General features: G+C 30.0%; 60 protein-coding genes (2 of these 60 cut by a window edge). 50 read left to right on the forward strand and 10 right to left on the reverse strand.

Going from position 1 to position 57,671, the window contains the following annotated elements; genetic code table 11:
- The 32 genes from BUA92_RS13335 to BUA92_RS13480 form a co-directional block, all read left to right on the forward strand.
- A protein-coding gene (locus BUA92_RS13335) for a PTS sugar transporter subunit IIC (protein ID WP_073020212.1) crosses the window boundary here: on the forward strand, positions 1 to 353 show its end. Its footprint begins 1,000 nt before the window's first position; only the last 353 of its 1,353 coding nucleotides appear in the window; its start codon lies beyond the left edge, outside the window; the stop codon is at positions 351 to 353.
- 70 nt (positions 354 to 423) lie between these two features.
- Positions 424 to 1,815: a 6-phospho-beta-glucosidase gene (locus BUA92_RS13340; protein WP_073020214.1), complete on the forward strand. Its 1,392-nt coding sequence runs from the start codon at positions 424 to 426 to the stop codon at positions 1,813 to 1,815.
- A 106-nt stretch (positions 1,816 to 1,921) separates the two neighbouring features.
- Positions 1,922 to 2,287 (forward strand): GntR family transcriptional regulator, encoded by a 366-nt coding sequence (locus tag BUA92_RS13345; protein WP_341412817.1) that lies wholly within the window; start codon positions 1,922 to 1,924, stop codon positions 2,285 to 2,287.
- An 11-nt stretch (positions 2,288 to 2,298) separates the two neighbouring features.
- Positions 2,299 to 3,009 carry an ABC transporter ATP-binding protein gene (locus tag BUA92_RS13350; RefSeq protein ID WP_073020216.1) on the forward strand — a complete coding sequence of 237 codons (711 nt, stop codon included), beginning with the start codon at positions 2,299 to 2,301 and terminating at the stop codon, positions 3,007 to 3,009.
- Entirely contained in the window at positions 3,003 to 3,791 is a 789-nt protein-coding gene (locus BUA92_RS13355; protein ID WP_073020218.1) for a hypothetical protein, read from the forward strand. Before BUA92_RS13350 ends, BUA92_RS13355 begins: the two co-directional genes overlap by 7 nt.
- Entirely contained in the window at positions 3,781 to 3,939 is a 159-nt protein-coding gene (locus tag BUA92_RS23320; RefSeq protein WP_175550909.1) for a hypothetical protein, read from the forward strand. Before BUA92_RS13355 ends, BUA92_RS23320 begins: the two co-directional genes overlap by 11 nt.
- A 216-nt stretch (positions 3,940 to 4,155) precedes the next feature.
- Complete coding sequence (locus BUA92_RS13360; protein WP_073020220.1) at positions 4,156 to 4,902, forward strand: nucleotide-binding protein; 747 nt, start codon at positions 4,156 to 4,158, stop codon at positions 4,900 to 4,902.
- 26 nt (positions 4,903 to 4,928) lie between these two features.
- On the forward strand, positions 4,929 to 6,182 hold the full coding sequence (locus tag BUA92_RS13365) for a nitrogenase component 1 (protein WP_073020222.1): 1,254 nt from the start codon (positions 4,929 to 4,931) through the stop codon (positions 6,180 to 6,182).
- Positions 6,183 to 7,379, forward strand: coding sequence for a nitrogenase component 1 (locus BUA92_RS13370; RefSeq protein ID WP_073020224.1), 1,197 nt, complete (start codon positions 6,183 to 6,185; stop codon positions 7,377 to 7,379).
- 327 nt (positions 7,380 to 7,706) lie between these two features.
- Positions 7,707 to 10,904 carry a DEAD/DEAH box helicase gene (locus BUA92_RS13375; RefSeq protein ID WP_073020227.1) on the forward strand — a complete coding sequence of 1,066 codons (3,198 nt, stop codon included), beginning with the start codon at positions 7,707 to 7,709 and terminating at the stop codon, positions 10,902 to 10,904.
- A 144-nt stretch (positions 10,905 to 11,048) separates the two neighbouring features.
- The gene (locus BUA92_RS13380) at positions 11,049 to 11,990 is read left to right on the forward strand and encodes a peptidoglycan-binding domain-containing protein (RefSeq protein WP_073020229.1); all 942 of its coding nucleotides are present in this window, start codon (positions 11,049 to 11,051) and stop codon (positions 11,988 to 11,990) included.
- Positions 11,991 to 12,077: 87 nt separating this feature from the next.
- Positions 12,078 to 13,361 carry an NAD(P)-dependent oxidoreductase gene (locus BUA92_RS13385; RefSeq protein ID WP_073020231.1) on the forward strand — a complete coding sequence of 428 codons (1,284 nt, stop codon included), beginning with the start codon at positions 12,078 to 12,080 and terminating at the stop codon, positions 13,359 to 13,361.
- A 102-nt stretch (positions 13,362 to 13,463) separates the two neighbouring features.
- Positions 13,464 to 14,021 carry an HD domain-containing protein gene (locus BUA92_RS13390; protein ID WP_073020233.1) on the forward strand — a complete coding sequence of 186 codons (558 nt, stop codon included), beginning with the start codon at positions 13,464 to 13,466 and terminating at the stop codon, positions 14,019 to 14,021.
- 96 nt (positions 14,022 to 14,117) lie between these two features.
- Entirely contained in the window at positions 14,118 to 16,310 is a 2,193-nt protein-coding gene (locus BUA92_RS13395) for a DNA topoisomerase III (RefSeq protein WP_073020235.1), read from the forward strand.
- Positions 16,311 to 16,713: 403 nt separating this feature from the next.
- On the forward strand, positions 16,714 to 17,472 hold the full coding sequence (locus BUA92_RS13400; RefSeq protein WP_073020237.1) for a peptidase MA family metallohydrolase: 759 nt from the start codon (positions 16,714 to 16,716) through the stop codon (positions 17,470 to 17,472).
- Between the two features lie 20 nt (positions 17,473 to 17,492).
- Positions 17,493 to 17,861, forward strand: a complete 369-nt coding sequence (locus BUA92_RS13405; protein ID WP_073020239.1) for a DUF6483 family protein — start codon at positions 17,493 to 17,495, stop codon at positions 17,859 to 17,861.
- 62 nt (positions 17,862 to 17,923) lie between these two features.
- Positions 17,924 to 18,373, forward strand: coding sequence for a hypothetical protein (locus BUA92_RS13410; RefSeq protein ID WP_073020241.1), 450 nt, complete (start codon positions 17,924 to 17,926; stop codon positions 18,371 to 18,373).
- A gap of 104 nt (positions 18,374 to 18,477) precedes the next feature.
- Positions 18,478 to 18,687, forward strand: a complete 210-nt coding sequence (locus BUA92_RS13415; protein ID WP_021804268.1) for a DUF4177 domain-containing protein — start codon at positions 18,478 to 18,480, stop codon at positions 18,685 to 18,687.
- Between the two features lie 125 nt (positions 18,688 to 18,812).
- Positions 18,813 to 19,538 carry a cytidylyltransferase domain-containing protein gene (locus tag BUA92_RS13420; protein ID WP_073020244.1) on the forward strand — a complete coding sequence of 242 codons (726 nt, stop codon included), beginning with the start codon at positions 18,813 to 18,815 and terminating at the stop codon, positions 19,536 to 19,538.
- Between the two features lie 11 nt (positions 19,539 to 19,549).
- On the forward strand, positions 19,550 to 19,963 hold the full coding sequence (locus BUA92_RS13425; RefSeq protein ID WP_073020245.1) for a MaoC family dehydratase: 414 nt from the start codon (positions 19,550 to 19,552) through the stop codon (positions 19,961 to 19,963).
- Positions 19,964 to 19,969: 6 nt separating this feature from the next.
- On the forward strand, positions 19,970 to 20,518 hold the full coding sequence (gene pseH / locus BUA92_RS13430) for a UDP-4-amino-4,6-dideoxy-N-acetyl-beta-L-altrosamine N-acetyltransferase (protein ID WP_073020247.1): 549 nt from the start codon (positions 19,970 to 19,972) through the stop codon (positions 20,516 to 20,518).
- A gap of 9 nt (positions 20,519 to 20,527) precedes the next feature.
- Entirely contained in the window at positions 20,528 to 21,592 is a 1,065-nt protein-coding gene (gene pseI, locus BUA92_RS13435) for a pseudaminic acid synthase (protein WP_073020249.1), read from the forward strand.
- Positions 21,593 to 21,725: 133 nt separating this feature from the next.
- Positions 21,726 to 22,727 (forward strand): UDP-N-acetylglucosamine 4,6-dehydratase (inverting), encoded by a 1,002-nt coding sequence (gene pseB / locus BUA92_RS13440; protein ID WP_073020251.1) that lies wholly within the window; start codon positions 21,726 to 21,728, stop codon positions 22,725 to 22,727.
- Positions 22,724 to 23,731 carry a UDP-2,4-diacetamido-2,4,6-trideoxy-beta-L-altropyranose hydrolase gene (gene pseG, locus BUA92_RS13445; RefSeq protein ID WP_073020253.1) on the forward strand — a complete coding sequence of 336 codons (1,008 nt, stop codon included), beginning with the start codon at positions 22,724 to 22,726 and terminating at the stop codon, positions 23,729 to 23,731. The genes pseB and pseG overlap by 4 nt, the downstream gene beginning before the upstream one ends.
- Positions 23,732 to 23,793: 62 nt before the next feature.
- Positions 23,794 to 24,105 (forward strand): hypothetical protein, encoded by a 312-nt coding sequence (locus tag BUA92_RS13450; RefSeq protein ID WP_073020255.1) that lies wholly within the window; start codon positions 23,794 to 23,796, stop codon positions 24,103 to 24,105.
- Between the two features lie 14 nt (positions 24,106 to 24,119).
- Positions 24,120 to 24,440 (forward strand): hypothetical protein, encoded by a 321-nt coding sequence (locus BUA92_RS13455; protein ID WP_073020257.1) that lies wholly within the window; start codon positions 24,120 to 24,122, stop codon positions 24,438 to 24,440.
- Positions 24,441 to 24,520: 80 nt separating this feature from the next.
- Positions 24,521 to 24,823, forward strand: a complete 303-nt coding sequence (locus tag BUA92_RS13460) for a hypothetical protein (RefSeq protein ID WP_073020259.1) — start codon at positions 24,521 to 24,523, stop codon at positions 24,821 to 24,823.
- Positions 24,824 to 24,880: 57 nt separating this feature from the next.
- Positions 24,881 to 25,108, forward strand: a complete 228-nt coding sequence (locus tag BUA92_RS13465; protein WP_073020261.1) for a hypothetical protein — start codon at positions 24,881 to 24,883, stop codon at positions 25,106 to 25,108.
- A 27-nt stretch (positions 25,109 to 25,135) separates the two neighbouring features.
- Positions 25,136 to 25,306 carry a hypothetical protein gene (locus BUA92_RS23325; protein WP_175550910.1) on the forward strand — a complete coding sequence of 57 codons (171 nt, stop codon included), beginning with the start codon at positions 25,136 to 25,138 and terminating at the stop codon, positions 25,304 to 25,306.
- Position 25,307: 1 nt separating this feature from the next.
- The gene (locus tag BUA92_RS13470) at positions 25,308 to 25,613 is read left to right on the forward strand and encodes a hypothetical protein (RefSeq protein ID WP_073020263.1); all 306 of its coding nucleotides are present in this window, start codon (positions 25,308 to 25,310) and stop codon (positions 25,611 to 25,613) included.
- A 14-nt stretch (positions 25,614 to 25,627) separates the two neighbouring features.
- A complete protein-coding gene (locus BUA92_RS13475; RefSeq protein ID WP_073020265.1) occupies positions 25,628 to 27,235 on the forward strand; it encodes a motility associated factor glycosyltransferase family protein in 1,608 nt (535 codons plus the stop codon).
- Positions 27,236 to 27,410: 175 nt separating this feature from the next.
- Positions 27,411 to 28,760: an APC family permease gene (locus tag BUA92_RS13480; protein ID WP_073020266.1), complete on the forward strand. Its 1,350-nt coding sequence runs from the start codon at positions 27,411 to 27,413 to the stop codon at positions 28,758 to 28,760.
- A 155-nt stretch (positions 28,761 to 28,915) separates the two neighbouring features.
- Here BUA92_RS13480 and BUA92_RS13485 read toward each other — a convergent pair whose 3' ends face one another.
- Positions 28,916 to 29,509, reverse strand: coding sequence for a hypothetical protein (locus BUA92_RS13485; RefSeq protein ID WP_073020267.1), 594 nt, complete (start codon positions 29,507 to 29,509; stop codon positions 28,916 to 28,918).
- A gap of 166 nt (positions 29,510 to 29,675) precedes the next feature.
- Here BUA92_RS13485 and BUA92_RS13490 point away from each other — a divergent pair, with 166 nt between their 5' ends.
- The 4 genes from BUA92_RS13490 to BUA92_RS13505 all read left to right on the forward strand — a co-directional run bounded on the left by BUA92_RS13490 (position 29,676) and on the right by BUA92_RS13505 (position 33,192).
- Positions 29,676 to 30,479 (forward strand): amino acid ABC transporter substrate-binding protein, encoded by an 804-nt coding sequence (locus BUA92_RS13490; RefSeq protein ID WP_073020268.1) that lies wholly within the window; start codon positions 29,676 to 29,678, stop codon positions 30,477 to 30,479.
- Positions 30,480 to 30,512: 33 nt separating this feature from the next.
- On the forward strand, positions 30,513 to 31,154 hold the full coding sequence (locus BUA92_RS13495) for an amino acid ABC transporter permease (protein ID WP_073020269.1): 642 nt from the start codon (positions 30,513 to 30,515) through the stop codon (positions 31,152 to 31,154).
- A 12-nt stretch (positions 31,155 to 31,166) separates the two neighbouring features.
- Positions 31,167 to 31,910 carry an amino acid ABC transporter ATP-binding protein gene (locus BUA92_RS13500; RefSeq protein WP_073020270.1) on the forward strand — a complete coding sequence of 248 codons (744 nt, stop codon included), beginning with the start codon at positions 31,167 to 31,169 and terminating at the stop codon, positions 31,908 to 31,910.
- A gap of 322 nt (positions 31,911 to 32,232) precedes the next feature.
- Positions 32,233 to 33,192, forward strand: coding sequence for a 1,4-dihydroxy-2-naphthoate polyprenyltransferase (locus BUA92_RS13505; protein WP_073020271.1), 960 nt, complete (start codon positions 32,233 to 32,235; stop codon positions 33,190 to 33,192).
- A gap of 43 nt (positions 33,193 to 33,235) precedes the next feature.
- Here BUA92_RS13505 and BUA92_RS13510 read toward each other — a convergent pair whose 3' ends face one another.
- Positions 33,236 to 34,228, reverse strand: coding sequence for a 3D domain-containing protein (locus BUA92_RS13510; protein WP_073020272.1), 993 nt, complete (start codon positions 34,226 to 34,228; stop codon positions 33,236 to 33,238).
- Positions 34,229 to 34,580: 352 nt separating this feature from the next.
- On the opposite strand from BUA92_RS13510, the gene BUA92_RS13515 reads away from it, so the two are divergent.
- The 3 genes from BUA92_RS13515 to BUA92_RS13525 all read left to right on the forward strand — a co-directional run bounded on the left by BUA92_RS13515 (position 34,581) and on the right by BUA92_RS13525 (position 39,558).
- Positions 34,581 to 34,751 (forward strand): zinc-ribbon domain-containing protein, encoded by a 171-nt coding sequence (locus BUA92_RS13515; RefSeq protein WP_021804288.1) that lies wholly within the window; start codon positions 34,581 to 34,583, stop codon positions 34,749 to 34,751.
- Positions 34,752 to 34,890: 139 nt separating this feature from the next.
- Positions 34,891 to 36,471 (forward strand): DEAD/DEAH box helicase, encoded by a 1,581-nt coding sequence (locus tag BUA92_RS13520; RefSeq protein ID WP_073020273.1) that lies wholly within the window; start codon positions 34,891 to 34,893, stop codon positions 36,469 to 36,471.
- A 159-nt stretch (positions 36,472 to 36,630) separates the two neighbouring features.
- Entirely contained in the window at positions 36,631 to 39,558 is a 2,928-nt protein-coding gene (locus tag BUA92_RS13525; RefSeq protein WP_073020274.1) for an insulinase family protein, read from the forward strand.
- Between the two features lie 42 nt (positions 39,559 to 39,600).
- On the opposite strand, the gene BUA92_RS13530 is transcribed toward BUA92_RS13525, so the two are convergent.
- Complete coding sequence (locus BUA92_RS13530; protein WP_073020277.1) at positions 39,601 to 39,939, reverse strand: hypothetical protein; 339 nt, start codon at positions 39,937 to 39,939, stop codon at positions 39,601 to 39,603.
- A gap of 167 nt (positions 39,940 to 40,106) precedes the next feature.
- Here BUA92_RS13530 and BUA92_RS13535 point away from each other — a divergent pair, with 167 nt between their 5' ends.
- Positions 40,107 to 40,892, forward strand: a complete 786-nt coding sequence (locus tag BUA92_RS13535; protein WP_073020279.1) for a tyrosine-protein phosphatase — start codon at positions 40,107 to 40,109, stop codon at positions 40,890 to 40,892.
- 42 nt (positions 40,893 to 40,934) lie between these two features.
- Here BUA92_RS13535 and BUA92_RS13540 read toward each other — a convergent pair whose 3' ends face one another.
- Both BUA92_RS13540 and BUA92_RS13545 read right to left on the reverse strand, forming a co-directional pair.
- Positions 40,935 to 41,186 (reverse strand): TIGR03905 family TSCPD domain-containing protein, encoded by a 252-nt coding sequence (locus BUA92_RS13540; protein WP_073020281.1) that lies wholly within the window; start codon positions 41,184 to 41,186, stop codon positions 40,935 to 40,937.
- 20 nt (positions 41,187 to 41,206) lie between these two features.
- Entirely contained in the window at positions 41,207 to 41,584 is a 378-nt protein-coding gene (locus BUA92_RS13545) for a RidA family protein (protein WP_021804293.1), read from the reverse strand.
- A gap of 211 nt (positions 41,585 to 41,795) precedes the next feature.
- Here BUA92_RS13545 and BUA92_RS13550 point away from each other — a divergent pair, with 211 nt between their 5' ends.
- The gene (locus tag BUA92_RS13550) at positions 41,796 to 43,034 is read left to right on the forward strand and encodes an HD-GYP domain-containing protein (RefSeq protein ID WP_073020284.1); all 1,239 of its coding nucleotides are present in this window, start codon (positions 41,796 to 41,798) and stop codon (positions 43,032 to 43,034) included.
- Positions 43,035 to 43,126: 92 nt separating this feature from the next.
- Here the strand turns inward: BUA92_RS13550 and BUA92_RS13555 are convergent, their stop codons facing one another.
- Entirely contained in the window at positions 43,127 to 43,540 is a 414-nt protein-coding gene (locus BUA92_RS13555) for a hypothetical protein (RefSeq protein ID WP_073020286.1), read from the reverse strand.
- Positions 43,541 to 43,671: 131 nt separating this feature from the next.
- Between BUA92_RS13555 and BUA92_RS13560 the strand changes: the two genes are divergently transcribed.
- From BUA92_RS13560 to BUA92_RS13570, 3 genes are all read left to right on the forward strand, one after another.
- Positions 43,672 to 44,544, forward strand: a complete 873-nt coding sequence (locus BUA92_RS13560; protein WP_073020288.1) for an SDR family oxidoreductase — start codon at positions 43,672 to 43,674, stop codon at positions 44,542 to 44,544.
- 84 nt (positions 44,545 to 44,628) lie between these two features.
- On the forward strand, positions 44,629 to 45,456 hold the full coding sequence (gene proB / locus BUA92_RS13565) for a glutamate 5-kinase (protein WP_073020291.1): 828 nt from the start codon (positions 44,629 to 44,631) through the stop codon (positions 45,454 to 45,456).
- Positions 45,449 to 46,693 carry a glutamate-5-semialdehyde dehydrogenase gene (locus BUA92_RS13570; RefSeq protein WP_073020292.1) on the forward strand — a complete coding sequence of 415 codons (1,245 nt, stop codon included), beginning with the start codon at positions 45,449 to 45,451 and terminating at the stop codon, positions 46,691 to 46,693. Before proB ends, BUA92_RS13570 begins: the two co-directional genes overlap by 8 nt.
- A 186-nt stretch (positions 46,694 to 46,879) precedes the next feature.
- Here the strand turns inward: BUA92_RS13570 and BUA92_RS13575 are convergent, their stop codons facing one another.
- Positions 46,880 to 49,477, reverse strand: coding sequence for a cation-translocating P-type ATPase (locus BUA92_RS13575; protein WP_073020293.1), 2,598 nt, complete (start codon positions 49,475 to 49,477; stop codon positions 46,880 to 46,882).
- A gap of 271 nt (positions 49,478 to 49,748) precedes the next feature.
- On the reverse strand, positions 49,749 to 49,904 hold the full coding sequence (locus BUA92_RS23330) for a hypothetical protein (protein ID WP_021804300.1): 156 nt from the start codon (positions 49,902 to 49,904) through the stop codon (positions 49,749 to 49,751).
- Between the two features lie 111 nt (positions 49,905 to 50,015).
- Here BUA92_RS23330 and BUA92_RS13580 point away from each other — a divergent pair, with 111 nt between their 5' ends.
- Entirely contained in the window at positions 50,016 to 50,792 is a 777-nt protein-coding gene (locus tag BUA92_RS13580; RefSeq protein WP_073020294.1) for an SDR family NAD(P)-dependent oxidoreductase, read from the forward strand.
- 76 nt (positions 50,793 to 50,868) lie between these two features.
- On the opposite strand, the gene BUA92_RS13585 is transcribed toward BUA92_RS13580, so the two are convergent.
- Positions 50,869 to 51,531 (reverse strand): macro domain-containing protein, encoded by a 663-nt coding sequence (locus BUA92_RS13585; protein ID WP_073020295.1) that lies wholly within the window; start codon positions 51,529 to 51,531, stop codon positions 50,869 to 50,871.
- A gap of 195 nt (positions 51,532 to 51,726) precedes the next feature.
- On the opposite strand from BUA92_RS13585, the gene BUA92_RS13590 reads away from it, so the two are divergent.
- The 3 genes from BUA92_RS13590 to BUA92_RS13600 are packed head-to-tail and all read left to right on the forward strand — an operon-like array spanning position 51,727 to position 54,258.
- Complete coding sequence (locus BUA92_RS13590) at positions 51,727 to 52,458, forward strand: ABC transporter ATP-binding protein (protein ID WP_073020296.1); 732 nt, start codon at positions 51,727 to 51,729, stop codon at positions 52,456 to 52,458.
- The gene (locus tag BUA92_RS13595; RefSeq protein WP_073020297.1) at positions 52,451 to 53,620 is read left to right on the forward strand and encodes an ABC transporter permease; all 1,170 of its coding nucleotides are present in this window, start codon (positions 52,451 to 52,453) and stop codon (positions 53,618 to 53,620) included. Before BUA92_RS13590 ends, BUA92_RS13595 begins: the two co-directional genes overlap by 8 nt.
- 20 nt (positions 53,621 to 53,640) lie before the next feature.
- Positions 53,641 to 54,258 (forward strand): DNA-3-methyladenine glycosylase, encoded by a 618-nt coding sequence (locus BUA92_RS13600; protein WP_073020298.1) that lies wholly within the window; start codon positions 53,641 to 53,643, stop codon positions 54,256 to 54,258.
- Between the two features lie 80 nt (positions 54,259 to 54,338).
- Here the strand turns inward: BUA92_RS13600 and BUA92_RS13605 are convergent, their stop codons facing one another.
- The gene (locus BUA92_RS13605) at positions 54,339 to 54,863 is read right to left on the reverse strand and encodes a hypothetical protein (protein ID WP_021804306.1); all 525 of its coding nucleotides are present in this window, start codon (positions 54,861 to 54,863) and stop codon (positions 54,339 to 54,341) included.
- 844 nt (positions 54,864 to 55,707) lie between these two features.
- On the opposite strand from BUA92_RS13605, the gene BUA92_RS13610 reads away from it, so the two are divergent.
- The gene (locus BUA92_RS13610) at positions 55,708 to 56,757 is read left to right on the forward strand and encodes a carbamoyl phosphate synthase small subunit (RefSeq protein WP_073020300.1); all 1,050 of its coding nucleotides are present in this window, start codon (positions 55,708 to 55,710) and stop codon (positions 56,755 to 56,757) included.
- Positions 56,758 to 56,771: 14 nt separating this feature from the next.
- Positions 56,772 to 57,671: the 5' end (the start) of a carbamoyl-phosphate synthase large subunit gene (gene carB, locus BUA92_RS13615; RefSeq protein ID WP_073020302.1), read on the forward strand. 2,307 nt of this gene lie beyond the right edge of the window; only the first 900 of its 3,207 coding nucleotides appear in the window; its start codon is at positions 56,772 to 56,774; the stop codon falls past the right edge of the window.

A 57,671-nucleotide genomic window follows, 5' to 3' on the forward strand; every position in this document is an offset into this window, starting at 1 on the left:
CTGGGTTATTTAATATTAATGAACCAGTTATATTCGGTTTCCCAATAGTAATGAATCCATTAATGTTTGTACCTTTTGTTGCCGCACCAACAGTAACAGCTATTATTTGTTATTTAGCTATAAAGACAGGAATGGTACCTCCATTCTCAGGTGTAACAGTTCCTTGGACAACTCCACCTATAATATCAGGTTTATTGGTTTTAGGATGGAGAGGTGCATTATTGCAAGCAATTATTATGGTAATTTCAACAGTTATATACTTCCCGTTCTTTAAGAAACAAGATGCTATAAATCTTAAACAAGAACAAGAAGCAGCAGAAGAAACAGCAGTTTCTGATTCTGTAGAAATGTAAAATTATATATGTATTTTAATGACAAGCTTAATTAGCTTGTCATTTTCATAAATAAGAAGGAGGAATAACAATGGGAAAAGGTAAAATTAAAATAGTTACAATAGGTGGAGGATCAAGTTATACTCCAGAATTAATTGAAGGATATATTAAAAGAAAAGATGAGCTTCCTATAGGAGAGATTTGGCTTGTTGATATTGAAGAGGGAAAGGAAAAGCTAGAAATAGTAGGAGCAATGGCTCAAAGAATGGTTAAAGCAGCAGGTCTTGATTGGAAGGTTTATTTAACATTAGATAGAAGAGAAGCCTTAAAAGATGCAGACTTTGTATCAACACAATTCCGTGTGGGACTTTTAGATGCAAGGATAAAAGATGAAAGAATTCCTCTAAGTCATGGGATAATAGGACAAGAAACCAATGGAGCTGGTGGAATGTTTAAAGCTTTCAGAACCGTACCTGTAATTCTTGATATAGTAGAAGATATGAAAGAATTATGTCCTAATGCTTGGCTTATAAACTTTACAAATCCATCAGGAATGATTACAGAAGCAGTTATTAGATATGGTAAATGGGACAAAGTAGTAGGTTTATGTAACGTCCCTATATCAGCTAGAAAACTTGCTTCAAATGCTTTAGAAAAGAAAGAAGAAGATTTATATTTTAAATTTGCTGGATTAAATCATTTCCACTGGCATAGAGTTTGGGATAGACAAGGTAACGAACTAACAGCTGAAGCTATTGAAGGTTTATATGGAACAGAAAAAGACTTCATGCAAATGTATAAACCAGAACATGTTAAAGAGCAAGAAAAATTAGGGGTTGCTAATATTAAAAATATATCTTTTATGTCTCAACAGATAAGAGATCTTGGAATATTACCATGTTCATATCATCGTTATTACTATATAACTGATGATATGTTAAAAGAAGAATTAGAGGACTTTAAAGATAACGGTACAAGAGCTGAGGTTGTTAAACGTACTGAAGCTGAATTATTTGAACTTTATAAAGATCCAAAACTTGACTATAAACCAGAACAACTTATGAAACGTGGGGGAGCATATTATAGTGATGCTGCTTGCGAAGTAATCAACTCTATTTATAATGATAAAAGAACAGATATGGTTGTTAGTACAAAAAATAATGGAGCTATAAAAGATTTGCCAGATGATTGTGTAGTTGAAGTATCTTCTATAATCACAGCAGCAGGTCCTCAACCAATAGCATGGGGAGATTTCAAACCAGCAGCATCAGGAATGCTTCAAATAATGAAGGCAATGGAACTTACAACTATTGAGGCAGCTGTAACAGGAAATTATGGAACAGCACTTCATGCTTTCACAATCAATCCATTAGTCCCAAGTGGAAAAATAGCTAGAGAATTATTAAATGAAATGTTATTAGCACATAAAAAACACCTACCACAATTTGCTGAATCTATAAAGGAGATTGAAAAAGGGGAGTAATAATATATTAAAAACCACAGAATTTTTCTGTGGTTTTTATTTTTAGAAATACTTGACAATTTATCCACGACTACTGTACTATTTAATTAATACAGTAGTCGTGGAGGTGAAAGAAATAGATTTTGAATTTAATAATAGAGAACCAATATACCTTCAAATAGTTAATTATATAAAAAAGAAGATAATCTCAGAGGAACTAGAGATGGGAGAGAAGCTAGAATCTGTAAGAGAGCTAGCCAGTAGATTAAAGGTTAATCCTAATACTATACAAAGGGTATATGGAGAGCTTGAACTAGAAAAACTCATATATACTCAAAGAGGGTTAGGTAAGTATGTAACTGAAGATAGAGAGATAATAGATAAATTAAAGAAAGAGAACGCAAAAGAACTTCTAGAATCCTTTATAACTAATATGAAGGAACTTGGTTTAAACAAAGAAGAAGTAGTGAATCTAATTAATGAGAAGTTTTAGGGGGAGAATTTATGAGTAATATTTTAGATATAATGGGATTATCAAAGTCATATGGTCAGAAGCTAATACTTAAAGATATTAACTTATCTTTAGAAAAAGGGAAAGTATTAGGGTTATTAGGACCCAATGGATGTGGAAAAACAACTTTACTTAATCTTATAGAAAGTTTTTTAAAACCAACCCAAGGAAAAATATTAATTGATGAAATAGAAGCTGGTGTGGAGACAAAAAACTTAGTTGCAATGCTTCAAGATAAAAATATATTCAGTAGATGGATGAGGGTAAAAGACGGAGTTGAGTTTTATAAGGATTTTTTTGAGGATTTTAATGAAGAAAAAGCTAAAAATCTACTAAAAACTCTAGGAATTGAAGAGAAGGATAAAATCAATAACTTATCTAAAGGAACTTATGAGAAGTTTGCGCTTGCACTTACCTTAAGTAGAAAGGCAAAACTATTTATATTAGATGAACCTTTATCAGGGGTAGATCCCTTAGCTAGAGAAGAAATACTTGATATTATTATAGATAATTTAGATGGTGAAGTTTCTATGATAATAACTACCCACCAAATATATGAACTTGAGAGAATACTAGATGAGGTAGCCTTTTTAAAAGATGGCAACATATTTTTAAAAGAGGAAGTTGAAACCTTAAGAGCTAAAAATAGAGCTTCACTAGATGATATATATAAAGGGATTTATAAGGGGGAAAAGGTATGTTAAAGCTATTGAAACATAATTTTAAAGAGGTTAGATGGTTTTATTTTTGGGAGATAGTTATAGTAATGCTGATGGCTTCATTTATGATATGGAATAGTAAAGGTACTGTAACTGAAAATGAGTTGAGTTACACAGTTGGTATGGGTGTGAATGAGTACAGAAGTATGCTAGGGTTATTTTCAACCTACATTATGATTATTCATTTGGGGTTTAATATAGTAATTGCCAATGTTCAATTATCTGATAGAAAGAGTAAACTGTTATTTTTAACTGACATTTCAGGCAAGAAATTTATTTTATCTAAAATAATTGAGTTTTCTATAGTTCAATTAATAACTAGCATATTAGGATTAATAATTTCTTTAAGATTAATTGTAATATCAAATGACCTAGGACGAGTTTTGCCTGAATTTATAAATTATATAACTCTATTCAATTATAATCTTATTGTATATGTAATTGTACTTCTCTCTATCATATTAATACGAACTAAGTTAAATGGTGTTCTAAGTTCATCTTTACTGGGAGTTGGAATAACTATACTAGTAATGTATGCACTTTTTAAGTTTAATTTTCATATACTACAGGATTTGAATTTGGGAACTATTTCAATTAAGATGGAGAAGTTTGTATATAGCGTAGGAAAAATGCTTAATATGGGTCAAGGCATGTTTGGCTGGAGAATAAGAATAAACGTATTCTCAGCTTTAGCTAAATTAGGAATCTTAGCAGGTACTTTTATTTTAGCTTCAAAAGTAATAGATAAAAAACTTGATGTGGTTTAGGAGAAGAAAACTATTAAATGCAGGACAATCGGTATTTGGATTGGAAATACACATAAATATATTTTCAATAATAGTCAAATTAGGATTGTTATTAGCAGCCTTTTTTTATGTAGCTAATGTAATTGATAAAAAATTAGATATAGCATAGAAAATGTGAGTCATGGCGTTTCGCTATGGCTTTCTTTTTATACATGAGAATAGAGGATGCTTTAAAAGTATGGGAGCTTACTATATGGGTTTAAATAATAGTCCATCATATATTTAATATTAATCCATTTTCATAAAAGAAACTCTATTGATATAATTTAAGAAACTAATTGAAAATAATTATCGATATCTAATTGTATCATTAATGGAGGAGAAAATGAAGAGAATAGCTATATATGGTAAAGGTGGAATAGGAAAATCAACTACTGTTTCTAATATATCTGCTGCTTTGGCGGCTATGGGTTATAGGGTTATGCAGATAGGGTGCGATCCTAAGGCGGATTCTACAAGAAATTTAACTAATGGGGAGTCTATACCTACTGTTTTAGAGACCTTAAGAACATTAGGAAATAAACCCTTAACTTTGGAAGATTTAGTTTTTGAAAGTAGTTCAGGGGTTTTATGTGTTGAAGCTGGTGGTCCAACTCCTGGTATAGGTTGCGCTGGAAGAGGGATAATAACTGCCTTTGAAAAACTTAAGGAATTAAAAGCTTACGAAACTTATAATCCCGATGTTGTAATATATGATGTTTTAGGTGATGTTGTGTGTGGCGGTTTTGCAATGCCAATAAGAGGTGGATATGCTGATGAAGTTTGCATAGTTACATCTGGAGAGATGATGTCCTTATATGCAGCAACAAACATATCACATGCAGTAAAAAACTTTGGAAAGATAGGATATGCAAAGCTTAAAGGGCTAATTTTTAATGCTAAGAATTTTGAAGGTGAAAAAGAATTAGTTGAGAAGGCAGCAGAAGAAATCGGTGCGGATGTTTTGTTTCATGTAGAGAGAAATGGAGCAGTGCAAAAAGCAGAGGGAATGGGAATGACTGTTGTACAAGCTTTTCCTGATAGTGATATGGCAAATGCCTATAAAAAGCTTGCAGGTTTGTTAATAAGTTAAAGTATAGCTTAAGATTGAGGTGAAATATGATTACAGAGGATTATTTAAGTCGATTAAATAGACTTTCAGATATAGATAGTGATAAAGCAATTAAATCAGGGACAACTGCAATTTATCCAGGAACACGTTGTCCTATAGCTCCAGTTACCAGTATTGTTAATGAAATTGAGGATGCATATATGCTTGTAGTAGGTACAGCAGAATGTACTTATTACAATAAAAATATATCAATACAGGAAGAAAAAACATTAAGACAAAATAAGGTATGGTCTTATTCTATGAATTCAAATGAAGTGGTTTTTGGCTGTAGAGATGGTGTTTATGAAGCATTAAAGACAATTAAGGAATCAGTAGTGCCAAAAGTGATTTTTTTAGTTTCTGCCTGTGTTCCAGAGATGATAGGGGAAGATTTTGAAAGCATTGTAGATGAAGCTTCTTTAGAGTTGGATTTAAAAGTTATATATATTAATGGAGCCCACTTTAAGTGTTATAGTGCTATGCCAGCTGAAAAAAATACTGTTTTAGCTTTATGTGACTTAATGGAAAAACAAGATATAGAAGAGAAAAGCGTAAATATTATTGGGAGCAAGTATTCCTTAATAAAAAATAGTGAGATTATAAAGCTTTTAGAAAGCAAGGAAATAAATATTAATAGCTGTATCCCATTTGATTTATCATTAGATAAACTAAAAACTGCATCAAAGGTGAAGCTTAATATTGTCACTGATCTAACTTACCTACCTATAGCCAAAAAGATGCAGGAGGATTATGGAATACAATATATAATATTTAATTATAGCTTAGAGTTTGAATGTATAAAGAAAGCTTATTTAGAGATAGGTGAAGCTTTAGATATAGATATAGCTAAAGAGGTTCAAGGATTATATGAAGAAGCTGTTAAAACCTATGAACATGATTTTAGAGGGAAAAGTTTTGGGACAGGATACTTAGGGATAGATAGCTTTGGGCTTAATCACCTTCTTACATCTTTAGGAATGAAGCTAGAATACATGGAGATAGAATATTATTTTGAAGAAAATAAGTCTTTAAAAAATAAAATACTAGAATCAGGTAATAATCCTTTTGTAGGTAGAAGTTTTGATTATTTAACTTTAAAAAATATCCTAAAGGATAAGGAATTGGATTATTTTATTGGAGCAGTTTTAGATAATAAAAAGATAGGAAATACAAAAATCATAACGCCCTATATGATGCTTTCAGGAAAATTAGGATTTGAGGCTCCACTTACTTTGCTTAAGGCTATGAAGGAGGAGATATAAATGGGATTATATAAATATTATTCTATACCTTCAGACAGAATGGGAGCCTTATGGACATTGTTGTCTATAAGAGGTGCTTGTATATTGGAATTTGGTACAGCAGGAACAACACGTTTTGCCTTAAACAATTTTCATAAAATGAAGGGTGTACAAAACGGTCAATTATACACCACTCACTTAGATGAAAATGATATTGCCATGGGTGATGTAAGCAGAATGGACAAAGCTATTGATGATATAGTAAATGAAGGTCTTGCAACGAACATATTCTTAATGTCTTCCACAGTATCTTCTGTAATAGGAATTGACTTAGAAGCCTATTGTTATATATACAGAGAAAAATATCCTCAGATTAATTTTATTTACATTTCTAATGATGGATTTAAAGGTGAGTGGACTTTGGGTGTAAAAAATACTCTTGAAACCTTAGTAGATAACATACCTAAAGAGGTTAATAAAAGTGAAAACTTCACCTATAACATTATTGGAGCCTGTGCTGATGACTACAATTATGAAGTTGACTGCATGGAAGTAGATAGAATAATGAAAGATGGCTTTAATGGAGAAAATGTATGTACTCTAACTTCAAATACAAGCATAAAGGAAATAGAAAATATGGGAGCTGCCCATCTTAATATTGTAATGAGAAGTGAAGGTGAAGAAGCAGCAAAAGTATTGGAAAGAAATTTTGGCACTCCATATGTAATGGGTAGACCTTATGGACTTAAAGGAACTTTTGAGTGGATTAAAAAAATAGAAAAAGAAGCTAAGATCTCTATTAAAAAAGAGTTTGTGGAAAATGAAGAGAAATTATTAAAAGAAAAAATAGATGAAGCTTCACTAGTTCTAAAAAATAAATCTATTTGTCTAAGTGGTCATTATGATGTTGTAATAGGTATTAGAGATTTCATGAGAGATGAAATAGGGATAAATATCAATAATATATGGTGCTCATCACCTTCTTTATCCACAGAAGAGGTACCCTTTTATGAAGAAAAAATATGGGAAGAAATAATCCTTAAAGGGGATTATGATATTCTTATGGGGAATGGAGTAGTAACTAATATAGGTAAAGAAAACTGCAAGAAACTTCAAATTGATTTGCCTAATTTAGTTTATTCAAGAGGTGAACAAGATGACAATCCTTATGTTGGCTTTAAAGGTGCTTTGTGTATTTTAAATAAATTAATAAAGTAATATTGTATTTTAGAATTAAAAACTATGGGATTTTCTCATAGTTTTTTGTTTATTAATTATAATCTCATGTTTTTAGTCTTTTAAATCGATATATATATAAGAATGTTTGTACACTTGTACAATTGTACAGGTGTACAATTTTTTTCAAAAACAAATGTACAAATGTACAATTGTACAAAAAATTAAATCTACAATCGTAAGATTGTACAAGTGTACAGCTGTACATCTGTACAGAAATTTTTAAAGTGATTTTCTTCGGAGTTTTTTTATTTTAGGAATAAATAGGTTATAATGTAAGTATTGAATTTTTAATTTATGAGGTGGAGTATGAGTGTAGGCGAATTAATAGGGATTTTAATAGATAGGACTCCAACATATTCTATAAAAAAAGCAACTGTAGTTTATAATGAAGGATATATTGTAAATAGTGTTTTTGAAAGTATTGATGATGGTTATTTATTGCATGGAGAGATATTATCACAGGATTTAATAAGCACATATAAAAGCTCCATTACATTAAATAGTGTAATATGGTCAGTTAGAGATACTAGTTGTACCTGTAAAGATTTTGAGAAAAATTCATCTAAAAAAAGTTATAGATGTAAGCATATAAATGCACTTCTTTTATCTGCTTTATTTGAGTGTGATGAAGAAGGAAACTTAGAAGATCCAGAGGAAAACTATGAAAGGTATCTAAAGGAAAAGTCCTCAACTCAAGAAGAATTTTTATTAGCTTTTTCAGAGGGGATAGGGCGGAATATTAAAGAAGTAGTTAACCTAGTTCCAGAGTTTGATATTGATTCAGATTATTTTACTATTTGCTTTAAGATTGGTAAAGAAAAATTATACGTATTGAAAGAAATTAGGGAGTTTTTTAATGTGTTTGAGAATCAAGGGGAGATGAATTTTGGAAAAGAATTCACCTTTGATGGGAAAAAACATATTTTTATAGAAGAATATTTAAGATTTTTAGAATTTTTAATCACAGAGGTTCGAAGTGAAACTTCATTAATGAGGGAACAAAGCTCTTTTAGAAATAGCATAATTAGAGGCAAACATATAATATTACCTATATCTAAACTCCATGAGGTGCTAGAAATATTAGAAGGCGTTAAGGTTTTTAGTAGAGTAAGTGATTATTATAAGTTGAGAAATATATTTTCTAAGGAAGTACCCTTGAAATTTTCTATTATAGAAAGTGATGAAAATTTAATAATAGAAGACAAGGCTTATCCTAAAGTGTTGGGTTCAAGTTTTCAGGTTATGGTTTATGAAGATGATTTTTATTTACCTCCTTATAAACAGAGAACTGATTACAAGTATTTAAGAAAAAAGATAGATAAATCTATAGAGATAGATAAAAAACATAAACTAAAGGTTTTAGAAAATATAGCACCATTTTTAACTAGGATTACTTCTAAGGTAGAGATTCAAGAGGACATTAGAAGAGACATAATTGAAGAGGATCTTAAGATAGATTTTTATTTGGATAGAGATAAGTATATAACTGTAGAGGTTTTATTTAGATATGGTGAATATATAATAAATCCAATAGACCCTAAGGAGTATAATAAATTTATAAAAAGAGATAGTTTAAAGGAAAAAGAGGTTCTTGAGGTTTTATCTAGCATGGACTTAAGAGCTAAAGATAGAAGCTTTTATTTACAAGGAGACGAAGAGAAGGAATTTAATTTCTTGAAGTTTGGAACCAATACATTATTAACTTATGGGGATGTTTATTATTCAGATAATATAAAAAATAAAGGAATAATAAAAGAGTTTAATATAAAGGCAGATATAAAAGAGAAAATAAATTATTTCGAGTTTAACTATTCTGTAGGAAATTTGTCTCGTAAGGAAATAAAAAGAATACTTGATGCCATAAGAAAAGGTAAAAAGTTTTATAAAATGGCTAAGGGAGAGTTTATTGATTTAGAGAACCAGGAATTAAATAAACTTTTAAGACTGTTAGATGGAATAGGAATGGGCGGGGGTATTGATGAAATAATAGAAATACCTAAAAATAAAGCCTTAATAATAGATGCCTTGGTTAAAGATAATAGGGTTGAATTTATAGAAGGTTTAAATTTCATAGAAGATATGAAAGAGAAAATAACCTCCTTAAAGGATTATAAAGTTGAAATTCCAGAGGGGTTAAATGCCACCCTAAGAGAATATCAAAAAGTTGGTTACAGATGGATGAAGTCTTTAGAGTATTTGAGTTTTGGAGGAGTATTAGGAGATGAGATGGGGTTAGGTAAAACTCTTCAGGCTATAACCTTTATTTTATCTAATAAAAATACCAAAACTCTAATAGTTGCACCAACCTCACTTATATATAACTGGAGAGATGAGTTTAATAAATTTGCTCCTCAGTTAAAACTTGAGATATTAAGTGGTCTTCCTGAGGAGAGGGAGAATAAGCTTAATAATATTGAGGACGTAGATGTTATAATAACCTCCTATGGAACCTTAAGAAGAGATATACAGCTTTATAAAGAAAAGAAGTTTAATTATTTCATTATAGATGAAGCTCAAAATATCAAAAACGCATCTTCCTTAAGTGCTAAATGTGTAAAAGAGATAAAGGCAGACTTAAGATTTGCATTAACAGGAACACCTATGGAGAACTCTTTGGTGGAGTTATGGTCTATATTTGACTTTTTAATGCCTGGATACTTATATAGCGAGGAAAAATTTAAGGAGCTTTTTGATAAGGATGAGGAGAGTATTAAAAAGTTAAGCATGTATATAAAACCTTTCATATTAAGAAGAAAGAAAAAGGACGTTATATTAGAACTTCCAGATAAGATAGAAAAAAATATAATTGTTGATATGAAGGATGAACAAAAGAAAGTATACAAAGCTTATGTTGATGATATAAGAGAAAAGATGGAAGAGGAAATAGATAGATCAGGAATAAGTGTGAAGCTTTTATCTTATTTAACTAGGATAAGGCAGATTTCCTTAGATCCTTCATTAATAATGGCGGACTATGATGGAGGAAGTGGTAAACTTGAAGCACTTCTTGAGATAGTACAGCAAAGTATAGAGGAAGGTCATAAAATACTTGTATTTTCTCAATTCACATCCATGCTTAAAATAATAAGCAAAGAACTAAAAGAGAATAAGATAAAACATTATTATTTAGATGGCGCTATGAAAGCTAAAGACAGAATAGATACTGTAAATAAGTTTAATGAAGATGACACACCAGTATTTCTTATATCCTTAAAAGCAGGGGGGACAGGACTGAACCTAACAGGTGCAGACTTAGTAATACACTTTGACCCTTGGTGGAATCCTGCTGTTGAAGATCAAGCCACAGATAGAGCTCACAGATTTGGGCAAAAGAATATAGTAGAAGTAATAAAGCTTATTGCAAAAGATTCTGTTGAGGAGAAGATAGTAAGACTTCAGGAAAATAAAAAAGAGTTAATAAATAAGGTCTTAGAAAATGGACTGGACAGTGGTCAGATTTTAAAAAGCTTAACAGAAAAAGAGTTGTTAGAACTATTTACTTAGTTATATGGAAGGTACTTCATTTAGGTTTAATGAAGTACCTTTTAATTATTGTAACCAATAATTAAAAAATAAAATAGAATATTATAAGTGAATACCTACTATATAGAACTATCGGTGTAAATAATAAAAGGGAGGTAGTCTATTATGGATTATCCAGGCGTTGCATTTAAACAGGGAGATAGAGGAGAAACTATAAAGCTTATACAGAAAAAACTCAATGAACTAGGCTTTAATGCAGGAACTGAGGATGGGGTATTTGGATTTAATACAAAACAAGCTACTATAGAATTTCAAAGAAGTAGGGGTTTAACTAAGGATGGCATAATTGGGAGAATTGCTTGGAATGCCTTGTTTTCAGAAGTAGTAGCACCTATTAAGCCGAGCGTTTCCTATAAACTTTCAACCTTAGAAAAGGCTATAGCTATAACAGGAAGGTTTGAAGGTAATGGTTATGGGAATATAACAGGTGATTTTGATGGACAAGGATTGTCTCTAGGAATACTACAGTGGAATATAGGGCAGGGAACTTTGCAGCCTTTACTGAGGGAGATGAATCTAAATCATAATATGGCAACTAGAAGTATTTTATTAGATTATTATAATACTTTTAATACTATGCTAAGCAAAACTCCAACAGAGCAACTTACATGGGCAAAATCAATAAATAATAGTCAAAAGGTTATAAGGGAACCTTGGAGGACTAGGCTAATAGCTCTTGCTAATTCACCAGAATTTAGAGCTATTCAACTTAATTATGCAAAGACTATTGGAGATTTAGCCTTAAGTATATGTAATAAATATAACCTAAAATCAGAGAGAGCATTTGCTTTAGCTTTTGATATAGGGGTACAAAATGGTGGAGTAAAAGCTAAAACAGATTTAAGAATAGCTTATAGAGCATCAAGTGATGTATCAGAAAAAGATAGAATGGCTCTTATAGCTAATGCAGTTGCAAATGATTCTAACACAAGATGGATAGAAGATGTACGTTCTAGAAAGCTTGCAATAGTGAATGGTTTTGGAACAGTTCATGGATCATTTATAAATATAGATAAAGAATATGGACTAACGGACAATCCATTTTAAGATTAGAACTTAAGCAAAGAGTATCCTTCGGGATACTCTTTGTTAAAAATATATTTAGTGTTTATATTTATAAGGAAATACTTTAAAATGATATTTAAACAATCAAAAGAGAAAAGGGGAGTATTTATGTCAAACTTTGTATTAGATGAAGCTAAAAGATGTCTACAGTGTAAGAGACCTTTTTGTAAGGAAGGTTGTCCTGTTAATACACCATTTAATGAAGTTGTAGGCATGCTTTTAGAAGGCAATATTATGGAAGCTGGAGAGAAACTTTTTAGTAACAATCCTCTTTCAGTAATATGTTCCATAGTTTGTCCTCATGAAAAACAATGTCAAGGTAGTTGTGTATTGGGTAGAAAAGGTACACCAATTAGAGTTGGACTGGTTGAAAATTACATATCAGATTATTATTTAAACTTTATATCTTCAGAAAAAGCTAAAAAAGGAAATAAAAAGATAGCTATAATAGGTTCTGGACCAGCAGGAATAACAATGGCTATACTTTTAGTATATAAAGGATATGATATAACTATATTTGAAGCTCACGATAAGATAGGTGGAGTTTTAAGATATGGTATACCAGAGTTTAGACTTCCTAAGGATAATCTAGATAAACTTAAAGATAAGTTAATAAGTATGGGAGTTAAAATAAGACCCAATACGTTAATAGGACCATCCATAACAATAGATGATTTGTTTAGAGATGGATACAAAGCTGTATTTATAGGTACAGGAGTATGGAAACCTAAGAGATTAGGCATAAAAGGAGAAGCGTTAGGGCATGTACATTACGCTATAGATTATTTAAAAAGCCCTGAAGTTTATAATTTAGGCAATAAGGTATGTGTAATAGGAGCTGGGAATGTAGCTATGGATGCTGCTAGAACGGCAGTAAGACAAGGGGCAAAAGAAGTTTATGTAATGTATAGAAGAGGCGCTCAAAGTATGGATGCTGAAAAAGCAGAAATAGAATATTCTAAGATGGATGGGGTTAAGTTTGAATTCTATAAAGCACCATTAGAATTTTTAGATGAAGGTGTTAAGTACATAAAAACAGAAGTAATTGAAGTAGATGATAGCGGAAAAGAAAAAGTAAGAGATATAGAAGGTTCAGAAGATATATTTAAAGCAGACTCAATAATATTAGCTATAGGTCAGGAGCCAAAGGATAACGTAATTAGTTCTACTAGAGGAATAGAAGTTACTAATAAGGGGCTTATTCACACTAATGAAGTAGGTGGAACTACAAAAGAAGGTGTTTTTGCATCTGGAGACGTAGTTACGGGAGCAAAAACTGTTGTAGAAGCTGTTAGAGTATCTAAAAAAGTTGCTGAAGCTATAGATGAATATGTAACCAATCAAGATAAATAGAGGTGATTAGTTATAGAAGAGAAACTTAAATTTATAGGTGCTAAAAAAGAAGAGCTGAAGGAAGTTAGTAATAAACTTTGGGATAAAAGTATAGATGAGTATATGGAGATATTAGGTTCAGAATCAGAAAAAGATTTATATAAAAATGCTATGCAATATAGGAAATATCACTCGAAATTAGTTTCTGACATAGCTTTGAAAATTTTATCTTTAAATTCACAGGTTATCCCTGAACTGCAGCAAGTGGAGCAAGCAGAAGATGTACTTTATTTAGCCTGCCTACTGCATGATATTAAGAAGTTTGATGAAAAACATAATAAAGTTGGAGCTAAATGGTTTATGGAAAATATAGATGAATATTTGGATATAGGCGAGGAAAGTAAAAAATATATTCGTAAATTAATAAGTAAACATAAGCTTGGAGCAAAACTTAAAAAATATAAAAAAGAACTCTTATATTTGATTTTGGTTATCAGAGTTTCAGATAAGCTAAGTAAATTAAAAGAGAAGGCTAATTATTCTTGTATAAAAGAGGAGCAGATTAGGGATATAATATCCAAAGTAAAGGACAAAACTTTAGCCAATAGCACAATAGATTTAAGAAAAGAAATAGGATGTTTTTTTGATAATATTGAAATTAAAATAGAGATGATTAACTAGGGGTGGGATAACACCTCTAGTTTTTACTATTTTGGCATAATTAATGTTATAATGAACTTAGTTGATACAAAGTCAAAGTTTGAAAGGAAACAACATATGAGTAAAATATTAGTTTTAGCTGAAAAACCTTCAGTTGGTAGAGAACTTGCAAGAGTTTTAAGATGTAATAAAAAAGGCAATGGATTTATAGAAGGAGATAAATACATAGTGACATGGGCACTAGGTCATTTAGTTACTTTAGCTGATCCAGAAGCGTATGATGATAAATATAAAACTTGGAAAATGGAAGATTTACCTATGCTTCCAAAGCACTTAAAGCTTGTTGTTATAAAGCAAAGTGGTAAACAATTTAATGTTGTTAAAGAACAATTAAATAGAAAAGATGTAACTGAAATAGTTATTGCAACAGATGCTGGAAGAGAAGGGGAACTAGTTGCTAGATGGATTATTGAAAAGGCTAGAGTAAATAAACCAACTAAAAGATTATGGATATCCTCTCAGACAGATAAAGCAATATTAGATGGATTTAAGAATTTAAAACCTGCATCCCAATATGATAATTTATATAAGGCAGCAGCCTGTAGATCAGAAGCAGACTGGGTAGTAGGGCTAAACATAACAAGAGCCTTAACTTGTAAATACAATGCACAATTAACAGCAGGACGTGTTCAATCAGCTACATTAGCTATGATAGTAAGCAGAGAAGAAGAAATCAGAAACTTTAAACCACAGGATTACTATGTAATAAATGCAAAAGCAAAAGGCTTTACCTTAGCTTGGAGAGATAAAAATAACAATGGAAATATATTTGATGAGGAAAAGGTTAATAAAATACTTTCTTTAACCAAAGGAAGAGAAGCTGAAATAGTTGATGTAAAAGAAAGCTATAAAAAGAACTATGCTCCAAGTTTATATGATTTAACTGAACTTCAAAGGGATGCCAATAGAATATTTGGATATTCAGCAAAACAAACTCTATCCATAATGCAAAGGTTATATGAAAATTATAAAGTTTTAACTTATCCAAGAACAGATTCGAGATATATTTCCCAGGACATAGTTTCGACAATCCCTGATAGATTAAAGGCAGTAGCTGTAGGAAATTACAGCGGCATAGCGAATGAAATCCTAAGAGGGAAAATAAATGCGCATAAAGGGTTTGTAGATAACAGCAAAGTTAGTGATCACCACGCTATAATACCAACAGAGGAAAGAGGAAACTTAGCTCTTTTAAGCAGTGATGAAAGACGTATTTATGATTTAGTGGTAAAAAGATTTTTAGCAGTTATGCTACCACCTTATGAATATCTTCAAACTACCATAGCAGCAGATATAAATGGAGAAACGTTTATAGCTAAAGGAAATGTAACAAAATCTAAGGGTTGGAAAAGAGTTTATGATAAGGTTGATGATTTAACAGAAGATGAAGATGATAAAGAAAGCCAAGAATTACCTGTACTTAAAAAAGGTGATAAAGTTTCTATAGCGAATGTTGAGAGTAAAAAATTAAAAACCAAACCACCAGCAAGATTTAATGAAGGAACTCTTCTTTCAGCTATGGAGAAACCTCATAAATATGTAAACATAGATAAAGCTCACGCAAAAACTCTAGGAGAAACTGGAGGAATAGGAACAGTTGCAACTAGAGCAGATATTATAGAAAAGCTATTTAACATGTTTTATATAGAGAAAAGCGGAAAAGAAATAATTCCTACAGGAAAAGGAAAACAGCTTATAGAATTAGTTCCAGAAGAATTAAAATCTCCACTTCTAACAGCAGAATGGGAAATGGAACTAGAGCTAATAAGTAAGGGTAAGAAAAATCCAAAAGACTTTACTGAAAGAATGAGAAGTTACGCAGAAGAATTAGTTCAAGAAGTAAAGGGAAGCAGCGATAAATTCAGACATGATAATCTTACAGGTAAAAAGTGTCCTGAATGTGGGAAATACATGCTTGAAGTTAAAGGGAAACATGGAGTGATGCATGTATGTCAAGATAGAGCATGCGGTCACAGAGAAAACGTAAGTAGATTTACAAATGCAAGATGTCCTGAATGTAAAAAGAAACTAGAACTTAGAGGACAAGGCGAAGGTCAAATCTACGTATGTGCAAGTCCAACATGTAACTTTAGAGAAAAGGCAGCCGTATTTAATAAGAGGTTTGATAATAAAGAAAATAAAAACAGCAAGAGAGATGTACAAAATTATATGAAGAAGATGAAAAAGGAAGCAGAAGTTATAAACAATCCTTTTGGAGATCTTATGTCCTTGTTTGATAAAGATAAATAGAAGATAAAAAGAAGAGTTATTGCACAAGTTGTAGATAGCTCTTCTTTTTTAAACACTTTGATGCTGTAGAAGTGCTCCTCAGCTTTATCAAAGTCATTATTACTGCGACTGTATTAGATTCATATTATGCTGATGATGAAAAGAGTGATTACAGAAAATTAGCGCAAGTATTAAACGATCCTTTTAGTCAAGAAATTAAAAATGAAAGGAAGATATATTCTTATATTTATAACAATATAGGAATATAAAAATATAAGAATAAAAGAATATATAGTGTTTATGCGGGTTATAAGATTTTTGGCAATAAATTTTTAGATTTTATAGGAAAAAACTTTACGAAAAAATTTTGAATTAATATTGTTATTAATGTAAAATAAAGGTACAAAATAAAAGGGGTTATAGGATGAGGAGATTAGTTTTACTTATAATGGTTATCGCTATAGTAAGTGTATTTGCTAGTTGCTCTAATAAATCAAAGCAGCTAGATAAAGAAGAAATGAAATTAGAATTTGCAAGTGAATATTTTAATTTTTACTCGGAGAAGAAGTATAAAGATCACTGCAAGAAACTTTCTGAGGTTTTAGAAAAAAATCATAAAAAAATTACTGATAACTTAAAAATTCAATCTGATGAAAAAACAAATATTTATGTTTATTCTGATTTAGATTCTTTTCATGAAGGTATTGGACAACCTAATGCTTCTGAGTGGATGGTTGGTGCAGAGATGGGGAATAACGTTATGAAGATGGTTTTTCCATACATAGATAAATCTAAAGAAGATTATATGATTAAGGTAGCAATACATGAATTTACTCATGTATTAGTGAGGAATATTAATAAAGAGGGTGTACCTATTTGGTTAAATGAAGGTATGGCTACTTTTGAAGCAAACCAAATAGATGATTCTATAAAAAAGTTTATAAAAAGTAATCAAGTTCCTAAGATTATGGATTTAGAAAATATGAGTGCTCAAAGATTTGGAGATAATGGAGGATATGCGTACTCTTATAGCATTGTGGAATTTATAATAAACAATTATGGATATGATGATTTAGTAGATTTAATAAAGTCACCTAAGGATTTTGAAAAAATATTAGGATTGTCTCAAGACGAATTTCAAAATAAGTGGGAAGTGTACTTGAAGAACAAATACAATAATTGAAAAAAATGGGGTAGCAGAATATGTTTGAAAATGATTATTTTGAGCGAATGATTAAAACTGTTATAAATGGTTTAGTATCAATATTTAAAAATAAGAATTCTATAGAAAGTAGCATTGAAAATGATTCAGTGATTTTGAAGGAAGATCAGCTATTAGAAATAATGATAAAAAAGTACATAAGTGAGGGACAAATAAATAAGGCAGAAGATATGCTCTTTGAAGCAATTGAAGATAGAAAGTCCTCTAGAAATTTAGAACTTGCAGTGTTTTTCTATGAAACAATAAGTAAATGGGATGATGAAAAACTTAATAAATGTAATTTTTCTAAAGCAGAGATAGTAGATGGATTAAATGAGGTTAAAAAAATATATGAAATGGATGAACAATAGAATTAAAATATAAATCCAGGGAATAACTATATTAAAGAAAATGTTTTAAGGTGGTAATGTGTATGCAAAGAAAAACCTTAAGTATATCAATTGGTATAGTTATTTCTTTATTATTAGCTATAAATGTCTTTACTTATGTGACTTTAACAAGGAAACCTAAGGTATATAATATGACTGTTGTAACTGAAGACTTAGTATTAAAGGATTTGACTTTGGTTTCTTTTAATAAATATTTATATTTAGACAAGGGAAGTTATTTAGAGAAAAAAGAGATTAATAAAAATATTTCAGATATTATTATAGTAGCAGAGATTGATGGGAATAGCATTGAATTTCCTGCTGAAAAAGAATTTACAGAAGAAAGATATTATCTTAATACTACTAAATTTATAAAGAGTAATATAGATAAAGAATCCATATTAAAAATTTCTATAAAATACAATATGGATGGGATTCAAAAGGAATTTCACGATAATATAAAGATAATAAACAATAGAGTTAAAGACATGTAATAAACTCCTGTCTTAGGGGATTAAAACTAAGACAGGAGTTTTTGAGTTGAAACGATTGCACAACTGGTATAAAATAAAGATATAAAATAACACAGGGGGATAATATGAGTAAAAAATGGGAATATAAAGTCATAGGTCTAGACAATGCCTTAGAGACTAGACATGCTGTTGAGCTTGAAGAAAGGCTAAATAAACTTGGAGAAGAAGGATGGGAATTAGTCCATGTTCTTGATCAAGTGGATGCTAGATGGGGGAATCAACCTAAAGTAGAGTGTAATTTTATAATGTTAAAAAGAGAAAAAATAATTACATAAATAATTTATTAATGTTAACACCATAGATTTTGAAATAAAAATTTATGGTGTTTTAATTTGCACTAAAATGAACTTATTCGCATTTAATAATAGTAGTTAGGCAGTGTAGAAAGTAGGTGAGCTTAATGAATGTAGTGTGTATAGTTCAAGCAAGGGTGGGATCCACTAGACTTCCAAGGAAAGTACTAAAAAAAATATACGGAAAAACTATTTTAGAACATGACATAGATAGATTAAAGAGAGTTAAAAACATAGATAAGATTGTAATCGCTACAACTACAGAGGAAAAGGATATAGAAATAGTAAATGAGGCAAATAGACTAGGAATAACATGTTTTAGAGGTTCTGAGAAGGATGTTCTTTCTAGATATTATTATGCAGCTAAGGAAAACAATGCAGATATCGTTGTAAGAATTACAAGTGATTGTCCTTTATTAGACTGTAGGATTACAGAAAACACAATTAATTACTACCTAGAGAATAGTTATAACTATGTTAGTAATACATTAGAGAGAACTTTACCAAGGGGACTAGATACGGAAGTGTTTAGTTTTAGTATTCTAGAAAAGGCTTTTAATGAGGCTATATTAGATAGAGATAGAGAACATGTAACGTCATATATATACACAAATAAAGATAAATTTTCACTTGGCTGCTATAGGTTTAGTAAGGATTACTCAAATCATAGGTGGACATTAGATACAGAGGAAGACTTTAAGTTTATAAGTTGTATATATAATGAGTTATACAAAAAAAATAAATATTTTGATATGAGTGATATTTTAAACCTCCTAAATAGAAGACCAGATTTATTAGCTATTAATAAAGATATAAATCAAAAAGAAATATAAGGGGGATATTTATGGTTTTACAGGAATTATACATTGGCCAAAAAGCGGAATATAGCAAAGTGATTACTAAGGAAATGGTAGAAACTTTTTCAGAGATTAGTGGGGATATAAATCCATTACATCTAGATGATAACTATGCAAAAAATACAATTTTTAAAGGGAGAATAGCCCATGGAATATTGGTATCTGGATTAATATCAGCAGTTATAGCAAATAAATTGCCAGGAGAAGGGGCTATATATTTAACTCAATCTTTGAAGTTTACAAAACCAGTTAAATTAAATGACAAAATAACAGCAGCGGTTGAGATAATCTCAATAGATGATGAAAATTCTAAAATAACCTTAAGTACCATATGCAGAAATGCAGAAGGTAAAGTAGTTATAGATGGTGAAGCACAGGTGCTTGTACCTAAAAAGAGGTGAATAAAAGTGTCATTAGCTTTAAGAAAAATAAAAGAAGAAGACCTATTAAAGATAATGGAATGGAGAATGAATCCTGAGGTTACTAAATATATGTACACGGATCCTGTATTAAATTTAGAAAAACAAAAAGAATGGTTTGACAAGATAAGTAAGGATAAAGCATCAAGATATTGGATTATTGAAATGGATGGAACATCTATAGGTTTATTAAGTATATCAAATATAGATAATAAAAATAAAAAATGTTATTGGGCATATTATATAGCTGATACATCCTTTAGAGGAAGAGGAATAGCAACTTTATTAGAATGTAATATATATGATTATGTTTTTAATAAATTAAATTTAAATAAATTATGTTGTGAAGTGTTTGAGTTTAATGATAAGGTTGTATCCATTCACAAAAAGTTTGGTAGTGAAGTTGAAGGAATTTTGAAGGAGCATATCATTAAAGGGAATGAAAAGTATAATGTTGTATTGATGGGTATTACAAAAGATAAGTGGAAACTAATTAAGAATAAATATAATTATGAAAAAATAGAAATAAGTGATTAGGGGGAATACGTGCAAAAAGATTTAAGTATTGGGAATAGAAAAATTGATAATGGATCACCTGTTTTTATAATTGGAGAAATATCGGCCAATCATAACGGTAAAATTGAAAATGCAATAAAGCTTATAAGAGAAGCTAAAAAAGCAGGAGTAGATGCTATAAAGCTACAAACTTATACTGCTGACACAATAACATTAGATTGTAAAAATGAATATTTTAATATAAAACAAGGGACTTTATGGGATGGTGTAACTTTGTATGATTTATATAAAGAGGCATATATGCCATGGGAATGGCATGAAGAATTATTTAAAGTTGCTAAAGAAGAAGATATAATTTGCTTTTCCTCACCCTTTGATAAAACAGCAGTTGATTTATTAGAGAAATTTAATGTTCCTGCATATAAAATCGCTTCTTTTGAAATAACGGATATACCACTTATAGAGTATATAGCATCTAAAGGTAAACCTATAATTATTTCTACAGGCATTGCAGATATTGAAGACATTGAAGAAGCACTATGTGCATGTAAAAGAATGAATAATAACCAAGTTATATTATTAAAATGTACATCTTCATATCCAGCACCATATGAGGATATGAATTTAATTACAATAGGTGATATGGAAAAAAGGTTTAATTGTCTAGTGGGATTATCAGATCATACCTTAGGATCAGAGGTTTCAATAGCTGCTGTAGCATTGGGAGCTAAAGTTATGGAAAAACATATTATATTAAATCGAGCGGAAGGTGGACCGGATTCTGCTTTTTCAATGGAAATGGATGAGCTTAAGGATATGGTTGATAAAATAAGAAATGTTGAGAAGGCTGTAGGTAAGATTGATTATTCTATAAATGAAAAGAAGAAAAAAAATAGAGAGTTTTGTAGGTCTTTATTTGTATCAGAAGATGTAAAAGCTGGTGAAATATTAAGTGAAAAAAATATTAGAAGTGTAAGACCTGGATATGGACTACATCCAAGATATTTTAAAGATGTATTAGGTAGAAAATTCAAAAAAGATATAGAAAAAGGAACTCCCTTAAGCATGGACCTAATTGAGAGTATTAAAGAGTGAATAAGTAACACTTTAGATTTTTATAAGAGAAAATCTAAAGTGTTTTTATTTGCACTAAAAATAAAACAATAGCATTTAATAATAGTAGCTAAGGAATTTTATTAGCCATTTTTTACAAAGGTAGGAGAGATATATGATAACTAATGAAAGTATATTGATAACAGGGGGAACAGGTTCTTTTGGGAAACATTTTACTAAAAGATTGTTAAAAGAACATGACCCCAAGAAGATAATAATATATTCAAGAGATGAATTTAAGCAATATATATTAAGAAAAGAATTAGAAGAGATGTTTCCGAGTAAAAAGGACAGACTTAGATTTTTTATAGGAGATGTTAGGGACAAAAGTAGACTTAATAGAGCTTTTGAAAATGTTGATTATGTAATTCATGCAGCAGCTATGAAACAAGTACCCATATGCGAATATAATCCTTTTGAGGCTGTTAAAACAAATATATACGGGGCAGAGAATATTATTGAAGCAGCTATTGATAAAAAAGTAAAAAAAGTAGTAGCTTTATCTACAGATAAAGCTGTAAACCCTATTAATTTATATGGAGGAACAAAACTAGTATCAGATAAATTGTTTACGGCGGCAAACTCATATTCAGGAAAAGAAGGTACAGTTTTTTCTGTAGTTAGGTATGGAAATGTAGCGGGAAGCAGAGGGTCAATTATACCAATTTTCAGAATGTTAAAAGATAAAGGAGAAAAAGTATTTCCAATAACAGATGAAAGAATGACTAGATTCTGGATAACTTTAGATCAGGGAATTGATTTAGTAATAAAGGCGCTTAAAGAAAGTAAGGGAGGAGAAATCTATATATCTAAAATTCCTTCTTTTAAAATAGTAGACTTAGCAAAAGCTATACTTGAGGACTGTAAACTTGAATTTATAGGAATACGAGAAGGAGAAAAACTCCATGAAGTTATGATAAGCAAAGACGATTCTAGAAACACTTATGAATATAAAAATCATTATATTATTTATCCAAATTTTGATTGGTGGGATTTAAAAACTCATTTTACTGAAGGAGGAACTTTAATAAAAGAAGGGTTTGAATATAATTCAGGAACTAATACAGAATGGCTAAATATTAAGGATTTAAAAACGTGTCTAGGGGTATTGGAATGAAGGTATTGATAAGAGCTGATGGGGGATTTAATGTTGGAATGGGTCATATAATTAGATGTATGGCCCTTTATGATGAACTAATAAAAAATAATGTTGAGTGTATATTTGTATCTAGAAAAGATAAAGTAGTAGAAAGTTATTTTAAAGATAAAAAAGTAAGGTATATCTTAATAGGATCAATAGCGCTTGAAGGGGAAAAAATAGAAATCGAAAATATCATAAAAAATTACAATACAGATGTAATTATCACAGATTCTTATAATATAAATGAAGAGTATTTGTTGTTTTTAAAATCGTTAAGTAGGTATTTAATATCTATAGATGATAATTATTTATTTAATTATCCTAGTGATATAATTGTAAATCCTAATATTTATGCTGAAAGAAAAAAATATAATAACAAGGATTCTAAGTATTTACTAGGAGGGCAGTATTGTATATTAAGGGACGAGTTTAGGAAAAGAAGCAGTAAGAATATAAAAGTTAAAGCAGAAAATATATTGATAACTATGGGAGGGACAGATGTAAATAATGTTACTCCTTTTATTATTAAAGCGATTAAGAAAATACATGAAATAAATATAAATGTTATTGTTGGAAAAGGTTTTGAAAATAGAGAGTTAATTGAGGAAAGTTGTAAAAATGGGCAAAATATAAAGTTGATTTATAATCCTAAGGATATGAGAATATTAATGGAAAATACAGACGTATGTATATCTTCAAGTGGATCTACGTTATATGAACTAGCTAGTTTAGGAGTTCCAACTTTATTTGTGATACAAGCTGATAATCAGCTAAGACTTGCAGAGTATATGGAAAAAAAACAAATAATGATAAATTTAGGCTGGTATTATAACTTAAAAGAAAAAGAATTATTATATGAATTAATTAATATTATTGATAATCAAGGGATAAGATTGAAATTAAGTGCTGATTCAAAAAAACTAATTAATGTAGATGGAGTTAAAAATATAGTAAAAAAAATAATTCAATATTTTTTGTAGCAAAATCAGAGCTTTAGAATATTATTATAATGATTAAGTACAAATATAAGGAAGTGGTTTAAATGCCTACTTATCCTACATCTACAGAAATAATAAAAGGTTCATCATTAGTAAAAGGTAAGGCATATGTCCAAAATGTAAAATTTAGTGATAGTGATAGAACCTTAATAAAAGGAACAGTTTATGATATTAATGGTAACCCTTTAGATGGAGTCGGTGTAGAGGTAATACAGATAGATAGGTCATCGATTATACCAGTATTAACTGTTCTTGGTGCTGTTTTCTCAGAAGCAGATGGAGTTTATGCAGTTTCTGTGGAAGTAAAAGAAGACTTTGAATATATATTAAATATATATAGCCCATTACCTTTATAAAAGCGAGGGATTTTATGGATATTGATAATACTTTTATTTTAACACCTGAAGATTTAAAAGATGAGAAAGTAATATATAGAAATATGTGTATACCAGCAAGCGAAAAATCTTTAATTCTTGGAACTATAACAAACTATGATTCTACCCCAATAGAAAATGTTGCAATAATTGTATACAAGCAGTTTATCACAGGTGGCATAAGTCATAGAGAGCTTATGGGATTTACAGAAACCGATAAAAATGGCAGTTTTGCTGTGTTAGTTGAAAAAAATGATAATATAAGTTACAGTCTCGAAGTTTATAGACCATTAAATAATAATATTTTTTGTCGATAAATAGTAACACTTGGAGAAAAAAACAATATCATAATATTGAGAATAAAATCTCAAACTTACTATTTAAGGAGATGAATAAAATGCCTTCATATAGACCAGGTAGTCAAACCGTAACTACAACTAATAATGGTAGTATAACAAATGCTGCAGCTGCATCATTAGATGCATGGAATAGAACTCTATTATTTGGATTCGTTAGGAATTCAGCAGGTGTTGTACAAACTAATGCAGCTGTACGCGTAATAAGATTAGCTTCAGCAGCTGGGGCTTCAACAGTTTTAGGTGTTACTTTTACTAATACTTTAGGAGAATATGGAGTATCTTTACCAGTTTTGACAGGAGCTCAAGTTTATAGATTTGACGCTTATTCAAAAGTATCATAGAAAATTTAATAAAGGTAAGATCACATTTAATGTGGTCTTATCTAAAATGAGGTAATTATGAAAGAGATAAAAATAGAAGATTCTAATGAATTTCTTTTAAGTGGTAGAGTATTTTATAATAATGGACTTCCGGCTAGTAAGGCATTAATTATAGTTGAAAAAATTATTGATGTAAAAAGTAGGAAGGTATTGGACTTTACGTTATCAAATGATGATGGAGATTATATATTTTTAATTGAAGATAAAAATATTTCTTATAAAATAAGTGCTTATAAGGGTTTATAAGTAGAATTATATTTTAGGAGGGTAATTATGGAATTGTTAGAGAATTTTGATGAGAAAAAATATGTGAAGTTAAAGGTTAAATCAATGACCATAAACGGTAAAGAATCAGGTAAGATCATAAAAGCAGAGGATATAAAAAACCAGCAAAGTATAGTAGTTGATTTAGTAGTTAGTAAGGAAGAAGAAAATAAAGAATAATATGAGTGCAAATGAGATTTCAACAATAATAATAAGTGGTAGCTGTCTTAAACCTGGTGGAATTTATTGTGTGCGTAGAAGATTAAGACCTTTTACAGAAGTTCTTATAAAAGGAACAGTTTTTAATCCAGATAACTCCCCATCAGCGGGAGCTTGTGTGGAAGTGATAGAACTCAATTTTACTAAAATTACATTAGGATATGTATTTACTAATAAGAATGGAAACTTTGGATTTACTGTAAATTATAGACCGAATGTTGATTACATGCTTAAAGTCTATAGTCCCCTTCCAAATGATAATCCTTAGTTGAGAGGTTAATAATGAATGAAAAAATTGAAAAACTTATGAAAACTTTTGAAGACTTAAGATTTGATTCATTAATATTTATATTTGGATTTGGAGATGGAGAATATTTAGATGCGCTTTTAAGTTGTTGCTGTGAAAAAAACACAATATATATAATTGAACCAGACTTAGAGCAGATAGAAAGAAATAAAGATAATATAAAAGAACAAAATGTGTTTTTAATAACTTATGATGAGGAAAAACTAGAGATATTGCTTAGAAGCACAATAAACTCAAGAAATTTTGTTAATCTTTTTTTAGATAAGTATGGGGATTATGATAAAAAGTATAAGGATGAATACAATAAGTTTATAAATTTGATTGATACAAGCTATTATAGTGTAGCAACATTTTTATATACAAATAAAAGTTTTAAAAATATATTTATAGATAATATATTTTCGAATATAGATTGCATAAATGAATCTACATCTCTAGACTTATTTATGGATTATAATAAGGATATTCCAGCAATAATAGTGTCGGCAGGACCATCATTAGATAGAAATATTAAAGATATGATAAAGTTCAAGGAAAAGTTAAAAAACTTTTTTATAGTGGCAGGTAATAGGACCTTGAAGCCCCTCCTTGACAATGGAATAATACCAGATATAATTGTTTCAATTGACCCTCAAGAAGTAACTTACAATATGTTAAAAGAGATTTTAAATGTGAAAATTCCTTTGGTGTTTTATGAGCAAAGTAATTCAAAACTTGTAGCTGAATATGAGGGAGATAAAATCTTTACAACACAAGGACTTTTTACTTGTATAAAGGGCCTGGAAGATATGTCAATATGCTTTTCAGGAGGATCAGTTGCTCATTGTTGTACAGATATTGCGGTTAAGATAGGTTGCAATCCTATAATATTTGCAGGGCAGGATTTTGGTTATACTTACGATAAGCATCATGCAGAAATAGCGAAATTAGATATAGATAAAGAGATAAATAATTTAAATGTTATCAAAACAAAAGATGTTTTCGGAAATGAAATATTAACTGACAGGCTACTGAATTTATATAGAAAGAATATGGAATTTTATATAAAATATTTTACTAAATTTAGTGGAAAAAGCTTTTTAAATGTATCCTATGGAGCCGATATAGAAGGAGCAGAATTTAAGGAGCTTAGTGAGATACTAAATGAGTATAATTCTAATAATTTAAAGAAAACATTAAAGATTGAAGAAAAAAGTAAAATAGATGTAGAGAAAATAAAAATAGAAGTTTTTAATCATATAGAAAATACAATACTTGAAGCTACTAAAGCAGCTAAGATATGTGAAGAAATAACTGAAGAAATTATAGATGAAAATACAGTTAAAAAATTTGCTGAGACTTTGGAAGTAATAGATAGATTTGTGAAAAATCCAAACAGCTTATTTTTCAAAGGGTATTTAGAGGAGTTTTTATTTAATATAAAAGAAAAGTATTTTAAAATGTCAGCAAAGGAATACCCTATATTAACAAATAATTTGATTTATCAAAGCAAAGTATTTTCTAGCTATTTCAAGGAACTTATAAAGATGCTTGAAGAAGTAAAAATTGTAATAAAGCCCTATATAGATAAATTGGATGATTAGATATATTTTTACAAAATGCTAGTGTGAAACTTTACTAATTGACATTATGAAGAATTCTTTTTAAAATTATTTTATAGAAATATTAAAATTTATATTATATTCTAAAAGAAGTAAGAGTAGTAGATAACCTTTACGTTACCTTTCTACTCTTATATTATTATCAAAGGAGATAATTATGGAATTAAAAAGTCAAGAAAATGGTTCTAAGGTTGAGGTAAAGACTTTAAAGAGAGAAATTGGACTATTTGAAGCTATTAGTATGGTAATTGGTGTAGTAATAGGTTCAGGAATATTCTTCAAGGCTTCAGTTGTTTTTAGTAGTGCAAAGACCCCAACATTAGGTGTTTTAGCATGGGTTGTAGGTGGAGTAATAACTATAGCATCAGCACTAACTGTAGCAGAAATAGCAGCTGCAATTCCTAAAACAGGAGGAGTATTTGTTTATTTAAAAGAATTATATGGAGAAAAGTATGCATTTTTATTTGGTTGGGTACAAACCCTTATATATGTGCCTGGAATAATAGCCGCTTTATCTATAGTATTAGTAACACAGGCTACATATTTTGTGGATTTGAGTTCAATGCAACAAAAAATATTAGCTATATTTATGATAATATTTATAAGCACTATAAATATTATTTCTACAAAATTGGGTAGTAAGGTTCAATTTATATCTACTGTTGCAAAGCTAATTCCTATTTTTGTGATTATAGTTTTTGGAATATTAAAGGGTGAAGCTAACAGCTTTTCAACTTTTGTAATGCCAGAGGGAAGCACTGTTGGAGTAGCAGGTTTTGGAGCAGCTGTACTTGGAACTTTATGGGCTTATGATGGTTGGGTAGGAGTAGGAAATATGGCTGGTGAGCTTAAAAATCCTAAAAAAGATCTTCCTAGATCTATAGTTTTTGGACTAGCCTTTACTATGCTTGTATACGTACTAATAAATGTTGCAATCGTAAATATAATGCCTGTAGATCAAGTCATTGCTTCAGAAAAAGTTGCATCAGATGCCGCGGTTATCTTATTCGGTAATGGTGGAGCAGGTTTAATATCAATAGGTATAATTATATCTATATTTGGAGCGTTAAATGGATACATACTAACAGGAGTTAGAGTTCCTTTTGCAATGGCTCAAGATAATTTACTTCCATTTTCTAAGATTTTGGGAAAAGTTAATGATAGATTTGAAACACCTTTAAACACATTTGTATTTGAAATTATATTAGCGATTTTATATGTTTTAAGTGGTTCGTTTAATACACTTACGAACTTAGCTGTATTTGTAATGTGGATATTCTTTGTAATGACTGTAGCAGGAATCTTTATATTACGTAAGAAGCACAAAGATTTAGAAAGACCATATAGCGTGCCATTATACCCTATAATTCCGTTAGTAGGAATTGGAGGAGGTCTATATATAATAATTAGTACACTTTTAACTGATACAACAAACGCAATATATGGAATAGGGGTTACCTTGATAGGGATACCTGTTTATATTTACATAAAGAAGAGAAATCAATAAGTAAAGAGGTTGGATTAAAATAATCCAACCTCTTTTGGGATTTTGTTTGGGTTTATATGAAAAAAACTTATCGACAAAACTTATGATAAATAAAATCATAAGTTTATTATAATACATAATTCTTATAAGTATTTTCAAAATATGAAAATATTATATTATTTTTGAAATCTTAAGGCGTAACTTGCCAAATCTATATTTATAGGATCTGCTAATGCATCTGCGTTGTTTCCGTAGAATAGAGATGGATCATTTTCTAGTGCGTGAAGACCAAGAGAGATATAGTAGTTTAAAGGGGTTATAATTATTGTATTTGTATATAGTGAAAGAATGCTATTACTATTACCAATTACTAAATTCAAAGAAGGTACATAATTTAAAGTAATATTTGGTGGAGTGTTTAAGGAGTTTACAATAAAATCATTAGCTTGTTTATTATTATGAATTGGGGAATTACTATCAAAGGTACATTTTCCAGATTGAACATTAAATATATAAACACCAACTAAGTAGGTTGTTAAAGATATCTGTAGATTTGTATAAATCAAGTTTGCTCCTATAGTGTTGTTGCCCGTAGGAAGTGTACTTAAAAAGTAGTATGCTCTATTATCATTTTTAAATATTGCAAAATTTTCTGTTAAGATAGGATGAGAGTTTCCTAAGTATTTACTGCATGGTGGTAAGTCGGGATTATTATAAAGAAGATCAAAACAGGTTTTATTTTTTTTGCTTTTTTTATTTTTTTTGGACATATCCTCCGCCATACATCATTGCTAATAATATATTGTATGAATCAATATCGTTTTTGGGATTTTTAAGTATAAAACAATAAAAAGAGAAAATACATATTGACACCAACTCTTTAATGCTTTAGAATGATAAAGTAATAAAGCGATTATTTTAAGGGGGATTATAAATATGAAAAAGAAGATAACATCATTATTATTAATAGCTATGGCTGCACTTACAGTAGTAGGATGTGGTAAAAAAGAAGAAAAAATGGGGCTAGCTAAAATAAAAGATAAAGGCGAAATGATAGTAGGATTAGATGATACATTCGTTCCAATGGGGTTTAAGGACGATAAAGGAGAAATAACTGGCTTTGATGCTGAATTGGCAAAGGAAGTTGGAAAGAAAATAGGAGTTGAAGTTAAATTCCAACCTATAGATTGGTCAATGAAAGAAACAGAGCTAAATAATGGAAATATAGATTTTATATGGAATGGGTACACAATAACAGCTGAAAGAAAAGAGAAGGTTGCATTTACAAAACCTTATTTAGAAAATAGACAAGTTATAATAACTTTAGCAAATTCACCAATAAAAACAAAGGCTGACTTAAATGGAAAAGCTGTTGCAGCACAAAATGGTTCTAGTGCAGTTGATGCAGTAGAAAAGGAAGCTGACTTAGTTAAGAGCTTTAAAAATGGAAAGCTTGTGACTTTTGAAACTAACAATGACGCACTAATGGATTTAGAAGCTGGTAGAGTTGATGCTGTAGTAGGGGATGAAATACTTATAAGATACTATACTAACCAAAGAGGAGAAAGTAAATACAAGGTTCTAGAAGACAACTTTGGTGATGAAGAGTATGGTGTAGGTTTAAGAAAAGCTGATACAGATTTATTAGATGCAGTTCAAAAAGCACTTGATGAAATGAAGGCAGATGGAACTTCAAAAGCTATATCAGAAAAGTGGTTTGGAGAAGATATAGTTAAATAGGCTGATTAAATAATATTACAGGAGAAATATAATATGGATTATGTGGTAAGTTTATTACCTTCACTAACAGAAGGTCTTGTAAGTACTCTTAAAATATTTATAGTAACATTAGTCCTTTCAATACCTTTAGGGATTGTAATTGCATTAGGAAGACTATCAAAAGTAAAGATAATAAGTGTAATAACTGAAGGTTATATATGGCTTATGAGGGGAACTCCATTATTATTACAAATAGTATTTGTATTTTTTGGACTACCTTTAATAGGAATAAGTTTTGATAGATTTCCAGCAGCTATAATAGCATTTGTTTTAAACTATGCTGCATATTATGGGGAAATATTCAGAGCTGGAATACAGTCTATAGATAAGGGACAATATGAAGCTTCTGAAGTTTTAGGAATGTCTAATTCTCAAACATTTTTTAGAATAATATTTCCTCAGATGATTAAAAGAGTATTACCTCCAGTAGCAAATGAAGTGATTACACTTGTTAAGGATACTGCACTTGTATATGTAGTGGGGTTAGATGAACTTTTAAAAGTAGCTAAAACTGCTTCAAATAGAGATGCATCATTGGTTCCTTTAGTAGTAGTTGCAGTATTTTATTTATTACTTACGGCTGTGCTGACAAAGGTATTCCAAGTACTTGAGAAAAAGTATTCTTATTATCAATAGGGAGGACTCACCATGACATTAAAGGTTAGTGAATTAAATAAATCTTTTAAAGGTAAACAAGTTTTGAAAAATGTAAGCTTTCAGGTTGAAGAAGGAGAAATAGTTGCTCTATTAGGACAATCTGGTGCAGGAAAAACTACGGTTTTAAGATGTATAAATGGGCTAGAGAAAGCTGATGGGGGAAGTATAGAGATAAGCGATATTCCTTTGTTTGAAGAAAAGAATGGAAGAGTTGTTTATTGTTCAAAAGATACCATGAAGGAAGTCAGAAAAAATCTGGGGATGGTTTTTCAAAACTATAATTTGTTTCCACATATGTCTGTTTTAGAAAATATAATTGAAGCTCCTGTAAATGTATTTAAAATATCAAAAGATCAGGCAAAGAGGGATGCTAATGAACTACTTAATCAAATAGGATTAGAGGATAAAGAAAATGCATATCCTTTTGAACTTTCTGGTGGTCAGAAGCAGAGAGTTGCAATAGCTAGAGCTTGTGCATTAAACCCTAAGATAATGTGTTTTGATGAACCAACATCAGCTTTAGATCCAGAGCTTACAGAGGGAATAGCTACAGTTATAGATGGGTTAAGCAAAAAAGGTATGGGTATATTAATCATAACTCATGATATGGCTTTTGCAAAAAGAGTAGCTCACAAGGTTTTATTTATGGCTGATGGAGAAATAATAGAAGAAGGTTCAGTAGAAGAAATTTTTAATAATCCTAAAAAAGAGAAAACTAAAAATTTTGTGAAATAGTAAGAGAGTTTATTTGACTCTCTTTTTATTCTTTAGGAAATTATATTATTTCAAAGTTGTGTATAACTTAAATTAGTTATGAATATTAAGAAGGCTATATGAAGCTCCTAAAGAATAAAAAACAAGAAAATTGAGCGCCTGCCAGTTTTTCCTCACATTCGTTTGGAAAGGCAGATGCGCAAAAAAAGTCGACGGCTCATAATCGCCTTGGCAACTTTTTTATTTTGGGGATAATAGCTAAAATGGATATTAAAAACATTTGAAATTTATGGAGCAAATTTTATATAATATATTAAATTGAATACAAAAGAGGAGGGAGTTAATGAATATAAAAAGTTTTTTGAAATTAGTAGAAATTCAGACTAAAGCTGCTAGTGTTACTCCATTTGCTTTAGGAACATTAATAGCTATATATAGATTTGGTGAATTCAACTTTATGAATTTCTTATTGATGTTTATATCTCTATTATGTATAGATATGGCTACTACAGCCATAAATAATTATATGGATTACAAAAAGGCTGTTAGAAAGTATGGCTATGGTTATGAAGTACATAATGCTATAGTTAAAGATAATCTCAAGGAAAGTAATGTAATAACAGTTATATTAGGACTATTAATTACAGCAGTTATTTTTGGGTTTATATTGTATCTGAATACAAATATCATAGTACTTATATTAGGAGCTACTTCCTTTGTTATAGGGGTTTGCTATTCTTTTGGACCTATTCCTATATCTAGGACTCCGTTTGGAGAGATACTTTCAGGTTTTTTTATGGGAGGAATAATACTATTCTTATCAATATACATACATCTTTCTAGTAGTGGAATTATAGGTGTGAGTTTAAATGAGGGGATATTATCTCTGAACTTAAACATAAAAGAAGTACTATACATATTACTTTTGGCTATACCAGCTATAGCAGGAATAGCTAATATAATGTTAGCTAACAATATATGTGATAGAGAAGATGATATAGAAAATAAAAGATATACTCTGCCAGTATATGTAGGAAATGATAATGCTTTAGAAGTATTTAAGTGGACATACTACATTGCATATGTAGATTTAGTTATATTAATAATATTAGGAATTGAACCATTATTATCTATATTGGCTCTAGCTACCTTTATTATTGTTAACAGGAACATAAAAGTATTTGAAAAAGAGCATGTGAAGAGCAAGACTTTTATACTTTCAGTTAAAAATTTTATAATAATTAATGGAGCTAGAGTTATAAGTTATGCTTTGACTTTAGTTATAACAAAATTCATATTGTAGCAAAAAAGCGACTCAACCATTTGAGCCGCTTTTTTAAACTATTTTATTCTAAAACATAAACAGTTACATTTTTTACTGCCCAGTTAAGAGCTTCTTGTTTTGTGTTAAAATACACGTCTATTTTGTTGCCTAGTATACTGGAACCAGTATCAGCAGCTATAGCAAAGCCATAACCAGGGATATACATCTTAGTTCCGTAAGGAAATACAGAAGTATCAACTGCTATTGTACTATAACCTTCACTATTTCTTTGAGCTAATTTTCCACTTGAAGTATAGGTACTACCTACTCCATTTACTGCCCAATAAGCTGTAGACTTTACGCTAACTTTTCTAGAATAAGACATAGGGTCTCCACCTCTACTAAGAGCAACAGCACTTTGAGTTCCTTTAACCACTATTTCGTTAACAGGTTGTTTAGTTATGTTTTCTTTAACAACACTTCTAGAAACTTCTTTTCCGTCTTCATATACAACTCTATATGTTATATCTTTGCTTCCTTTTTCGCCATATTGTACAGTTTTCTTAAATATGTCTAATATATTATTGTCACTTTGAATTTCAGTAGAATAATCAAGAGCTATGTTTTCAGTTATTTCTTTAGTTTCAACTCTGACTATATTGATGTGCATGTCTTCTGTAAGAGTAGATTCTCTGATAGGTTCAACCTTATCCTCTGGTTGGATTGAAATACCTTCTGCTTGTATCATTGAAGCGATATTATCTTCAGCAGATAGGAAGGTTAGATTTTTACCATCTAAATAAACAGTAATGTTTTTTGCTCTTTTAATTGTTATAGTGTCATTTTTATTAAGTAGAGAATCCAAGGCTGGTTCAATTTTATCTTTTTCTCCAAGAGTAATATTATTGGAACTTAAAACCTTTTCAACCGTTTTCCCGTAAGTAGTTATAGTCTGAGTATCATCCCCTATAACTATTGTTATGTTTTTTTGCTTCATTTTAATTACTACGATTAAAGCTATGATTAGTATTGCAGATATTATTATAGCTACAGGCTTTTTGTTACTAAAATTCATTAGTTTTTTCAAATTCGCGCTAATGAAAATCTCCCCCTTTAAGCTAAACTATATAGAAATAATAACTATAAAAAGGAGGCTTGTCAATTTTTATAATGATAAAATAGAAATTGTTAACATAAAATTTATTGTTTTAGTATAAATATTACATTAGTTGTATATAATAGAAATAGTGTGTAATCAGGGCTTTACTAAGGAGGCGCAATGGGATGTAGTTGCAATTTTTAGTGGTTTATGATATACTACAATAGCCAAGGTAAATTAAAGATTTAAATACTAATAACAACATTTCTTCTTTTAAGAACAAGTTGTGTGTGTTTAAGATCTTGAGATTAAAAGGAGGAATGTAAGAATGGCTGATAGAACTTTAGTATGTAAAGACTGTGGAAAAGATTTCGTATTCACTGAAGGTGAACAAGAATTCTACAAAGAAAAAGGATTTGAAAATGATCCAGTAAGATGTGCAGACTGTAGAAAAGCAAGAAAAGCTCAAAGCAATAATAACAGAAACTTCAGAAGATAGTAAGTTATAGCCCTATAAGAAGTATTTCTTATGGGGTTTTTTGTTGGCAATCTGCAAAAGAGAATATTTATTAAATAAAAAACAAAAACTGTTTATATAAAGAAAAAATTGAAATATAAACGAGAAGGAAGGAAACTGAATGAGCGAAATAAATTTTAGAGAATTAGGATTAAAAGAGGATGTTTTAAAAGCCATAGATGATATGGGATTTGAGGAACCTTCTAAAATACAAGCACAAGTAATACCTGTATTATTAGATGGATTTGACGTTATAGGGCAAGCACAAACAGGAACTGGAAAGACTTTGGCATTTGGAGCACCAGTACTTAACAATATTACTTCAGCAGGAAATAAAGTTAAGTGTTTAGTTTTAGCACCAACTAGAGAACTAGCAATACAAGTAAATGAAGAATTAGTTAGAATAGCTAAACATACAAGGACTAGAATATTACCTGTATATGGCGGTCAACCTATAGATAGACAAATTAAGGCGTTATCAAGAGGTATAGACATCATAGTTGGAACACCAGGAAGAGTTTTAGATCTTATGAGAAGAAGAGTAGTTGATCTAAGAAACATAGAGTTCCTAGTTTTAGATGAAGCAGATGAAATGCTTAATATGGGATTTGTTGAAGATATAGAAGAAATAATAAAGAATACTAACGAAGAAAGACAAACTTTATTATTCTCAGCAACTATGCCTCAAGAAATAAAGAAATTAGCTAAGAACTATATGAAAGATGATGCTCAACATATATCTATCATAAAAAATGCTATGACAGTATCTACTGTAAGCCAATACTATTATGAAGTAAAACATAGTGATAGAGTTGAATCTTTATGTAGAATCCTAGACGTGGATGCGCCTACAGCAGCAATAATTTTCTGTAAGACTAAAAAAGGTGTTGATGAATTAGTAGCATCTATGCAAGCAAGAGGATATAGCGTTGAAGGTATGCACGGTGATTTAAGCCAAAACTACAGAATGAATACTTTAAAGAAATTTAAAGAAGGAAACTTAGAATTCTTAGTAGCTACAGATGTTGCAGCTAGAGGAATAGACGTTGAAAATGTAACTCATGTAATTAACTATGATTTACCACAAGATACAGAATCCTACGTACATAGAATAGGAAGAACTGGTAGAGCTAATAGAGAAGGTGTTGCATACACTTTAGTTACTCCAAGAGAGTATAGAGCGTTAAAGCAAATAGAAAGAATTACAAATAGTAAGATAAAGAGAAAAAATATACCAACAATAGATGATATATTTGAAGCTAAATACAATAACATATACTCAAGAATTAAAGAAACTATTGAAGGTGAAGATTATAGTAAATTTATACCTTTAGCAGAACAAATAGATGAAGAATTCAACTTAGTACAGGTTGCAGCTTCACTTATGCACATAATCTACAATAAAGAAGTTTCTTATGATTATTCAGAAAATAATATAGGATCTACTACTTCTAAAGGAAGATATGAAAGATTATTTGTTAACTTAGGTAGAAAAGATGGAATGAATCCTAAGAGTTTTATAGCATTTTTAGGTGAAGGCTTAAGATTAAAGAAAGAAGATATAGGCGATATAGATATATTTGATAAATACTCATTTATCGATGCAACTGAAGAAGTAGCAAGAGACATAATGAAAAATTGTATAGGTAAGAGAGTTAGAGGAAGAAAAGTAAATATTGAAATCGCTAATTCGAAAAAATAAAATCCATTGGTCGCAAGGATTTGATAAGAGGTTATTCAGTGAATACCCTCTTTTTTTTCATTATATTATAGACATATAGCAAAAGAAAAATTAGAATAATCTTAATAACATAAATTATGAGAACTATGGAGAATTTAAAAGTAAGAAAGGATGAGTGAGATGAATTATAAAGAAGGAACTATATATAGTGGATTTAAATTAGAAAATATTAAAGATTTACATGAAATAAACTCCAAAGGGTTAGTGTTTACACATGAAAAAACAGGAGCTAAATTAATAAAAATAAGTAATGATGAAGATAATAAAGTATTTGCTATTACTTTTAAGACACCACCAGAAGATAGTACAGGAGTTGCTCATATATTAGAACATTCAGTTTTATGTGGATCTAAAAAATTTCCGAGTAAAGAGCCATTTGTAGAATTATTAAAAAGTTCTTTAAATACATTTTTAAATGCAATGACCTTTGCTGACAAAACCATGTATCCAATTGCAAGTAAAAATAAAAAGGACTTCTTTAATTTAATGGACGTATATTTAGATGCAGTATTAAATCCTAATATATACAAAGAAAAAGAAATATTCATGCAAGAAGGTTGGCATTATGAGATAGATAAAGAAACTGATGAACTTAAGATAAATGGAGTAGTTTATAATGAAATGAAGGGAGTATATTCATCCCCAGATTCCATTATTTCTAGAGCTAGTTCAAGGTCACTTTATCCAGATACTACTTATGGCAATGATTCAGGTGGTAGCCCAGCAGTTATCCCAAATTTAACTTATGATTATTTTGTTAACTTTCATAAAAGATATTATCATCCATCTAACAGTATTATATTTTTATATGGAGACGGCGACACTGATGAAGAATTAGCATTTATAAATGATAATTATTTAAATGAATATTCTTATCAAAATATACCACCTAACTTAGGTGTTCAAGAAGCTTTTGAAAAACCTAAGGAAATAAAAATGTCATATGGAATTTCAAATGATGATGAAGTTAATAATAAATCCTATCTTTCTCTTAACTATTCAATAGGTAGAGCATTAGATAGAGAGTTGGTTTTATCCTTTGAAATTTTAGAATATATACTACTTACTGCTAATAATGCGCTCCTAAAAAATAAATTAATAAATAGTGGTATAGTTAAGGTAGTTACAGGAAGGTTTGAAGGTGGAATAAAACAACCATATCTTAATATAACTATTAAAAATACAGATGAAGAAAATAAGGCAAGTATAATAAATAAGATAGATGAAATTTTAACTGACATAAGTAAAAATGGAATTCCAGAGGATTTTATAACTGGAGCTGTAAATAGAAAAGAATTTGAATTAAGAGAAGCTAACTTTGGAGGGTATCCAAAAGGTCTTATATATGGAATCACAGTTCTAGAAAGTATGCTTTATGGAGGAGAACCTTTTTTAAATTTAGAATATACAGATATAATTAAATCGATAAGAGATAAATCATCAAAAGGATATTTTGAAGGATTAATAAATAAATATATTTTAAGTAATAATCACAAAACCATAATAAGTATGACTCCAGAAAAGGGATTAACTGAAAAAACTGAAATAGAACTTAAAGAGAAGCTTAAGGATATAAAGGCTACATTTACAGAAGATTATATAGAAAATATTAAAAAAGATGAAGAGAAATTAAGAAAAAGACAAATGACCCCAGATACTAAAGAGCAGTTAGATACATTGCCTAAGCTTACTTTAGAGGATATATCTAAGGATGTAGAGAAGATAACTTTAGTTGAAAAGAATATTGAAGGAATTAAAACTTTATTTACTCCTATGTTTACAAATAAAATTTCATATATAAAGTTAATCTTTGATGGAAGGGTAATAAATAAGGAAGAAGGTCAATATTTAGCTTTACTTTCATTTTTATTAGGAAGAATAAATACCCAAAAGAGAAGTTATGAAGAACTTACAAATGCTATAAATATGAGTACAGGAGGAATAAGTTATTCCGCAAGAAGTTTTTATAAAAAAGATAATAAACAAGACTTCGTACCAGCATTTGTAGTAAATGGTAAAGCGTTAAGTGCTAAGGTTTCTAGCTTACTTGAACTTATGACCGAGGTAGTAACTGAAACTTCATTTGAAGATAATACAAGAATACTTCAAATAGTAAGAGAGATAAAGTCTAGATATGAAGGTGCTATGGTGGCTTCAGGAAATGTTCTTGGTAGTTTAAGAGTCTTAAGTTATATGTCACCTAGAGGATATTTTGAAGACTCTATTGGAGGTATAGGATTATATAAATTTATATGTAATATAGAAAAGACACTAGAGAGTGATCCAGAGAGCGTTACTAATAAGTTAAGAGAAATAGCAGATTCAGTTTTCAATATTAATAATTTAACTATATCCTTTACCGAAGAAGATGAAAACATTTCTTTAATAGAAGATAATGTACAGATATTAAAGAAAGGCCTAATTGATAAACAAGTTAAAAATCAAGATTTTAATTATAAACTTGAAAAAATGAATGAAGGATTCTTAACTCAAGCAAACATAAACTATGTTACTTTAGGCGGCTGTTATTTAGATAAAGGATTTAAGTATTCAGGAAACATGAGAGTATTAAATACAATACTTAATTTTGATTATCTATGGAGTAAAGTAAGAGTTGAAGGTGGAGCTTATGGGGTAAGAGTTAACTTAAGTAAAGATGGATTCTTGTATTTTAGCTCATATAGAGATCCTAATATTATAAAAACATTTGATGCATATAAAGGCACTGTAGAGTATTTAAAGAGCTTTAATGCAACTAAAGAAGAAATGGTGAAATATATCATAGGAACTGTAAGTAAATTAGATGTTCCTTCTAATCCGGATAGTAAAGCAGATAAAGCTGTAGTTGAATATTATGCGGGATACACAGAAGAAGATTTAATAAGAGAACGAGAACAAGTATTAAATACTACATTAGAAGACATTAAAGCTTACGGTAATCTTATAGAAGAAAGTTTAAAAGATAATTGTATAGTTGTAGTGGGAAATGAATCTCAAATAAGATCTACAGAAAGTACATTTAATCATTTAGAAAACCTAATTAAATAGAAAACATAAAACTGCCCAATAGAAATATTGAGCAGTTTTATTTTATCTGTGATTTTTCATGGCTTTAACACCTAAAACAAAAGCGAGAGTACCTACTCCTATTAAAGCCAGATGTTTTTTGCTAATGCAATAATCATGGGAGCAACAAGATATGTTAATATTATCTTCATCCATTCCCATTTCCATAGAAACAGAATTTTTGAAATCTTTTAACTTATCTTTAAGATAATCTACAGCACCATTCATTTCTTTAAAATATTTTTCACTCATATGGCATTCGCAATCATCTTCGCATTCTCTATGTCTTATTTTAGGAATTTTTGTTCTTCTAGATAAAGAAGAGTATTGTTTATCTAAGTTAACACCAAAACTACTGTACATATTAATCACCTCAATATATAGTCTAACCAAATTTTATTAATATTAATTATATAAAAGTAAAGGATTTTATTATAAAATTAAATTATAGGTTTTAGTATACTGGTATCTTTAAAGAAATAAGAGGATAAAATACTAAAAGAAAAATTATTTTAGAAGGAGGGAAGCCTTTGAATAATGAGAGAAGACTTAAATTTATTGGATTAGCTAATTTTAGAGATTTAGGTGGATACAAAACAAAGGACGGAAAAACTGTAAAATGGGGCAAATTATATAGGTCTGATGGTTTAAATTCACTAACTGAAGAGGATAAGGTATCCTTTCTTAACCTAGGAATTAAGAGCATATTTGATTATAGAACTAAAGAAGAGGTGGATAAGAAGCCAGATCCTATCATTGATGGAACAGAATATGTAAATATATCTGCCATGACTTTAGAAGATGGCAATGAAGTTAATCTAGACATGAAAGATCTAGCTAAAAACCTAGAACAAATACGAGCTATAAAAAATCCATTAGATATACTTGGGAAAAGATATATACAAATGGCTTTTGGAAATGAAGCCTATAAGAAGCTAATAAATTATGCTTTAGATGAGGAGAAATATCCCATACTTCAACATTGTGCCGCTGGTAAAGATAGAACAGGTATAGGGGCAGCTTTGTTATTGCTTGCAATAGATGTACCAGAAGAAACTATAATTGAAGATTATCTTTTGTCTCAAGAATATTTCTATGAGTCAAATGAAGCTTATAAAAAAAGTATAAGGGATATAGAAAAGTATCCAGAGGTAGAATATCTCTTAGATGCTCTTATGGGGGTAAGGAGAGAGTATATTGAGGGCTTTTTATCAGCAATAAAAGAACGGTATGAAAGTATAGACGAGTATCTAGAAACTGAATTTGGTCTTACTAAGGAAAAGAAAATAAAACTTAAAAGTATGTTGTTAGAATAGAAAAACAGATGATTCTTTCCTAGAATCATCTGTTTTAATATGTTAATTTACAGTTGAAGTTTTATACTCTATTAATGCTTTTGCTAATTGATCAGCACAGGATGTTCCTTTTTGCTTACAATCAATACCTTGAAGTTTAGATATAACTGTATCAATATCGAGACCTTCTACTAAAGCACTTAAAGCTTGTAAATTTCCATTACAGCCAGCAACGTAAGAAACATTTTTTAGTTTATTATCCTCAACATCAAAAGATATTTGCCTTGCGCATACACCTGAAGTTGTATATTTCATTTGTTATTCCTCCGAATTTATTATATAGTTGCTATCATTTCTATTTCGATTTGTGCGTCTTTTGGAAGCTTGGCTACTTGTACTGCACTTCTAGCAGGTGGATTTGCTGAGAAGTATGTTGAATAAACTTCATTCATCTTAACGAAATCATTCATATCTGCTAAAAATACAGTTGTTTTAATAACATTATCTAAGCTTGTACCAGCTTCTTCTAATATTGCTTTACAGTTTTCTAAAGATTGTTTAGTTTGATCTTCTATAGATGAAGGCATTGATCCATCTATAGGATTCAAAGGAATCTGTCCAGATGTGTATACTAAGTTTCCTATCTTTACTCCTTGAGAGTAAGGACCTATAGCTCCAGGAGCTTTGGAAGTCGATATAATTTCTTTTTTCATTCTAACTCCTCCTAAGATTATATTGTTTAAGATAGATTTTAACATAGTAAAATCATGATTTCAATAAAGCTTAAATATAGATAAGAGAAATCCAAAAGTTACAGTTTACAGAAAATTAAAGTTTTTAGTAGATATTTATTGAATAATTAAAGAATTACTTTAAAATATAAGATAGAATAGTGTGACTGTGTAGAATTAGGGGATGAAATAAATGCGAGTAAAACTAGAAGAAATAATGGAATCATTAGTTATAACTGTAAGCTTAAGTGAGATAGCTACAAACACTACAATTAGAGAATACATAAATGGAGTAAAAACAGATAGGGTTAAAGGCGATTATATAAGTCATGCTAAGGGAACGGCTTTCATAGCATTAAAAATTTCAAACGAAATGAATTTACAATTAAGTTTGAAGAAGGATGCATATATATCTTCATATCTTCATGATTTAGGATTAGCTAAAGTTGCATTTAGAGAAGCTAACGAAGAAAAAATCTTAATGAATCATTGCGAGGACGGTTCGAAATTAATTGGAGGAATTCCTCACATAAAACATTTAGAAGATTATATAAAATTTCATCATGAAAATGTTGATGGAACAGGCCCTTTTGGAAAAGTAGGTAAAGATATCCCCTTAATTAGTCAAATAATTAGAGCAAGTGATTTAATAGAAACTCACAATCACTTGATTGATAAAAGAGAACATAAAGAGTTATTTAAGTTACTAGCCAGTAACTTAGAGAATTTTATTTCTGATGAAGTCATAAAAGCAGTGAATAGTATTACCTCAGATGAAGAATTTTGGAATGTATTAAATAATGAAAATGCTAGAGATTTATGGCTAGAACAAAATAAGCCCTTAATTAATGATGTCTTGAATGATGATGAATTTCAAGAAGTAGCTGAAGTTTATGCTGAAATAATAGACTCTAGAAGTTCATTTACTGCAAGACATTCTAGAGGTATAGCTGAAATGGCTTATTGTATAGGTAGATACAAAGGATACGAAGAAACTAAATGTATAAAACTTAAAATAGCTGGTTTATTACACGATATAGGAAAACTAGCAGTTCCTAAAGAGTTTATAAATAAAAATGGAAAACTTACTGAGGATGAATTTACCATAGTTAAAAGTCATGTTGATTATACTTATAGTGTTCTTAAACCATTGACAAGCATTAGCGATGTAACAGAATGGGCAATAAGTCACCATGAAAAACTTGATGGAAGTGGTTATTCAAGAAAACTTTTAGCAGAGAAATTAGGAGAAGAACAAAGATTATTAGCAGTTTGTGATATATATCAAGCCCTTACAGAAGACAGGCCTTATAGAAAAGGAATGGAGAAAAGTAAGGCTCTAGATATAATAGGTGAAATGGTTAAGGATAAAAAGATATGCACATCTGCATATGAAGATCTAAAATCCACACTTCTGCTTACGAAGATTTAAAAGCTACTCTTCTGATTATTAAATCTTAAAAACTACATTAATGTATATAATAACTTTCAATATAAGCCTAGGATAAAATCCTAGGCTTATATTTATACTTTTAAAGGCTGCTTTTCTTTAATTATTATGTGGATATCTTCATTAACTTTGGTTATAGCATCTATATATTTTGAGAAAGATAGGTCATAGGATTTAGTAAGTAATGCTTTAATTTCATCTGTTCCTAAGAAATAAATAAACTCTTCACCTGAACCATATCCATCTCCAATAGGAACTACTTTGTTAGTTGAAACAATAGTACAAGTAGCCTTATCTATGTTGTCATCTAAAAAGTTTAAAAAACCTTCTATCTCATAGAAAGGAATTAAATCAGGACTAATAAATACCTTAGCCCAAAATGGATCATTTTTTGCATTTATCTCGTATTTATTTACCCAGTAAAAATCTTTAAAAGTGTTTTCTATTCTAGCTTTCAAATCTCCAGGATTAATAACTCTTCTCTCCAAAACAATCACCAACCTTTCTTATATATTTTTAGATAAAAAGCTTGGACGTATACCTTGGAATAATTGGTGATTAAAAATAGATGCTTTTGAAAATACTACACTTAGAATAGAGTACTAAGGAGGAAAATAGTATGGATTTTACAGCAAACTTTCCAAAAAAGTTTCCAGAGCAACATCAAAATATCCAACCAGGGATAGAAAAGGAAATGAATCCTACACCAATTTTTAAATCAGAGGGTTATGGAATTATAAATGGAAAACTAAAAGATAAAGTTGCAGTAATTACAGGTGGAGATAGCGGAATAGGAAAAGCTGCAGCTGTGGCTTTAGCTAATGAAGGAGCAGATATAGCTATAATATATAATAATGAAAATGAAGATGCAGAAGAAACTAAAAAAGAAATCGAAAAAATAGGACGTAAATGTGTTTTAATAGCTGGAGATATCAAAATTAAAGATTTCTGCAATAAAGCTATCGAGAAAATAATAAGTTCTTTAGGAAAGATAAATATACTAATAAATAACGCAGCTGTTCAATATGAACAACAAAATATAGAGGATATAACAGAAGACCAACTAAAAAAGACTTTTGAAACAAATATTTTTGGAACTTTTTTTATGACCCAAGCAACTATAGCTCATCTTCAAAAAGGAGATTCTATAATAAATACCACATCAATTACAGCATATAGAGGGCATGAAACTTTAATTGATTATTCTTCAACAAAAGGTGCTTTAACTAGTTTTACTAGATCCTTAGCCATGAACCTTGTATCTAAAGGAATTAGAGTTAATGCTGTAGCACCGGGACCAGTTTGGACTCCACTTATTCCTGCCTCATTTGATGAAAAAAAGGTTGGGGATTTTGGAACAGATAATAAGCAAGGAAGGGCTGCTCAACCCGTGGAATTAGCAGGTGCTTATGTGTTTTTAGCATCCCAAGAAGCATCCTTTATAACAGGAACTACTATACATGTTAATGGTGGAGATATGGTGATGTCATAAAGCAGAATAATTATATATTTATTTAATGGTTATATGTTATAATATATAAAATATTTTGTTTAGGAAAAGCAAGGGGGCTTTAAATTGAATTGGGGAAGAAATATAGTAAAAGAAAGTAAAAGAATAGTAGTTAAGGTAGGGACATCTACCTTAACTTATGATAATGGTAAAATAAATTTAAAAAGAATTGATAAGCTGGCTATGGTGTTAGCAGATTTAAGAAATCAAGGGAAAGAAGTGGTATTAGTATCTTCTGGAGCAATTGGGGTTGGGTGTAGTAAGCTTAATCTAGAAGAAAGACCTAATACTATTAGAGAAAAACAGGCGGTAGCAGCTGTTGGACAGTGTGAGCTTATGCATATTTATAGTAAGTTTTTTGGTGAATATGGAAACGTGGTTGGACAAGTTCTTTTAACAAGAGATGTTGTAGAGGACGAGCATATAAGAAACAATGTTATTAATACCTTTGAAACACTTTTAGAAAAAGGAGTAATTCCTATAGTTAATGAAAATGATACGGTGTCTATAGATGAGATAGAAAACATATGTAATTTTGGGGACAATGATAATCTATCTGCAATTGTAGCAAAACTTATTAAAGGAGACTTACTTATTATATTATCTGATATAGATGGGTTTTATGATTCAGACCCAAGACATAACGAAGATTCAAGAATGATTAAAGAGATATATGAGGTAAATAAAGAACTAGAAGAATTTGCAGGTGGTGCAGGATCGTCTCAAGGAACTGGTGGAATGAAAACAAAACTTGCTGCGGCTAAGGTAGCTTTAGGAGCAGGAGTTAATATGATATTAACAAATGGTAAAGATCCAGAGATATTGTTTGATATTCTTGAAGGGCAAGATGTAGGTACGCTATTTATAATTAAAAGGGGGCTAATTAATGAGTAATTTAATTGAAATGGGAAAAGAAGCTAAAAAGGCTTCAAGATTTTTGGGGAATTCATCTACAGAAGAGAAAAATAAGGCGTTAAAAAAGATTGAAGAGTTCATTCTTTTAAGAAAACATGAAATAATAGCTGAAAATGAAAAAGATTTAGAAGTTGCAGAAGCAAAAGGTACATCAAAAGCTATGCTTGATAGATTAAGACTTACAGAAGCTAGAGTAGAAGAAATGGCAATAGGAGTAGGTCAAGTGGTTTCATTACCAGATCCAATAGGAGAAGTAGTGAGTATGTGGAAAAATCATGCGAACTTACAAATAGGCCAACAGAGAGTTCCTCTAGGGGTTATAGGAATAATATATGAAGCTAGACCTAATGTTACATTGGACGCAGCAGTACTTTGCTTAAAGACTGGTAATGCTACTATATTAAGAGGTGGAAGTGAAGCTATTAACTCGAACAAGGCAATAGTTAAGGTTATAGGCGACGCCTTAGAAGAAGCTGGGTTCCCAAGAAACTCAGTTCAGTTAGTAGGGGACACTAGCAGAGAAGTAGCTAAAGAAATGATGAAATTAAACAAGTATATAGACGTATTAATACCAAGAGGTGGAGCAGGATTAATAAAAACCGTGGTTGAAAATGCAACAGTTCCAGTAATAGAAACAGGAATAGGCAATTGTCATGTGTATGTTGATGGGGATGCAGACTTAGATATGGCTAAAAAAATACTTATAAATGCAAAATGTAGTAGACCATCAGTATGTAATGCCTGTGAAACTTTACTAGTACATGAAAATTTAGCCGAAGAATTTTTACCATTAGTTTATGAAGGCTTAAAGGAATACGATGTTGAAGTTAGAGGATGTGAAAGAACTCTAAAGATATTACCTGATGTAGTAAAAGCAACTGAAGAGGATTGGGATACAGAATTCCATGACTATATACTTGCGGTGAAAGTTATAGATTCTTTAGAAGAGGCTATAGAGCACATTAATACTCATGGAACAAAACATTCAGAGGCTATTGTAACTAACAATTATTTTAATTCTCAAAAATTCCTAAAAGAAATTGATGCAGCAGCCGTATATGTTAATGCATCAACAAGATTCACAGATGGTTTTGAATTTGGATTTGGAGCTGAGATAGGAATAAGTACTCAAAAACTTCATGCAAGAGGCCCAATGGGATTAAAAGAATTAACAACTATAAAATATATAATCTACGGCGAAGGCCAGATTAGGTAAACCTTAATCCTGTAGAAGCTCTTCTTCTCAAGAGCTTCATTAAAGTCATTTTAATTAAATTAATTATGCTTATTAAAAAGTTAAAAAGCTAAAAAGGAAAATGTAATATTAAATTTAAAAAATAAATAAATCTATAAAAAGAACTGTTGCACTGATTATTTAGTGCAACAGTTCTTTTGAATTTAATTAGTTTTTTATAAGTCTATAGCATTGAATTAATATAGTTGGAGCTAATGCAAGTCCAAATATTTGTGCTAAGTTAGTTAATGTTATAGTAGAAACTAAGAATAAAGAACTAAGTGGAGTTATAAATAATATAGCTAATAATAGGGCTAAACCTGTAAGTATAGCATACCAAATATATTGGTTAGTAAATAACCCTGTCTTAAGTATAGATTCTTTTCCTCTACAGTTAAAGCTGTGGAATAATCTAGCTAAACATAAAGTTGAGAATGCAAGAGTGCTTGCCAAGTGCCTATCCCCTGTATTCAATCCTATATAGTAAGCAGCCATTGTAGCTATTGTTATTAACACACCTTCACTTAAGATGCTTTTCATAAAATCTTTAGTTAATATAGAAGCATTGGCTTTTCTAGGTTTTTCCTTTAATAAATCACCTTTTGGTTTATCTACACCTATAGCTATAGCTGGTAAACTATCAGTTACCAAGTTTATAAATAGTAAGTGAACTGGTTCAAAAGGAAGTGGTAAACCCATAACTGAAGAATATAATACTGATAAAATACCAGCAGTATTTCCTGATAACAAGAATTTTATTGAGTTCTTGATGTTAGCATATATATTTCTTCCGTTAGCAATAGCCTTTACTATAGTAGCAAAGTTGTCATCTGTTAATATCATGGAAGATGCATCTTTAGATACCTCAGTTCCTGTTATACCCATAGCAATACCTATATCAGCTTGCTTAAGAGCAGGAGCATCATTAACACCATCTCCAGTCATAGCTACTATCATTCCTAAATCTTGCCATGCACGAACTATTCTTATTTTATGTTCAGGAGTAACTCTTGCATAAACAGAAATCTTAGGAACTAATTCTTTAAGTTGTTCATCAGATATTTTGTCTATTTCTATTCCTTCTATGGCCTCAGAATCATTTTGAAGAATTCCTATCTCTTTAGCTATAGCAGAGGCTGTAATTTTATGGTCACCAGTAATCATAACAGGTTTAATTCCCGCTGATTTACAGTCTTCAACTGCTTTTGCTGATTCTTCTCTAGGTGGATCTATCATAGCCACTAATCCTACAAAAGTATAGTCAAATTCATCTTCTAAAGATATGCCTGTCTCAGCAGGAAGATTTTTATAAACTAATGCTAAAACTCTTAGACCTCTTTTTGAGAAGTTCTCATTGGCATTTTCGATTATAGTTCTATCTTCAGGAGTTAAATCTCTTATACCTTCAGAAGTTTCTATGTGGTTTATTCTATTAAGTAGTACATCTACTGCACCCTTAGTTATTAATCTATAAGAAGAATTAATTTTATGGGTTGTACTCATAAGTTTCCTGTCTGAATCAAATGGTATTTCACTTAATCTCTTATAAGAATCTCTAATTTCTTCTTCAGTCTTTGAATATTCAGAAGCAAGTTTTACAAGAGCTATCTCTGTAGGGTCACCTATTTCATTACCAGACTTTATAGAAGAATCATTACAAAGTGTTAAAGAATTAAGGAAAAAGCTATGTAAGTCATTTGATAAATTTAATTCATTGCTTTTTAAAGTAGAATTATCTATATACAACTCTTTAACTTTCATCTTGTTTTGAGTTAATGTTCCGGTTTTATCAGAGCAGATTATTGAAACAGAACCTAAACTTTCAACAGATTTCAGCTTTTTAACAATAGCACCTTCGTGAGCCATTTTTTGAGTTCCTAAAGCTAAAACAATAGTTACTATAGAACTTAATGCCTCTGGAACAGCAGCAACAGCAAGAGCAACAGAGAACATTAATGAGTCTATTATTGGTAAGCCTCTATAAATATCTACTAAGAAAATAACCAAACAGATTGCAAGTATACCTATTGTAAGTTTTTTACCAAAATCATCTAAGCTTATTTGTAAAGGTGTTTTCTTTTCTTGCGTATTTTTAAGTAATTGAGCTATTTTACCTATTTCTGTATCCATACCAGTTCCAGTTATTAATACAGTTGCTCTTCCATAAGTTACAAGAGATCCTGAGAAAACCATGTTTTTTCTATCAGCTAAAGGTATGTTTTCATCAGTTATTATATCAGAATGTTTGTCAATGTTTAAAGATTCGCCAGTTAGTGAACTTTCATTAACTTGTAGTGAAAAGTTTTCTATAACTCTACCATCAGCAGCTATAAAATCTCCAGCTTCTAGAAGAACAATGTCTCCAGGTAAAACCTCTCTAGATGGTATTTCTATTTTTACTCCATTTCTGATTACTTTAGAATTTGGAGCTGAGAGAGCTTTTAAACTTTTTAGTGAGGCTTCCGCTTTTACATGCTGGATTGTACCAAGTAAGGCATTAACAATAAGTACTATTAGAATTACTATGGTGCTTTCTTTGTTTCCTACAGCAAAAGATACTATTGAAGCAGCTAGTAATACCCCAACTATAAAATCCTTAAATTGTTCTAGGAAAATTACTATTAGACTTTTTCTTTCGCTTTCAATAAGTTCGTTAAAACCATGTTTATTTCTTAATGAGTCCAAAGAGCTTGAATCAAGTCCGTCATTAGACGTATTAAATTCGTTAAATAATTCATTGCTGGTCTTGTTGAAATGATTTTTCATATTGAATCCCCCTTTTTTGTAATAAAAAAGACCTTTAATATAATTCCTAATTTACAAAGAATTATATTAAAAGTCTCGTAACCTAAATTATTAGGTACACAACACCAGACTAAAAATAGTCGTACTGTTGATGGTGTGTTTGGAACTACTCCCTTTTAATCAAGTTTTAATTACCTTATAAAGTTATCATATATAATTTAAAATGTCAATATATATAATTTCACTTTAAACATAACAAAAAGGTTTAGTCAATAGACTAAACCCAAAGCAGTTAGTCATTAATTTTTTTTCTCATCTTTTCCTGCTTTTTAAGAACATCGGATTCACTTAATCCAGTTTCTTCAACTATTTGAGCTAAACCTATGTTTTTTTCAAGCATATCTCTTGCTTGTTCCATTTGTTTTTCATGCATTCCTTTTCTAACCAATCAGAATCACTCCTTTCTAACACTTACATAAAATATTGTTTTCATTTATCAGTTATTTTACCCGTAATATTGTGATAGAATATTTTGTATAAAGTGAAGGGAAACGAAATTATGAAAGAGTATACTTTAATTACAGGTGCTACTTCAGGTTTAGGCTATGAATTTTCAAAAATTTTTGCTCAAAACGGTAATAATCTTATACTTATAGGAAGAAGATTGGAAAAGCTTCAAGAGATAAAAAAAGAGTTAGAAAATCTAAACAACATAAAGATAGAAATTATTTCTGTAGATTTATCTAAAAAGGAATCTGTGGATTACATATATGATTTTGTGAACAAAAAAGATATCTTTGTGGATAATTTAATAAATAATGCTGGTTTTGGATCTTATGGAGCATTTTATAAAGTTGAAGAAGCCAAAGATTTAGAGATGATCGATGTGAATATTTATGCATTAACTAAATTAATAAAAAAATTCCTTCCTAGTATGATTGAAAAAAATAAAGGTGGGATTCTTAATGTAGCTTCTACAGCAGCTTTTGCACCAGGAGTTAATATGAGTGTTTATTATGCAACTAAGGCATATGTTTTATCCTTAACAGAAGCGTTATATGAAGAGTGTTTAGGTTATAATGTAAAAATTATGGCTTTATGTCCAGGGGCAGTAAAGACAGAGTTTCAGCAAATGGCTAAAGTAGAAAAGTCAGATATTTCGAAAAATAATCTAATGGATGCCACTTATGTAGTAAAAGAAGCCTATGAAGAATTTACTTATAAAAAAAGTGTTTTATTAGTACCTGGTTTTAAAAATAAATTGTTAGTTCAAGCAGTGAGATTTATGCCTAGATGGGTTACTAGAAAAATTATAAAAAAAGTAAATAAAGGATAACTTTTAAGTGTTGTTATCAAATCATAATAATATGACGTTAAGATACTATATAGTTCTTAACGTCATAAACACAAAGTTATATTTTTACTGATTGGAAGATTTCTTTTGATATATCTTGTAAAATAGAAAAATTCTTTTGATCAGGACAAACGATTGCAATTTCTTCAATTCCAATATGAGAATCTAAGAAAATCTTAACTTCCTCTAAAGCTATGAAGGCCATTTCCTCTACAGGAAAGCAGTATACTCCACTATTCATAAAAGGAATAGCTATATTTTTTATTGGATGTTTATCAATATAATCTTGAGTCGAAAGAGTTAGGTCTTTTACTAAATGAGAAAATCTATTTTCATGTAATCTTCTTTGTTGCCTTTCAATGGCTTCTAGTGTTTGTTTTAGATATATATCTTTGTAATCAATACATAAACCTAAAGCATTTTTATAAGCATTTCTTAAAATGGTATGTTCATTATGTGTACCTCCCTGCCAAATAGGATTGACCATATGAATAATCCAGTAGATACCATTATCAGCTAAATTATAGGATTTAGTTATCTTAGCATATCCAGATTTACATCCTTCAAGAGATTTACACTCTTTCAATAAGCTATCACCACAGGTTCTATGAATTACTCCGTCTATCCCACCTCCCCCTAATAAAGAAGAGTTTGCGTTATTTATGATGGCGGTATAGTTTTCTTTAGTTATATCACCTAAAATTAATTTCAACTTACCCATAATATCACCCTTTTATTATTAAAAATATATAACACTATTAGTATATCCATGATATACCATATAATATGTATAATAATGGCTGTATTAAATAAAATAATTTAAATATATAAAGAAGAGAAAATTCTTTTGGTCATTGATATAATTGGTAAATATTGATAGACTTAACTTAATAAATAATTGATAAGAGGTGAAATAATGTTAGAAATAAAGGGATTAAGTAAAAGATTTAAGAGTGTAAATGTAGTAGATAAACTTTCGTTTACAGTCAATGAAGGAGAAATAGTAGGACTACTTGGTGAAAATGGTGCAGGTAAAACTACAACTTTAAGAATGATATCTACTATGCTAAAACCAACAGAAGGTAGTGTGGTGGTTAATGGATATGATGTTATAAAACAGTCAGATAAGGTTAGGAATGAAATAGGAATCTTATTTGGAGGAGATGTAGGTATATATGATAGATTAACTGCTAAAGAGAACATTCAGTATTTTGGCAGATTATATGGAATGGCTGATGATGAAATAAATAGAAGAATAGAGGAGCTAGCTAAGGATTTAGATATGAAAGAATATATAGATAGGAGAGCTGGTAAGTTTTCTAGAGGTATGAAACAAAAGGTTTCAATAGCAAGAACAATAGTACATTCACCAAAGGTAATGTTGTTTGATGAACCTAGTACAGGCTTGGATGTTTCCGCTGCTAGAGTTATACATGACTTTATAATTAAGTGTAAGGGAGAAAATAAAACAATTCTCTTATCATCTCATTCTATGAGAGAAGTTGAAAAACTTTGTGATAGAGTAGTAATAATTAATAAAGGAAAACTTGTAGAACAAGGTACTGTAAATGAGTTGAAAACAAGATACAAAAATGAAGACTTAGAAGAAGTTTTTGTAGGGCTGATAGGGGGTAAAAATAATGAATAATTTTTGGGTTATTTTAAAGAAAGAATTAAAAGATATATTCAGAGATAGGAAAACTTTGATATTCACTATATTACTTCCAGTAATAATATATCCAGCTATGTTTAAAATATTAGATGTGACAATGAAGGATACTGTCAGCTCTGTAGAGAAAAATGTTACATTAGCCTATAAAGGAGACAAAGAGTCTTCACTATACAAGATTATTGACGGTATGGATAACATAACTATAGATGAGAGTGGAAATGAAGAAGATAAATTAAAAAAAGGAGACATATCTCTTATAATAGATGTTCCAAAGGATTTTGATAACCAAGTTGTAAATGAGAAAAAGAGTGATGTTAAAATAATTTATGATGATGATTCAAATAAGTCTAAAATAGCTTCATCAATGATAAGAGAAGTATTTAATGAGTACAGTAAAAATATAGTAAATACAAGATTACAACAAAAGGGTATAGACAGTGAAATCTTGACTCCGTTTGAAATAAAAGAAGAAACTTTAAGCAAGCAAGAACAAAATGCCATGGCATATGCTATTTTGAGTATGCTTCCAACTTTAATAATCATACTTATGATAAGCCCTACTGTAGGAATAGCGGCTGATTTAGTTGCTGGAGAAAAAGAAAGAGGAACTTTTGAACCTTTATTATCTACTTCTGTGGGAAGAACCTCTATATTTTGGGGTAAGCTTATAGCTATAGCGTCCATAGCATTAATAACATTGATAACTAGCTTAGCAACTATGATTGGAACCACTATATATATGTTCTCAAGTGGTGGTAAGATGACCATTCCAATAGGTGCATTTGGTGTTATAGGAATAGTAGCTATATTTGTTTTAATAGCTTTAAGTTCCTTGGAAATAGCAATAAGTATATTTGCTCGTTCTATGAAAGAGGCCAATACCTATCTAGGCGGTCTATTATTACCAGTAATGATTTTAACTTATATTCCATTTATGATGGATGCAAAAAGTATAGGTTTTGTGTTTTTCAATATACCTATAGTTAATTCTGTGGTTGTTATGAAAGAAGCTATGGCAGGAATTTTTGATCCTATGCACATAGGATTAGTCTTGGGGTGGCATGTTATATATATAATAGCGGCAGTATTGTTTGCAAAATATATGTTTTCAAAGGAAGAGGTTGTTTTTAGATCTTAATCTAAAGTTAAGGAGCAATTATGAGACTAGAAAGAGATTTTTTTGCAAGAGATACTTTGATTGTTGCAAAAGAGTTATTAGGAAAAGTTATAGTTAGAGAAATAGATGGTGTAAGATTATCTGGGAAAATAGTAGAAACAGAAGGATATATAGGATCTATAGATAAAGCTTCTCATGCCTATGGAGGTAAAAAGACTCCTAGGGTGGAGCCCTTATATGGAGAGCCTGGGATCAGCTATGTTTTTTCAATATATGGAATGTATGAATGCTTTAATGTCATTTCAAAAGAAAAAGGATCCCCAGAAGGGATACTTATAAGGGCAGTTGAACCCATAGATGGACTTGAGAAAATAGCTCAAAATAGATTTCGTAAATCCTATGATACTCTTACTGCTAAAGAAATAAAAAATCTTACAAATGGACCCTCTAAATTGTGTATAGCTCTGGATATAAATAAGAAGGTGCATAATTTTATGGATTTAGTTAAATCCAAAGAACTGTATATAGAGGATGGAGATATAATTAATTCATCTGATATAGTTGAAACAACTAGGGTTGGAATTGACTATGCAGAAGAGGCTGTTGACTTTCCATGGAGATTTTATGTGAAAAACAATATTTATGTATCCAAAAAGTAGATATTTAGATAAAAAGAAAAAGATGATTAACATTTTAAGTTGTAGAAATGTTAATCATCTAAATCTATTAATGTACATGTCTAATAGCAGATAAAACTATCTATCCTATTTAAATCTAAACCGAAATAGACCCATCTCCAGCCAGCCCATCTCCACCCAGCAATAGATTTAGGGCCTACATAAGTTAAGTAAGACCAATAGGAGTAGTCGTTTTTTTGCCAAATATAAACAAACTTTCGTATACAAGGTTTCATAGACCCTGGATCTACGGCTTTAGTTTGAGCAGAACTTGTTAAACTAACGGCTTTTTTATCATTTTTGGATGGAATGAAATTAGGTGGTTTACTCATAGGACCTTGAACACCTTGAGGATTTTGAGCGTCAAAAGGAGCTTGAGAAATAGGATTCCCTAGAAATGGAGGAGGAGCTTGTTGTTCTCTAAAATCTCCGCCGAATTCTTCTTCAGAATCAACAATGCTAAAGAGTGCTGGAATTACATAATTAACATCCATTTCAAATTCACCTACTTCATCAACTTCCTCATCTAAAGAGAAATATCTTACACTTGCAGAATCAAAATTACAATTGTCTTTTGAAATGTACATAAATGCTTCCTTATGAATTAATCTCATAAACAATATATGTTATATACCTTAATATGTTACAAAAAGAGGAAATGAAAAAGTTGATATGGTGATATAGTTAAAATTTATTTGACATAATTGGTGGAATAGATAATAATAAAGATGGCTTTAAATTAAGACAAGACCTTTATTAAGACTAAAGGCAAAAAATGGTTACTTCTATAAACAAGGAAGTAACCATTTTTTTTGTATATATTGAGGTGTAAATCTAAACATATACTGAATCCTCTAAGTAGCTATGTTTAATTGGAAAACATTTTTATGAAAAAATAGTATTGTTTTAGATGTAATAATAAAATCATTAATCGGAATATTTATGCATAATAATAGCATAAATATAATTAAAAGCTTGAATAAATGAAGAGGAAAATATATAATATAGCTATAAAACATAATTGGGGCTATACATCTTAATACTACATTTATGTATAAAAGATGTATATTTTATTAAGTCTTAAGGTATCCTCTAAGTTTAGGAATGGGTATTGTACCAAGAGTTTGGTTTTGATTGGCTTCTTGACAAAGTATGTCATATCAAATACAATAGGTTTAAAAATAAAGTTTGAATACACTTTAAATTGGTCCTGTGAGGCCAGAAAGGAGTATGTTGTTATGGTATCATTAAAAATTAATAACTTAACAGCTTTGTCTTTATACCCATTTTTGTGGTTAGATATATGGAGGATAGTAGAGAGATTATAACTTAATTAATCTCTTTATTATCCTTTTCTTTTCGCAAAAACAAAAGACTTTATAAAATATAAGGTGTATTTTTGGCTTTAATAGTTTATTTAGGAGGGCTATTATGAAAGCAAAGCTAATATTAGAAAACGGAACAATATTTGAAGGTACAGCTTTTGGTTATCTAGAAGAAAGTGTTGGAGAGGTAGTTTTCAATACTGGAATGACAGGATATCAAGAGGTTTTAACAGACCCATCTTACTATGGACAGATAGTTACTATGACCTATCCTCTCATAGGTAATTATGGGATAAATATAGAAGATACAGAATCAAAATCAATTAAAGTTAAAGGCTTTATAGTTAGAGAAAAATGCTCATCACCTAGTAATTTTAGATGCGAGTTTCAATTAGAAGATTACCTAAAGCAAAATAAAATAATAGGGTTAGAGGGAATTGACACAAGAGCTTTAACTAAAATGTTAAGAAACAATGGAACAATGAAAGGAATAATAACCTTAGAAGAGTTAGTCTTAGAAGATGTTCAGGAAAAACTTCAAAGCTTCTCTAATGAATATGCTGTAAAATCAGTGTCAACAGATGTGGTAAAACAAGTAGAGGGCGCTGGCAAACATGTAGCTATATTAGATTTTGGAATAAAACAAAATATAGTAAGAAATTTTGTGAAAAGAGGCTGTAAAGTTAGTGTATTTCCTTATGACGCATCTTCAGATGAAGTATTAGCTGTAAATCCTGACCTAATATTTTTATCAAATGGTCCGGGAAATCCAGAGGATTTACCAGGGTCAATAGAAAACATTAAGAACTTGATAGGTAAGAAACCAATAGTAGGAATTTGCTTAGGACACCAACTTCTAGCTTTAAGCTTAGGTGGAAAAACTAGTAAGCTAAAATTTGGACATAGAGGAAGTAATCATCCGGTTAAAGATTTAGAAGAAAATAGAGTGCATATAACTTCTCAAAATCATGGGTATGTAGTTGAACAACTTCCAGAAGAATTTGAGGTTACACATGTGAATTTAAATGATGGAACAATAGAAGGAATGAAGCATAAAACATTGCCTATATATTCTGTACAATTCCATCCAGAAGCGTGTCCAGGACCTAAAGATTCTGAATATATATTTGATAAATTCATGAAATATGCACTATAGTAGGGGGTAGCAAAATGCCATTAAAAAATGATATAAAAAAAGTACTAGTTATAGGGTCAGGTCCTATTATAATAGGGCAAGCAGCAGAGTTTGATTATTCAGGAACTCAAGCTTGTCAGGCTTTGAAAGAAGAAGGTATAGAAGTTGTTTTGGTTAACTCTAATCCAGCAACTATTATGACAGATAAAGAAGTAGCGGATAAGGTATATATTGAGCCATTAACGGTTGAATTTGTAGAGAAAGTAATAGCAAAAGAGAGACCAGATTCCCTTTTAGCAGGAATGGGAGGACAAACAGGTTTAAACTTAGCTGTTGAGTTATATGATCAAGGAGTATTAGAAAAGTATAATGTTAAGGTTATAGGAACATCAGTAGAATCTATAAAAGAAGGTGAAGACAGGGAATTATTCAGATCTATGATGCAAAGAATAAATGAACCTGTAATTCAAAGTGAAATAGTAACTACTCTTGAAGAAGGAAGAAAAGTTGCTAGAGAAATAGGTTATCCTGTTGTTGTAAGACCAGCATATACTCTTGGTGGAACTGGTGGAGGAATAGTAAATAATGAAGAAGAACTTAACGAAACTCTTGAATCAGGGCTGCAATTAAGTTCCATCCATCAATGTTTAGTTGAGAAAAGTGTAAAGGGATGGAAAGAAGTTGAATACGAAGTTATGAGAGATTCTTATGGAAACTGCATAACAGTGTGTAACATGGAAAATATAGATCCAGTTGGAATACACACAGGAGATTCAATAGTTGTAGCACCATCACAAACTTTATCAGATAAAGAATATCAAATGCTTAGAACTGCATCTATAGATATAATAAATGCTGTAGGAATAGAAGGTGGATGTAATGTGCAGTTTGCATTAAATCCTAACTCTTTTGAATATGCAGTAATAGAAATAAAC

Origin of the sequence: Clostridium intestinale DSM 6191 (genome assembly GCF_900130055.1) — a bacterium.
In the GTDB taxonomy this organism is placed as follows: domain Bacteria; phylum Bacillota; class Clostridia; order Clostridiales; family Clostridiaceae; genus Clostridium_T; species Clostridium_T intestinale.

What these genes read in the sequence shown, in the direction of transcription:
- BUA92_RS13540 (WP_073020281.1), bottom strand. Translation starts at nt 41,186, where the DNA reads ATGAAATATACAACTTCAGGTGTATGCGCAAGGCAAATATCTTTTGAT.
- BUA92_RS13550 (WP_073020284.1), top strand. Translation starts at nt 41,796, where the DNA reads ATGCGAGTAAAACTAGAAGAAATAATGGAATCATTAGTTATAACTGTA.
- BUA92_RS13410 (WP_073020241.1), top strand. Translation starts at nt 17,924, where the DNA reads ATGCAAAGAAAAACCTTAAGTATATCAATTGGTATAGTTATTTCTTTA.
- BUA92_RS13585 (WP_073020295.1), bottom strand. Translation starts at nt 51,531, where the DNA reads ATGGGTAAGTTGAAATTAATTTTAGGTGATATAACTAAAGAAAACTAT.
- BUA92_RS13485 (WP_073020267.1), bottom strand. Translation starts at nt 29,509, where the DNA reads ATGTCCAAAAAAAATAAAAAAAGCAAAAAAAATAAAACCTGTTTTGAT.
- BUA92_RS23325 (WP_175550910.1), top strand. Translation starts at nt 25,136, where the DNA reads ATGGAATTGTTAGAGAATTTTGATGAGAAAAAATATGTGAAGTTAAAG.
- BUA92_RS13530 (WP_073020277.1), bottom strand. Translation starts at nt 39,939, where the DNA reads ATGTACAGTAGTTTTGGTGTTAACTTAGATAAACAATACTCTTCTTTA.
- BUA92_RS13605 (WP_021804306.1), bottom strand. Translation starts at nt 54,863, where the DNA reads ATGTACATTTCAAAAGACAATTGTAATTTTGATTCTGCAAGTGTAAGA.
- BUA92_RS13575 (WP_073020293.1), bottom strand. Translation starts at nt 49,477, where the DNA reads ATGAAAAATCATTTCAACAAGACCAGCAATGAATTATTTAACGAATTT.
- BUA92_RS13405 (WP_073020239.1), top strand. Translation starts at nt 17,493, where the DNA reads ATGTTTGAAAATGATTATTTTGAGCGAATGATTAAAACTGTTATAAAT.
- BUA92_RS13380 (WP_073020229.1), top strand. Translation starts at nt 11,049, where the DNA reads ATGGATTATCCAGGCGTTGCATTTAAACAGGGAGATAGAGGAGAAACT.
- BUA92_RS13460 (WP_073020259.1), top strand. Translation starts at nt 24,521, where the DNA reads ATGCCTTCATATAGACCAGGTAGTCAAACCGTAACTACAACTAATAAT.
- BUA92_RS13465 (WP_073020261.1), top strand. Translation starts at nt 24,881, where the DNA reads ATGAAAGAGATAAAAATAGAAGATTCTAATGAATTTCTTTTAAGTGGT.
- BUA92_RS13360 (WP_073020220.1), top strand. Translation starts at nt 4,156, where the DNA reads ATGAAGAGAATAGCTATATATGGTAAAGGTGGAATAGGAAAATCAACT.
- BUA92_RS13505 (WP_073020271.1), top strand. Translation starts at nt 32,233, where the DNA reads ATGAATATAAAAAGTTTTTTGAAATTAGTAGAAATTCAGACTAAAGCT.
- BUA92_RS13365 (WP_073020222.1), top strand. Translation starts at nt 4,929, where the DNA reads ATGATTACAGAGGATTATTTAAGTCGATTAAATAGACTTTCAGATATA.
- BUA92_RS13610 (WP_073020300.1), top strand. Translation starts at nt 55,708, where the DNA reads ATGAAAGCAAAGCTAATATTAGAAAACGGAACAATATTTGAAGGTACA.
- pseG (WP_073020253.1), top strand. Translation starts at nt 22,724, where the DNA reads ATGAAGGTATTGATAAGAGCTGATGGGGGATTTAATGTTGGAATGGGT.
- BUA92_RS13600 (WP_073020298.1), top strand. Translation starts at nt 53,641, where the DNA reads ATGAGACTAGAAAGAGATTTTTTTGCAAGAGATACTTTGATTGTTGCA.
- BUA92_RS13570 (WP_073020292.1), top strand. Translation starts at nt 45,449, where the DNA reads ATGAGTAATTTAATTGAAATGGGAAAAGAAGCTAAAAAGGCTTCAAGA.
- BUA92_RS13495 (WP_073020269.1), top strand. Translation starts at nt 30,513, where the DNA reads ATGGATTATGTGGTAAGTTTATTACCTTCACTAACAGAAGGTCTTGTA.
- BUA92_RS13590 (WP_073020296.1), top strand. Translation starts at nt 51,727, where the DNA reads ATGTTAGAAATAAAGGGATTAAGTAAAAGATTTAAGAGTGTAAATGTA.
- BUA92_RS13580 (WP_073020294.1), top strand. Translation starts at nt 50,016, where the DNA reads ATGAAAGAGTATACTTTAATTACAGGTGCTACTTCAGGTTTAGGCTAT.
- BUA92_RS13510 (WP_073020272.1), bottom strand. Translation starts at nt 34,228, where the DNA reads ATGAATTTTAGTAACAAAAAGCCTGTAGCTATAATAATATCTGCAATA.
- BUA92_RS13375 (WP_073020227.1), top strand. Translation starts at nt 7,707, where the DNA reads ATGAGTGTAGGCGAATTAATAGGGATTTTAATAGATAGGACTCCAACA.
- BUA92_RS13480 (WP_073020266.1), top strand. Translation starts at nt 27,411, where the DNA reads ATGGAATTAAAAAGTCAAGAAAATGGTTCTAAGGTTGAGGTAAAGACT.
- BUA92_RS13525 (WP_073020274.1), top strand. Translation starts at nt 36,631, where the DNA reads ATGAATTATAAAGAAGGAACTATATATAGTGGATTTAAATTAGAAAAT.
- BUA92_RS13520 (WP_073020273.1), top strand. Translation starts at nt 34,891, where the DNA reads ATGAGCGAAATAAATTTTAGAGAATTAGGATTAAAAGAGGATGTTTTA.
- BUA92_RS13450 (WP_073020255.1), top strand. Translation starts at nt 23,794, where the DNA reads ATGCCTACTTATCCTACATCTACAGAAATAATAAAAGGTTCATCATTA.
- pseB (WP_073020251.1), top strand. Translation starts at nt 21,726, where the DNA reads ATGATAACTAATGAAAGTATATTGATAACAGGGGGAACAGGTTCTTTT.
- BUA92_RS13425 (WP_073020245.1), top strand. Translation starts at nt 19,550, where the DNA reads ATGGTTTTACAGGAATTATACATTGGCCAAAAAGCGGAATATAGCAAA.
- BUA92_RS13500 (WP_073020270.1), top strand. Translation starts at nt 31,167, where the DNA reads ATGACATTAAAGGTTAGTGAATTAAATAAATCTTTTAAAGGTAAACAA.
- BUA92_RS13390 (WP_073020233.1), top strand. Translation starts at nt 13,464, where the DNA reads ATGGAGATATTAGGTTCAGAATCAGAAAAAGATTTATATAAAAATGCT.
- BUA92_RS13400 (WP_073020237.1), top strand. Translation starts at nt 16,714, where the DNA reads ATGAGGAGATTAGTTTTACTTATAATGGTTATCGCTATAGTAAGTGTA.
- BUA92_RS13455 (WP_073020257.1), top strand. Translation starts at nt 24,120, where the DNA reads ATGGATATTGATAATACTTTTATTTTAACACCTGAAGATTTAAAAGAT.
- BUA92_RS13355 (WP_073020218.1), top strand. Translation starts at nt 3,003, where the DNA reads ATGTTAAAGCTATTGAAACATAATTTTAAAGAGGTTAGATGGTTTTAT.
- BUA92_RS13340 (WP_073020214.1), top strand. Translation starts at nt 424, where the DNA reads ATGGGAAAAGGTAAAATTAAAATAGTTACAATAGGTGGAGGATCAAGT.
- BUA92_RS13470 (WP_073020263.1), top strand. Translation starts at nt 25,308, where the DNA reads ATGAGTGCAAATGAGATTTCAACAATAATAATAAGTGGTAGCTGTCTT.
- BUA92_RS13545 (WP_021804293.1), bottom strand. Translation starts at nt 41,584, where the DNA reads ATGAAAAAAGAAATTATATCGACTTCCAAAGCTCCTGGAGCTATAGGT.
- BUA92_RS13515 (WP_021804288.1), top strand. Translation starts at nt 34,581, where the DNA reads ATGGCTGATAGAACTTTAGTATGTAAAGACTGTGGAAAAGATTTCGTA.
- BUA92_RS23320 (WP_175550909.1), top strand. Translation starts at nt 3,781, where the DNA reads ATGTGGTTTAGGAGAAGAAAACTATTAAATGCAGGACAATCGGTATTT.
- BUA92_RS13370 (WP_073020224.1), top strand. Translation starts at nt 6,183, where the DNA reads ATGGGATTATATAAATATTATTCTATACCTTCAGACAGAATGGGAGCC.
- BUA92_RS13415 (WP_021804268.1), top strand. Translation starts at nt 18,478, where the DNA reads ATGAGTAAAAAATGGGAATATAAAGTCATAGGTCTAGACAATGCCTTA.
- BUA92_RS13595 (WP_073020297.1), top strand. Translation starts at nt 52,451, where the DNA reads ATGAATAATTTTTGGGTTATTTTAAAGAAAGAATTAAAAGATATATTC.
- BUA92_RS13560 (WP_073020288.1), top strand. Translation starts at nt 43,672, where the DNA reads ATGGATTTTACAGCAAACTTTCCAAAAAAGTTTCCAGAGCAACATCAA.
- BUA92_RS13420 (WP_073020244.1), top strand. Translation starts at nt 18,813, where the DNA reads ATGAATGTAGTGTGTATAGTTCAAGCAAGGGTGGGATCCACTAGACTT.
- BUA92_RS13475 (WP_073020265.1), top strand. Translation starts at nt 25,628, where the DNA reads ATGAATGAAAAAATTGAAAAACTTATGAAAACTTTTGAAGACTTAAGA.
- BUA92_RS13350 (WP_073020216.1), top strand. Translation starts at nt 2,299, where the DNA reads ATGAGTAATATTTTAGATATAATGGGATTATCAAAGTCATATGGTCAG.
- BUA92_RS13490 (WP_073020268.1), top strand. Translation starts at nt 29,676, where the DNA reads ATGAAAAAGAAGATAACATCATTATTATTAATAGCTATGGCTGCACTT.
- BUA92_RS13395 (WP_073020235.1), top strand. Translation starts at nt 14,118, where the DNA reads ATGAGTAAAATATTAGTTTTAGCTGAAAAACCTTCAGTTGGTAGAGAA.
- BUA92_RS13385 (WP_073020231.1), top strand. Translation starts at nt 12,078, where the DNA reads ATGATATTTAAACAATCAAAAGAGAAAAGGGGAGTATTTATGTCAAAC.